The sequence below is a fragment of the Devosia beringensis genome (assembly GCF_014926585.1).
Lineage (GTDB): Bacteria > Pseudomonadota > Alphaproteobacteria > Rhizobiales > Devosiaceae > Devosia > Devosia beringensis.
The window spans coordinates 1144291-1201961 of the sequence record NZ_CP045422.1; the positions used below are offsets into that span (position 1 = coordinate 1144291).

Sequence of the window (57671 nt, forward strand, 5' to 3'; positions counted from 1 at the left end):
GCTGTGGTCCAGGCTGGCCGAGACGCGCTGAGCGGCGCCACCCCTGGTGGTCGCGGCTCAGCCGCGACCACGACGGCCTGACCTCAACTGCAATAGATGCCGTAAAGCGTCGTGAGGATCATGCGCACGTCATCGGAAGCGATGGCGTAGAATACCTGCTGCCCCTCGCGCCGTGTGGTGACGAAATTCCAGGCGCGCAGTTTGGACAGGTGCTGGCTGAGCGGGGACTGCGCCAGCCCAACCCGCGTCTCCAGATCGCTGACATTCATCTCGCCATCAAGCAGACAGCACAGAATTCTCAGGCGCTTGGCATTGGCCATGGCGGTCAGCAGACGCGATGCCTGCTCGGCATTGGCCTCAAGTTTTGCGATTTCCATCTTGACCATATTAGAATGTTCTAATAAACATATATTCACGTTGATTAGCACTCAAACCCCTCACTCGGCAAGGAGCAGTTCATGAAAGCCAATATCGGCAGCGTCGACCGCATCATTCGGGCCATCGTGGGCCTGCTGCTGGTCCTGGCGCCTTTTGTCAGCGGGCTGGCCCTGTTTGCCGAACCGATCTGGCTGTGGGGCAGCGTGGTGGTGGGCGTAGTGCTGATCGCCACTGCCAGCATCAGCTTCTGCCCGCTCTATGCGCCTTTCGGCCTGTCGACACGCCGGCCGGACGGCCGCTGAGCGGTGCAAGACCGAACCCATGCAAAGGAAATGTCCATGACGTCCCTTCCCTTCACGCCTGAACTCGACGTGCATCCCGAAGTCACCGCATTCTTTGATGAACCGACCAATACGATCAGCTATGTGGTCAAGGATCCGGAATCGAATGCCTGCGCCGTCATCGACTCGGTGATGGACATCGACTATGCGGCCGGCCGCATCACCTATGACGGTGCCGACGCGATCATCGCCCATATCGAAAAGCACCAGCTCAAGCTGGAATGGCTGATCGAGACGCATGTGCATGCCGATCACCTGTCGGCGGCGCCCTATATCCAGAGCAAGCTCGGCGGCAAGCTGGGCATTGGCGAGAATATCCGCATCGTGCAGGAAACCTTCGGCAAGGTCTTCAATGAAGGCACCGAGTTCCAGCGCGACGGCAGTCAGTTCGACCGGCTGTTCACCGACGGCGACAGCTACCAGATCGGCGGCCTGACCGTGCATGTAATGCACACGCCGGGCCATACCCCGGCCTGCATGACGCATGTGGCCGGTGACGCGGCCTTTGTCGGCGATACGCTGTTCATGCCCGATGGCGGCTCGGCCCGTGCCGATTTCCCCGGCGGCGATGCGCGCACGCTCTACCGGTCAATCCAGCGCGTGCTGGCCCTGCCCGGCCAGACAAGGCTGTTCATGTGCCACGATTACGGCCCGAACGGCCGCGACATCGCGTGGGAAACCACGGTGGCCGACGAGATCGAGCACAATATCCATGTCGGCAAGGGCACCGACGAGGACAGTTTCGTCAAGATGCGGGAAGCCCGCGACGCGACGCTGGCCATGCCCAAGCTGATTATCCCGTCGCTGCAGGTCAATATGCGCGCCGGCCAGCTGCCGCCCAAGGACAAGGACGGCAAGACCTATCTCAAAGTGCCCGTGAACGGATTGTAGCCATGTGGCCCTTCACCTCTTCCAAACCGAAAGACCGAAAAATGAACCTCAAGAAGATTGCGCCTGACTTTTCCACCACCGGGCAGATCACGCCCGAGCAGATCGGTGACGTGGCGGCAGCCGGTTTCAAATCCATCGTCTGCGCCCGCCCCGACCAGGAAGATGCCAACCAGCCGGCCTTTGCCGAAGTGGCCAAGGCGGCCAAGGCGGCGGGCCTGGAAATCGTGCACATTCCGGTGTCGGGCATGCTCGGCGAAGGCCAGATCATCCGCTTCCACGACGCCTGGCAGTCCATGCCCAAGCCGATGCTGGGCTATTGCCGCTCCGGCATGCGGGCGGGCAGCCTTTACGCCACGCTCTGACCAATGCGGCCGGCCCGATAAGGGCCGGCACGCTGCTCGCCGCGCCCTGCGGCCGAAAGTAGGCCCATGTTTCTCGACCCCATCCAATATCTGCTGGGCACGCTTTCGGGCAGCCTGGTCGGCTTCACGCTAGGCCTGTTCGGCGGCGGCGGCTCGATCCTTGCCGTACCACTGATGGTCTATGTGGTGGGGGTGCCGGTGGCCCATATGGCGATCGGCACCAGCGCCATTGCCGTGGCGGCCAATGCGGCGGCCAATCTGGTGGCCCATGCCCGGCGCGGCAATGTGCTGTGGCGCTGCGCCATCATCTATACGGTGGCCGGCGTGGCCGGCGCCTTTTTCGGCTCGCTGCTGGGCAAGGCCATGGATGGCGAGAAGCTGTTGTTTCTGTTCGCCCTGCTGATGCTGGTGGTGGGGGCGCTGATGTTCCGCGGCCGCGGCAATCCGGGCACGCCGGGCGTGACCTGCACCCGCGAAAAGGCGCCCAAGGTCGTCGGCTATGGCGGCCTGACCGGGCTGCTGTCGGGCTTTTTCGGCATTGGCGGGGGCTTTCTCATCGTGCCGGGCCTCGTCGCCTCGACCGGCATGCCGATGCTCAACGCCATCGGCTCGTCACTGCTTGCCGTGACCGCCTTCGGGCTGACGACGGCGATCAGCTATGCCTTTTCCGGCTTTGTCGACTGGCCGCTGGCGGCGGTGTTTGTCGGCGGCGGCGTGCTGGGCGGACTACTGGGCACCCGGGTCGCGGGGCGGCTATCGAGCAAGAAGGGCGCGCTCAACATCGCCTTTGCCGGGCTGATCGTGGTGGTGGCGCTCTATATGGCAGCGCGGACGATCACCGCATTCTTCTGAGACGTCTGCCAGCGGCCCGATCAACCCTGCTGCGCCAGGATGCCGGTCAAGGATGCGGAGGCCTGCAGGATATGCTGGCGGGTCAGGTCGGCGGCGCGCTCGGCGTCGCGGGCACGGCAGGCGTCGACAATCTGCTGGTGTTCGAGAATGGCGCGCTCGCGGCCATGGGCCAGCGCCAGCTGGGCGCGGATATAGCGCTCGACCCGATCATTGGCCTTTTCGGCGGCGGCGAAGAAGTAGGGCAGGCCGGCATCGACATAGAGGGCTGAATGGAACAGGCGATTGAGATCGCCCCAGCGCCCGGCATCCTCCTCCCGGGCAAAGGCATCGCACAGGCTCTGGGCATGATCGAGCGCCTGGGCGCTCATGCGCGGCACGGAATGGGCGATCAGCTTGGGTTCGACGGTGGCGCGGAAATCGAAGATCTCCTCGATCTCGGCGCTCGACATGCGGCTGACCACGACGCCCTTGTAGCGCACCGAATTGACCAGGCCGATGGCCTCGAGGCGCTTGAGCGCCTCGCGCACCGGGATGCGGCTGACATTGAACATGCGGGCAATGGCGTCCTGGCGCAGGGTCTGGCCCTCGGCCAGTTCGCCGCGGATGATCGCCACGCGCAGGGCATCGTGGATGACATCTGACGAGGAGGCGCCCGCCCCCAGATCGGAAGCATGCGCGCTGAGCTTTTCGATCAAACCACTTCCTCCACGGGCGGGAATGACCCGGCTTTTACCGGTGCCGGAGACCCGCCACAATCGCCGTGTGCCGCTATCAACATAGCATGTTGTATATTGGATACAATCGTGCAAATCTTTCCGTCTGAGGGCCTGGCGCAGGGGAACAATGCCGGGCTCGACCACAGGGAGACTACCCATGAAGACAGCTGCACTTCTCGCCACCACCGCCATTGCCCTGGCTTTCGCCGCGCCGGCCTATGCGGATATGACCATCGGCATTCTGGTGCCCACGACGGGTTCGGAAGCCACCTATGGCCAGGACATGGCCAATGCCGTGAACCTGGCGATCACCGAAATCAATGCCGCGGGCGGCATTATGGGCGAACAGCTGACCTCGGTGATCGGCGATGACGGTTGCGACCCGCAGGCAGCCGTGAATGCGGCCAGCAAGCTGGCCTCCTCGGACGTTGTGGGCATCGTGGGCGGCTATTGCTCGGGCGCCACCGTGCCGACGCTCAAGATCTTCGGCGATGCCGGCATTCCCTTCGTGATTGCCGCCGCCAACTCGACCCAGTTGATCCCGGCCAATCCGGGCAATGCCTTCATGATCAACTCCACCGGCAATGACCAGGTGACCAAGGCTGTAGAATATTTCACCGCCCAGGGCGTCAAGTCGCTGGCCATCGTCAACCAGGGCGACGCCTATTCGCAGGACCTTGCCGACCTGACCAAGACGGCTTGGGAAGGCGCGGGCAATACCGTGCCGGCCTTCGAAGTCGCCAACAAGGGTGAGCAGGACTACTCGGCTATCGTCACGGCCATCCGTTCGGCCAATCCCGATGCCGTGTTCTGGACCGCCTATTATGCCGATGGTGGCCTGCTGATCCGCCAGCTGCGCCAGGCTGGCTACCAGGGCAAGATCGCCGTGGGTGACGGCTCCAACTCGCCGGAGCTGTTCGCCATTGCCGGTTCCGCCGCCGAGGGCGTGGTGGGCTTTTCCAACCCGACCGCCGAATTCCTGCCTGAAGCGCAGGATTTCATCGCCGACTATACCGCTGCCTATGGCACGGCCCCCGGCCCCTATGCGCCACTGGCCTATGACGGCATGAACCTTTTGGCTGCAGCCATTACGGCAGCGGGCGGCAGCGATGCCGCCGCGGTCACCGAAGCGCTCAAGGCCAGCGACTATACCGGCATTGCCGGGCAGATCACCTTCACCCGGGAAAACACCCTGGCGCGCTCCAACTTCGTGGTGTTGCAGGGCGCCGGCGGCAAGTGGGCGCTGGCTGACTAGACAGGCTGGACTCTGGCCCCGCCGTCCATAAGGGCGGCGGGGCCAACCACATGGTGGCTGGTGGGGAGCTTGTGAATGACGATCTTTGATATCTTTGCGCAGCAGCTGGTAAACGGGCTGGTGCTCGGTTCGTTCTATGCGCTGGTGGCGCTGGGCTACACCATGATCTTCGGTGTGGTGAAGCTGCTCAATTTCGCGCATGGCGACATCTATATGGTGGGCGGCTTTATCGGCTTTCTGGTGCTGTCGGTGGTGGCGCCGATCGTCGGGCCGGGCTGGAGCGGCGTGGCCGTCTCCATGGTGGTGGCGATGATCGCGGTGGGCTTTCTCGGCGTCGTCATCCAGCGCATTGCCTATCAGCCGATGCTCAACGCGCCGCGGCTGTCGATCCTGATCACGGCGCTGGCGGTGTCGCTGGTGCTGCAGAACGGCGTGCTGACGCTGACGCATGGGCAATACCAGCCGATGGGCGCCGATCTCGGCTTTGGCGGGGTCAATCTGGGCCTGCTGTTCATCAGCAACAACCAGATGATCCTGGTCGGCACTGCCGCCGCGCTGATGATCGGGCTCGAGCTCTTCGTCTCGCGTACCCAGTATGGACGGGCGATGCGGGCGATCTCCATCGACAAGGACATGTGCCGGCTGATGGGGATCAATGTGACGGCGGTCATCGCCGTGACCTTCTTCATCGGCTCGGCGCTGGCGGCAGCGGCCGGCACCATGGCCGGCGCCTATTATGGCTCGGTCTGGTATTTCATGGGCTTTCTGATCGGCATCAAGGCGTTCACCGCCGCGGTGATCGGCGGCATCGGCTCGATACCCGGCGCCATGCTGGGCGGGCTGATCCTAGGGCTGCTGGAATCCTTTGGCACGCAGATCCCCGGCATTGGCAGCGAGTGGAAGGACGTGTTCTCGTTCTCGGTGCTGATCCTGGTGCTGGTGCTCAAGCCGACGGGCCTGTTGGGCAAGTCCGAGCAGGAGCGCATGTAGCCATGGCCCAGACCCGCTCGAACCTGTTCAACAATCTGATCGCCCAATTCGATACGCCGTGGAAACGCTATGCGGCTTTCGCGGTGATCCTGGCGCTGCTGCTGGTGGCGCCGATTTCGCTCGGCCCCTATGCCACGGTGATCCTGACCAATGCGCTGCTCTATGTGGTGCTGGCGCTGGGGCTCAACGTCGTGGTCGGCTATGCCGGCCTGCTCGACCTGGGCTATGCGGCCTTTTTTGCCGTGGGCGCCTATACGGTGGGCATCCTTACCCACACCTTCGGCTTCAATTTCTGGCTGACGCTGCCGGTGGCTGTGGGCGCGGCCGTGGTGGCCGGCGTGGTGATCGGCACGCCAACCCTGCGCCTGCGTTCGGATTACCTGGCCATCGTGACGCTGGGCTTTGGCGAGATCGTGCGCTTTACCGCGCGCAATCTGGACATTACCGGTGGAGCCAGCGGCATTTCAGGCATCCAGCAGCCCTGGCTGTTCGGCTGGCACATCAATACGCCGTTCGAATTCTACTACGTATTCGTGGTGCTCGCCGTCATTGCGGTGATTGTCAGCGTGCGGCTGCAGCATTCGCGGCTGGGCCGGGCCTGGCTCTATGTGCGGCACGATGAGGACGCGGCCGAGGCGATGGGCATCGACACGGTGCGCGTCAAGCTGGCCGCCTATGTGATCGGCGCCATTTTCGGCTCGATTGGCGGCGCCTTCTTTGCCGTCAATCTGGGCGCGATATCGCCGGAGAGCTTTTCCTTCCAGCAATCGGTGCTGATCCTGATGGCGGTGATCCTGGGCGGAATGGGCAAGATCCCCGGCGTCATCCTGGGGGCCTTCATCGTGGTGCTGGCGCCCGAACTGCTGCGCGACATGGGCGAATTCCGCCTGCTGCTGTTTGCGGTCGGGCTGCTGCTGGTGATGCTGTTCCGCCCCAGCGGCATCTGGCCGGCAAGGGGGAAATGAGCATGAGCAATCCCCTTCTCGCACTGCACGGCGTCAATCTGAGCTTTGCCGGCAATACGGTACTGGACAATGTCGACTTCAGCGTCGGGCGCGGCGTCATTGCCAGCCTGATCGGCCCCAATGGCGCCGGCAAGACCTCGTTGTTCAACTGCATTACCGGCTTTTACAAACCGCAGTCCGGCTCGATCAAGGTTGATGACCAGGAACTGCTTGGCCTCAAGCCCCATCGGGTAACCCAGGCCGGCATTGCCCGCACCTTCCAGAATGTGCGGCTGTTCCAGCAGATGACGGTACTGGAAAATGTCATGAGCGGCAGCCATTGCCGATCCAAGGCCGGGGCGATTGCCGCCATTCTGGGCCTGCCCAGCCAAAGGCGCGAGGAGGCTGACATCCGCGCCCATGCCATCGAGTGCCTGGCTTTTGTCGGCATTGCCGATGAAATGGACCGCGACGCGACCAACCTCGCCTATGGGCATCAGCGGCGCGTGGAGATCGCAAGGGCGCTGGCAACGCGGCCCAAGCTGCTGCTGCTGGACGAGCCGGCAGCCGGGCTCAATGCCGGCGAGAAGGCGGACCTGCTTACACTGATCGGGCGCATCCGCGACGAGCTCGGCATTTCGGTGCTGCTGATCGAGCATGACACGGGCATGGTGATGAAGATTTCCGAACGCATCACCGTGCTCGACCATGGGGTGGTGATCGCCGAGGGGGCGCCCAAGGAAGTGCAGGCCAATCCCAAGGTGATCGAGGCCTATCTGGGCCAGGAAGACGGGGAGGACCTGCTATGAGTACCGCTCCGCAAACCATCCTCGAGCTGGAAAACGTCACTGCCGGCTATGGCAAGATCGTGGCGCTGAACGGCATCAGCATCAAGGTGCAGACCGGCTCCATGGTGACCCTTTTGGGCGCCAATGGCGCGGGCAAGACAACGACGCTGAAAACCATTTCCGGGCTGGTGCGTGCCTCGGGCGGCCGCGTGCTGTTCGAGGGCGACGACATTACCCAAGTGCCGGCGCATGAGATCGCCCGGCGCGGCCTCGTGCATGTGCCCGAGGGCCGCCACGTGCTGCGTGGCCTCAGCGTGCGCGAGAATCTCGAGCTGGGCGCCTTTACCGTCAAGGATCCGGCCCTGCGCCACAAGCGCATGAAAGAGGTGTTCGGACTGTTTCCGGTGCTCGAAAAGCGCCAGCATGGCGACGGCTCGCTGCTGTCGGGCGGCGAGCAGCAGATGCTGGCCATTGGCCGGGCGCTGATGCATGGGCCGCGGCTCTTGTTGCTGGACGAGCCCTCGATGGGGCTGGCGCCCAAGCTGGTGATCGAGACGATGCAAATCGTCAAACGGCTGAGCGAGGCGGGCACGACGATCCTGCTGGTCGAACAGAATGCGCGGCTGGCGCTCAAGCTGGCCCATTACGGCTATGTGCTCGAAAGCGGGCATATCCGCATGCAGGGCGAGGCGGCTGTGCTGCGCGCAGATACCTCCATCGTCCAGGCCTATCTGGGCGACTGAATTTTCTTCAAACCGAGACTGAGAGACTGACATGACTGTAAATTGGCAAGGCGTTATCCCGGCTTTGATGACCGAAATGAAGCAGGGCGGCGCGCTGGACATGCCAGCGACGGCCCGCCATGTGGAATCGAGCCTGAAGGCCGGCTGCGAAGGCTTCATAATGCTGGGCACGCTGGGCGAGAACTCCTCGTTGAGCCTGGATGAAAAAGAGCTGGTGGTCCGCACCGCCGTGGAAGCGGCCAATGGCCGCGCGCCGGTGATTGCCGGCGTTGCCGAATACACCACCGAGCTGGCCATTACCGCCGCCAAGCGGATGAAGGCAGCGGGCGCCGACGGGCTGATGGCGCTGCCGACCATGGTCTATCAGCAGGATGCGCGCGAGGGCGTCGAACACTTCAAGACGCTGGCCCAGGCCGTCGACCTGCCCATCATGATCTACAACAATCATGTCGCCTATAAGCTCGACCTGATGCCCGAGGATTTTGCGGCGCTCAGCGACCAGAAGAACATCGTGGCCGTCAAGGAATCCAGCCATGACAGCCGCCGTATCACCGACATGATCAATGTTCTGGGCGACCGTTACGACCTGTTCTGCGGCGTCGACGACCTGATGCTGGAAAACGTGCTGTTCGGCGCAGTGGGCTGGGTATCGGGCATGACCAACAGCTTCCCCAAGGAAGCGGTGACCATGTTCAAGCTGGCCAAGGCCGGCCGCGTCGAAGAAGCGCTGGCGATCTATCGCTGGTTCATGCCGGTGCTGCATCTCGATACCAAGGTCAAGCTGGTGCAGTATATCAAGCTGGCCAACCAGATGGCCGGCGAAGGCGCCGAATGGGTCCGCGCACCGCGCCTGACGCTGATCGGCGAGGAACGGGCGATGATCGAAAAGATCGTGCAGACCGCCATCGATACGCGCCCGCAGCTGCCCGTACTGTAACCGATCGGCAGACCACAGATGGGCACGGCCGCAACGGCTGATATCGTCATTGTCGGGGCCGGCATCATCGGGCTGTCGGCAGCGTTCCGCCTGCAACAGGCGGGGCGCCAGGTGACCCTGATCGACCGCGCCGGCATGGCGCATGGCGCCAGCTTCGGCAATGCCGCGGCCTTTGCCTTTACCGACGTGCTGCCGATGGCGGCCAAGGGGATGCTTGGCAAGGTGCCCGGCTGGCTGATGGACCCGCTGGGGCCGCTGAGCATTCCGCCGGCCTATCTGCCGCAGATTACCCCCTGGCTGGTGCGCTTCTGGCGCGCCGGCTGGCGGGACAGGCGCGACGCCAGCATCGCCGCGCAGGTGGCGCTGATGGACCTGGCGCGCAGCGAGATGGCCGACCTCACCAAGGCGGCCGGCACCGCGCATATGGTGCGCTCGGACGGCTCGCTCGAGCTTTACGAGAGCGAGGCAGAATTTGCTGCCGGCCTGCCCGGCTGGGCGGTACGGCAGGAGCACGATATCGGCTTTGAGCATGTGCGCGGGGCCAGGCTCGAAGAGCTGCAGCCGGGCCTGTCACCGCGCTTTGTCGCCGGGACCTTCGTGCCGCAATGGCAGACGGTGAGCGAACCCTATGAATTTGCCTGTGCGCTGGGCGAAGCCCTGCTGGCGCAGGGGGCCAGCCTGCTGACCGAGGCGGTGCGCAGCGTGGTGCCCAGCAGCGACGGCATTACCGTGACGCTGGACAATGGCACAGAGATCACCGCCAAGCAGGTGGTAATCGCCTGCGGCGCCTGGTCGAAACCGCTGGCGGCGGCGCTGGGCGACACGGTGCCGCTCGACACCGAACGGGGCTATAATACCACCCTGCCCGCCGGTGCCTTCGCGCTACAGCGCCAGCTGATCTTTGGCGGGCACGGCTTTGTCGTGACGCCGCTGGCCAATGGCATTCGCGTCGGCGGCGCGGTGGAACTGGGCGGGCTCGACCTGCCGCCCAATTACGCCCGGGCCGATGCCATGCTGAAAAAGGCGGCCAGTTTCATGCCGGGGCTGAAGACCGAGGGCGGCAAGCAGTGGATGGGCTTCCGTCCGTCCCTGCCGGACAGCCTGCCGGTGATCGGACCATCCTCGGCATCGCCCGATATCATCTATGCCTTCGGACACGGCCATCTGGGGCTGACGCAATCGGCGGCGACGGGGCGGCTGGTGGCCGACCTCATCGCCCGCACCAAGCCTTCAATCGACATCACGCCCTTTGCGGCGACACGTTTCTAATCCGGACATCAGACCATGGCACGACACAGCTTCTTTTGCATAGACGGACATACCTGCGGCAACCCGGTGCGGCTGGTGGCCGGCGGCGGGCCGCTGCTCAAGGGCGGCTCCATGCTGGAGCGGCGCGCCGATTTCCTCGCCAACCATGACTGGATCCGCACCGCGCTGATGTTCGAGCCGCGCGGCCATGATGTGATGTCGGGCTCGATCCTTTATCCCCCCAATGACCCGGCCAATGACATGGCGATCCTCTTCATCGAGACCTCGGGGTGCCTGGCCATGTGCGGCCACGGCACGATCGGCACGGTGACCATGGCGATCGAGCAGGGGCTGATCACGCCGAAGGTCGAGGGCGTGGTGCGGCTCGAAGTCCCGGCCGGGCTGGTGATCGCCGAATATACCAAGGTTGGCGACTATGTGGAGGAGGTGAAAATAAACAATGTACCCTCCTTCCTCTACAAGACCGGTCTCGAAGTCGAGTGCCCGGACCTCGGGCTGCTCACGGTCGACGTGGCATATGGCGGCAATTTCTATGCGATCGTCGATCCGCAGCAGAATTTTGGTGACATGGACCAGTTCTCGGCGGCCGACTTCATCCGCTGGAGCCCGGTACTGCGGCAGCGATTGAACACGGCGCACAGCTTCGTGCATCCTGAAAAGCCTGGGATCAACGGGCTCAGCCACATCATGTGGACCGGCGCGCCCAAGACGGCAGGTGGCACGGCGCGCAATGCGGTGTTTTATGGCGACAAGGCCATCGACCGCTCGCCCTGCGGCACCGGCACCTCGGCGCGCATGGCGCAGTGGCATGGCAAGGGCAAGCTCAAGCAGGGCGACGCCTTCATCCACGAGAGCATTATCGGCTCGATCTTCAAGGGGCGCGTCGAGGAGACGCTGAGCGTGGGCGGCCTACCGGCCATCGTGCCCTCGATCGCCGGCTGGGCGCGGATGACCGGACTCAACACGATTTTTGTCGATGACCGCGACCCGTTCAAGCACGGCTTCCTCGTCAGCTAACCCAAGGACACTGCGCCATGAAGATTACCGCCATCACCGCCTGGCAGGTCGACCTGCCGCTCAAGGAGGGCCGCTATAGCTGGTCCAACGGCAATTTCGTCGAGGTGTTCGACACCACGGTGGTGGCGGTGGAGACCGATGCCGGGATTACCGGCTATGCCGAATGCTGCCCGCTGGGCTCGGCCTACCTGCCGGCCTATGCGCTGGGCGTGCGCAGCGGGCTGCAGGAGATCGGCCCCAAGCTGCTGGGCATGGACCCCACCAATCTGGGTGAGATCAACCGGCATATGGACGCCGTGCTGCGCGGGCACAATTACGTCAAGGCGCCGATCGACATTGCTTGCTGGGACATATTGGGCAAGCTGACGGGGCTGCCGGTCTATGCGCTGCTGGGCGGGGCGGCGCAGGACAAGGTGGCGCTCTACCGCGCCATTTCCCAGCAATCGCCCGAGGAAATGGCGGCCAAGATCGCCGGCTATCGCGCCGAGGGCTATACCAAGTTCCAGCTCAAGGTGGGCGGCAATGCCGACGAGGATATTGCGCGTATCCGGGCCTGCCGGGCGATCCTCAATCCCAGCGATATCCTGGTGGCCGATGCCAATACGGGTTGGACCCGCGCCGAGGCGGCGCGCGTGGTGGCGGCGGTGGCCGATGTCGACGTCTATATCGAGCAGCCCTGCATGACCTATGAGGAATGCCTGTCGATCCGCCGCCGTACCGGCAGGCCGTTCATCCTCGACGAGGTGATCGACAATGTCGGTTCGCTGGTCAAGGGCCTGGCCGAAGACGCCATGGACGTGATCAACCTCAAGATTTCCAAGGTCGGCGGGCTGACCAAGGCCAGACTGATGCGCGATCTGGCCGTGGCCAGCGGCATTCCGATGACCATCGAGGATACCTGGGGCGGCGACATCACCACCGCGGCCATCGCCCACCTGGCGCGCTCGACGCCGGAAGAGTTCTGCTTTTCGGCTACCGACTTCAACAGCTATGGCACGGTGTCGATTGCCGAGGGCGCGCCCGAACGGGTCATGGGCTTCATGACGGCCTCGGATGCGCCCGGGCTGGGCGTGACGCCGCGGCAGGACGTGCTGGGGACGCCGGCGCTGCATATTGCCTGACTGATTTTTCCAAGGACCTGACATGCGCTCCACCCGCTCGATCAACATCGTTTCCTGCCATGCCGAGGGCGAGGTGGGCGATGTCATCGTGGGCGGGGTGGCGCCACCGCCGGGCGAGACGATCTGGGAGCAGTCGCGCTGGATCGCCCGAGACCAGAGCCTGCGCAATTTCGTGCTGAACGAGCCGCGCGGCGGGGTGTTCCGCCACATCAACCTGCTGGTCCCGCCCAAGGACAAAAGGGCGGTGATGGGCTGGATCATCATGGAGCCGGAGGATACGCCGCCGATGTCGGGATCGAACTCGATCTGCGTGGCGACGGTGCTGCTCGATACCGGCATCGTGAAGATGACCGAGCCGGAAACCCGCATGGTGCTGGAGGCGCCGGGCGGGCTGGTCGAGATCGTGGCGCAGTGCCGCGACGGCAAGGCGCAGTCGATCACGGTGCGTAACGTACCCAGCTTTGTCGACAGGCTCGACGCCACCATCGAGGTCGAGGGGATCGGCACGCTGACCGTCGACACCGCCTATGGCGGGGACAGTTTCGTGATTGCCGATGCGCGGGCGCTGGGCTTTGCCATCGTGGCAGACGAGGCGCGCGAGCTGGCCGAGACGGGCATCCGCATCACTAGGGCGGCCAATGAGCAGCTCGGCTTTACCCACCCGACCAATGCGGACTGGGCGCATATTTCGTTCTGCCAGCTGGCCGGGCCGCTGGAGACGGTGGACGGCATGCTGAGCGGGGCCAATGCGGTGGCGATCCAGCCAGGCAAGATCGACCGTTCGCCCACCGGCACGGGCTGTTCGGCGCGGATGGCGGTGCTGCAGGCGCGCGGGCTGATGGGGGTGGGCGACCAATATCTGGCCCGCTCGATCATTGGCTCGACCTTTCACTGCCGGCTCGAGGCGCTGACCGACCTGGCCGGCAAGCCAGCGATCATTCCAACCATTACCGGCCGCGCCTGGATTACCGGGACGCGGCAGGAAATGCTCGATCCGGCCGATCCCTGGCCGGCCGGCTATCGCCTGTCGGACACTTGGCCCAGGATCAGCTGATCAGGCGCGATCGGCTGCGGTAAGAGCGACGGCGGCGGCGAGATCCTCGAGCGCCGTACCGACAGACTTGAAGGCAGTGATGGCGGTGTCGCTTTGACGCCCCGGATGGGTGCCGCGGCACAGCATGGCCAGGTCTGCCAGCAGACCCTCGCGGTTCAGCGTGCCGGCGGCGAGGGGGATGGTGATGTCACCGGTCTCCTTGCTGGCGCCCTCGAAGGTATCGACAAAGATACCCCCTGCCCGTGCCAGCACCGCATCATCGGCCTCGCGCATGTCGGTGCGGAAGCTGCCGACGAGATCGACATGGGTGCCGGGGCGCAGCAGCGCGCCGAGCACGATCGGGCTTTTGCTCAGTGTCGCCGTGCTGACGATGTCGGCGTCGCTGACGGCGCTGGCGAAATCGGTGGTGGTGACGATCTGTGGCGCTACGGGGCCGAGTTCATCGGCCAGGGCCTGGGCTTTTTCTAGACTGCGGCTGCACAGGGTCAGCTTGTCGATGGCGAAGATGGCGCAATAGGCCTGGGCGAGGTTTTTCGATACGCGGCCCGTGCCGAGCACGACCAGGTTGCGGCTATTGGGGCGGGCGAGAAAGGTCGCGGCCAGCACCGATGCGGCGGCGGTACGACGGGCGGTCAGTTCGCCGCCATCGATCTGGGCGCGGATGGCGCCGGTCTGGCCGTCGAACAGGGTATAGACGCTGGCCACGGCGGGCAAGTCGCGCTGGTCGTTTTCCGGAAACACCGTCACCAGCTTGACGCCGATGTGCTTTCCCGGCTGCCAGGCTGGCATGAGCAGCAGATTGCCGTTGATGGCGTCGCCGCCGACATGCAGGTGCTGGCGCAAAGGTGCCTCGACACCTTCGGCAAAGGCGGTCTTTAGGGCGGCAAGCAGGACGGGCCAATCAAGGCCCTGGCGAACGTCTTGTGCGGAATAGGTTTTCATGGCCGGCACTATAGGGTCGGCGCGCATCATTGCAACGCGCGCCGACCGGAAATGCCAGGTGATCTGCTAGGTGCGCAGCACCCGATAGATGGCCGGGATCACCAGCACGGTGAGCAGGGTTGACGAGGCCAGGCCGAACAGCAGGGAGATCGCCAGGCCCTGGAAGATCGGATCGGTCAGGATGACAGCGGCGCCGATCATCGCGGCCAGCGCGGTGAGCAGGATGGGCTTGAAGCGGATGGCACCCGCTTCGATCAGCACCTCGGTCAGCGGTCGGTCCGGGCTGGCGGTATTGCGGACAAAATCGACCAGCAGGATGGAATTGCGGACGATGATGCCGGCCAGGGCGATGAAGCCGATCATCGAGGTGGCGGTGAAGGGCGCCTTGAACAGCCAGTGGCCGACCAGGATGCCGATGAAGGTCAGCGGGATCGGGGTCAGGATGACCAGCGGCACCTTGAACGAGCCGAACTGGGCGACGACCAGGATATAGATGCCGATGATGGCAACGCCGAAGGCCGCTCCCATGTCGCGGAAGGTGACCCAGGTCACTTCCCACTCGCCATCCCAGAGGAGGGTCGTCTTGGTCTCGTCGGTCGGCTGGCCGTTGAGCGCGATCTCGGGCTTGGTCAGACCTGTCCAGTCCTGGGCATCGAGGGCGGCCTGCACCGCCAGCATGCCATAGAGCGGGGCCTCATAGTCCCCGGCCAGCTCTGCCGTCACCATTTCGGCAGCGCGGCCATTGTGGCGGAAGACCGGGAAAGACGCGGTCTCGGCGTGAGTCTGGATGACATCGCCCAGCTCGACGACGCCGCGATCGCCCGGCAGGACATTGGCCGGCAGCGGCGTCGACAGGAAACGCTCGTCGAGCACCTTGTCGCTCTTGGCCCGTTCGAGCACGATGGGGATCGGGCTGCGCCCGTCGCCGCGATGGGAATAGCCCACCGTGCTGCCGCCATTGAGAATGGCCAGCGTATCGAGCACGTCGCCCTCCTCGACATGGAAGAATTCCAGATCATCGGTCGAGATGGTGGCGCGGATGCGCCGCGTAGGGGTGCCGAAGGAATTGTCGACATCGACCACGAAGGGTACCGAGCGGAAGGCGGCTTCCACCCTGGCGGCCGTGTCGCGGCGGGTCTGGGCGTCCGGGCCATAGATCTCGGCCAGCAGCGTCGCCATGACCGGCGGTCCCGGCGGGGGCTCCACCACCTTGATGGAAGTGCCCTGCGGCATGGGCAGCGCGGCAAGCTGGGTGCGCAGGTCGAGCGCGATCTGGTGGCTGGAGCGTTGCCGATCTGTCTTGGGCGTGAGGTTAAGCTGCACATCGCCCAGTTGCGGCTCGGCGCGCAGATAGGCGTGACGCACCAGGCCATTGAAGTTGAACGGCGCGGCGGTGCCGGCATGCGTCTGGGTCGAGAGCACTTCAGGCATGGTCAGGGCCACGGCGGCAATGGCCTGGGCCATGGCATCGGTGGCCTCCACCGACGAGCCCTCGGGCAGGTCGATCATCACGGCCAGTTCGGACTTGTTGTCGAAGGGCAGCAGCTTGACGGTGACGTCGCGGGTGTAGAACAGCGCCAGCGAGCCCAGGGTCATTATACCGACGACGATCAGGAAGGACCAACTGGCCGCCTTTGACGACAGGATGGGCCGCGCCACGGCCGTATAGGCCCGGCCCAGAATGCCGCCCGGCCCGTGATGGCTGGTATGGGCATGGACGGGCGCCTTGCCGGCGACCTTGAGCATCAGCCAGGGGGTGACGATGACGGCGACGAAGAAGGAAAAGATCATGGCGGCCGAGGCATTGGCCGGGATCGGGCTCATATAGGGGCCCATCATGCCCGAGACGAACAGCATGGGCAGCAGGGCCACCACCACGGTCAGCGTGGCCACGATGGTGGGATTACCCACTTCGGCCACTGCCTCGATGGCGGCCTGCTGGCGATCACGGCCATCGCCCATGCCCCAATGGCGGGCGATGTTCTCGATCACCACGATGGCATCATCGACCAGGATACCGATGGAAAAGATCAGGGCAAAGAGCGAGACGCGGTTGAGCGTATAGCCCATGACCTTGGCAGCAAACAGGGTGAGCAGGATGGTCACCGGGATGACCACCGCCACGACCAGGGCCTCGCGGCGGCCGATGGCTACCCAGACCAGGACAATGATGGAGAGCGTGGCCAGGCCGAGATGGAACAGCAGCTCATTGGCTTTTTCATTGGCGGTTTCGCCGTAGTCGCGCGTCACTTCCACGACAATGTCGTGGGGAATCAGCGTGTGCTCGGCGGCTTCGACGCGATGCAGGATGGCCTCGGCCACGGTGACGGCATTGGCCCCAGCGCGCTTGGCCACCGCCAGGGTGACCGAGGGCACCCGCAATATTGTGCCATCGGCCGCGCGGGTAACCGTGGAGACGTAGAGGTCGGAGGTATCGGTGACAAAGGCGACATCGGCGACGTCGCCGACATAGACGGGGCGACCATCGCGGCTGGTCAGCAGCAGATTGCCGATCTGGGAGGGGGTCTGCAGGGTCTGGCCGGCAATGAGCTCGATCTGGTCACCGCCATCGCGCACCAGACCAGTGGAGAGCGAGCGATTGGCGCCGGTGACCTTGCCGGACAATTGCTGCAAGGTGATGCCATAAAGCGCCAGTTTTTCGGGATCGGGCGCGATGCGGATGGCCTCGCCGGTTTCCCCGACCAGATAGCTGAGGCCGACATTTTCCACCTTGGCGATTTCGGTGCGCAATTCGCGGGCGATGCGCGTCAGATCATTGGGTGAGATGCGGGTGGCGGCCTCCGGCTTGGGCGAGAGGGTCAGCGCGACGATGGCGACATCGTCGATGCCCCGACCGACGATCATGGGTTCGGGAATGCCGACCGGGATGATGCTGGCATTGGCGCGCACCTTGTCGTGCACGCGCAGCACGGCGGCGTCGGAGGAGGTGCCGACGACAAAGCGTGCGGTCACCATCACGCCCTCGTCACGGGTCTGGGAATAGACGTGTTCGACCCCGTCGATACCCTTGACGATGGTCTCGAGCGGTTCGGTGACCAGCTTGACGGCGTCATCAGCCTTGAGGCCGGGCACCTGGACGAGGATGTCCACCATAGGCACGGAAATCTGTGGCTCCTCTTCGCGCGGCAGCGTCATCAGGGCGACGAGGCCAACCGCGAGGGCCGCAAGCAGGAACAGGGGCGTCAGCGCCGAGCGGATAAAGGTCTTGGTCAGGCTGCCGGCAATACCCAGTTTCATGGCGTGATGACCTCGTCGCCGGCGGCAAGCCCGGTCAGGATTTCGATATTGTCGCCGTTGCGCTCGCCGATAACCACGGCGCGTTCGCTGGTGCCGTCAGCAGTCTGGACCGTGACGAAGTCGAGGCCGGCCCGGCTGACCAGGGCGACCATGGGCACCATCAGCGCCTCGCGCTTGCCAACCGGCACCCGCACCAGCAGGCGGGCATTGACGAAGGCAGTCGGCAGATTGTCGACCTCCACATCGGCCACGACGCGGCCGTTTTCGATCTGCGGATAGAGCTTGACCAGCTGCCCGGTGGCGCTGGTGTCGCCCGTTTCGACGCGCAAGGTCGCGCCCTGTTCGAGCAGGGCGGCATAGCGCTCGGGGAGCGCCAGACGCAGGAAGAAGCCGCCGCCGCCAATGGTGGCAATCGGCTCGCCCGGCATGATCACGGCACCGGCTGTCACCGGCACGGTAAGCACCTTGCCATCGGCCGGCGCCAGCACCGCGCCTTCAGACGCCTGCTGCAGCACGACCTGGCGCTGGGCCTGGGTCGCGGCGAGCTGGTTGCGCACCACATCGGCCTGGGTGCGCAGGAGATCGAGCTGCTGGGCGGTGGCGACACCGCGCTCGAGCAAGGTCTGGCTGCGCGCCAGTTCAGACTGGGCATTGTCGAACTGGGCGGTCAGGGCGCGCAGCTGGGCGTCGAGCGCGGTAACCTGAAAGCCAATCTTGTCGTCGCGCAGCGTGCCGATGACTTGCCCGGCCGTGACCATGTCGCCCTCGGTAACGTCCAGCGCGATCAGGGTGCCGCCGATACGGGCTCGCGCCGGCATGGTGGTGCGGGCCTCGACCTGGCCATAGACGGCCTTCCAGACCGGCAGGGACTGGGGGGCCAGGATCAATGATCCAGCCAAAGCCGGGCTGGCAAGGGTCAACAGCAGGCCGGTGACGGCGAGGAGCGTGGTGGTGGTGCGGGCCATCTCAGCGTCCCCCTTCCGGCTTGAGGCCGATGGCGCGGAACAGGCGGGCCGCCGGGCAAAAGCCGGTAAAGGCCGACTGCAGCAGGTTGGCGCCGACAAAGACGGTAAGCCAGACGAAATGCGGCGAGACGAGTGCCGTCAGCAGGACTGACAGCAGAACCATCGCTCCGGCAAAGGCGGTAACGGCACGGGAAATCGACATCACAACTCCGAACATTAGTATATTCGAATGTGTCTATGCATTGGAATCGTGACGAGCGCAAGCCTTGGCGGATGCGGGGGTGACGGTCGGGGCTGGATGGGGGTGGTGGCCGGCAGCTGCGGGCCTGGACTGCGGCGCTGCGGCCGGCGAGTATCCCGCCAAGAGGTCCGCTCAATGGGGCATAGTATGCCGGCCCGGGACTCGCCCAGGCCGGCTTGCTGTGGGTGCCGCTATCGGTTGCGGCGGCGGAGCTGGTCGAAGAAGACGATGACGATGATCAGCACGCCGGTGATGATGCGCTGCCAGAAGGAGTTGACGTTGAGCAGGTTGGCGCCATTGGCGATGGTGGCCAGGATAAAGGCGCCGATCAGGGGCCCGTGCACCGAGCCGACCGCGCCGAACAGGGACGTGCCGCCGATCACCGTCGAGGCAATGGCCTGCAATTCCCAACCGTCGCCCTGGGTGGCATTGCCGACGCCCAGGCGTGCCGCCAGCATGATGCCGACAAAGGCGGCAAACATCGAGGAGAGGCCATAGGCGATGAAGATCATCTTGGGCACCGAGACGCCGGACAGGCGGGCGGCCTCGGCATTGGAGCCCACGGCGTAGAGGTAGCGGCCCCATTTGGAGAGATGGAGGAAGATAAAGGACGGGATGGCGACGATCACCACCATCCAGAACAGGTTGGGCACGCCGATAAAGCTCTCGCGCGAGAACTGGGTGAACGCCTCGTTGGTGATGTTGATGGTCGAGCCATTGGTCATCAGCAGGCCAATGCCACGCAAGGAGGTGAGCGTCGCCAGGGTCATGATGAAGGGCGGCAGGCCCATCTTGACGATGCCGAAGGCATGAAAGCAGCCGATCAGCAGGCCGACCACCAAAGTGATGATGATGGCCAGGGGAATGGGCATGCCGGACTGGATGAGGCCGGCGACCACGACGGTGGAAAAGCCCACCACCGCACCCACCGACAGATCGATGCCGCCGGTAATGATGACGAAGGTCTGGCCGATGGCGAGGATCGCGATCATCGAGCCCTGGCGCAGCAGGTTCGAAATATTGTTGCCGGTGGCAAAGCTGGGCGTGGCAATCGAGAGGGCGACGCAGAGCAGGACCAAGAGGCCCAGCAGGGTCAGCGCGAAGAGGAAACTGTAATTGCGCTTGGTCGGCTCGGTCGGGGTTACTTCGGTGGTCACTGTCGTCTTCTCCAGTCTGGGGCGTCAGACGCCGATGGCCTCGGCCAGAACTTCTTCATGGGTGCGTTGGCGATAGGCCTGGCTGCCGACCAGGCGGCCATCGCGGAACACGTGCAGCGTATCGGCCAGCTCATAGACCTCGGGAAGATAGGATGAGATCAGGATGATGCCGGCGCCATTCTTGAGCAGGCGGGCGAACAGGCGATAGATCTCGGCCTTGGTGCCGACATCGACGCCGACGGTGGGCTCGTCGAAGATGAACAGGTCGGCGCCGTGGTTGAGCCACTTGCCGATGACGATCTTTTGCTGGTTACCGCCCGACATGGAGGAGGCCAGCGTATGGCGCGACGGTGTCTTGATGCCCAGATCCTTGATCTGCTGGTTGGCTCGCTTCTTCTCCTCGGCGACATTGACGACAATACCGGAATTGATCCGGTCATAGACCGGCAGGTTGATATTGAGCCCGATGGGCAGGTTGAGGTTGAGGCCCTGGTCGCGGCGGCTTTCGGGGGCCAGGGCAATGCCCAGGTCGATGGCGGTGCGCTCGTTGCGCATGTCGACCACCTCGCCCTGCCAGACGATATCGCCGGCGGTCTTGGGATTGCGGCCGAAGACGCTGAGGGCGAATTCGCTGCGGCCGGCGCCGATCAGGCCATAGAGGCCGACGATCTCGCCGGCGCGCACGCTGAGCGAAATGTCGTTGAAGCCCTTGCCGGACAGGGAACGGGTTTCGAGCAGCTGCTTGCCGAAGGGAATGGTTTCCTTGTGGTAGATCTGGTCGAGCGTGCGGTTGATCATCAGCGCGACCAGCTCGGTATCGTTGGTCTCGGCAATGTCGCGGGTGCCCACCATGGTGCCGTCGCGCAGCACCGAGACGCGGTCGGCCAGCTCGAAAACCTCTTCCATGCGGTGGCTGATATAGACGATGGTGACGCCTTCATCCTTGAGACGGCGGATCAGGGCGAAGAGCTGGGCGGCCTCTGAGCGGGTAAGATAGGCCGTGGGCTCGTCGAAGATGATGAACTTGGTGCCGCGCAGCGAGGCGCGGGCAGTGGCGACCAGCTGCTGCTGGCCGATGGTGAGCGAGCCCAGGATCGCGTCAGCGGGCAGGTTGAAGCCGATATCGTCGAGGATCTTCTGGGCGGCGCGGGTCATCTCCCGCTTCTGCAGGATGCCGAAGCGGACGGTTTCGTCACCGAGGAAGATATTGGCGGCAACCGAAAGATGCCGGCACAGCACCACTTCCTGGTGCACAGCATTGATGCCGTGGGCGATGGCCTCGTTGGGGGTCGACAGCTCGACTTCCTGGCCGTTCCACAGGATCTTGCCGCCGGTGCGGCGGATGACGCCGGTCAGCAGCTTGATCAGGGTCGACTTGCCGGCGCCGTTCTCGCCGACAATGGCGTGGATTTCACCGCGCCGGAAGGCGAGTGTTGCGGGCTTGAGCGCCTGGATGAAGCCGTACCGCTTTTCGAGCGCATGCAGCTCCAGGATCAGGTCGGCGTCAGCATGGGGCAGCGCACCGGGACCGACCCCAGGCGTTGATGCTCCCGATGAGAGCTCTGTCACGATAATTCTCCCGCCACTCCTCTGGTGGGCGACCCCTGTGCCGGGCCGTCACCACCACGCAATTGGAGCCGGGGGACGCGGCGGAGTCAATCCGCAGCGCTCCCCGGCCAGCATGGTCAGTCGACCTTGGGATTGAGCAGCGCCTGGCTGCGCTCGTCGTTCATGTTGGCGGTGGTGATCAGGTTGGCACCGGTATCGACGAAAGCCTCGACCTTTTCGCCCTTGGAGGCAGCCAGAGCGGTCTTGATGCCGTCGTAACCCATGCGGTAGGGGTCCTGGACCACCAGGGCGTCGATGGTGCCGTCGGTCAGGAAGCCGACCAGCTTGTCGTCGCTGTCGAAGCCGATCAGCGAGACCTTGTCGGCCACGCCGTTTTCAGCCAGGGCCTGGCCGGCGCCCTGCGCCATTATCAGGTTGGAGGCAAAGATGCCGACCAGGTTGGGATTGGCAGTCAGCAGATCGGTGGTGATGTTGAGGCCGGTAGCGGCCTGCCCATCGGCATATTTGTCGGCAACCAGCTTGAGGCCGGGATACTTGGCCAGCTGTTCGATGAAGCCCTGCTTGCGCTCTTCGAGCGAACCGGCATTGGGCACTGAGGTGATCAGGGCGACTTCGCCCTCTTCCTTGCCCGTAGCGGCCATGATGGCAGCGGCCAGGCCGTCGGCAGCGATGCGGCCGCCCTGGACGTTGTCGGTGGTGAGGAAGGAGGTGAAGGCGGTGGAGTCAGCCGAGGAATCGATGCCCACGATCGGCACGGAATTGGCGGCTTCTGTGATCGGCGCACCCAAAGCCGACTTTTCGGTCGGGGCGATCACCACGGCGGCGGGGCTGCCGGCAACGGCGTTTTCGAGGATGGAAATCTGGCCGTTGATGTCGGTTTCGGCCTGGGCGCCCAGTTCGGGTACGTTAACGCCGAGATCCTTGCCGGCGGCGCGGGCGCCGGCCAGCACGATCTGCCAGTAGAAGGACGTGGTGTCCTTGACGATGATAGGAATGGTCACGTCCTGCGCGATGGACGGGGTTGCGCCCAGCATGCCGGCGGCCAGTGCGACAGCAGAGATGGACAGAACCGCGCGGCGGTTCAGCTTGCTCAAGATCATAATGCTACTCTCCCATGATGTGCTCGACACGGACATTCGGGGCCCGGCGGCGCCCGCATATCTATGCACGTCTGCAAGGGTCTGCAAAATGTTTTTTATGCAGAGTAAACTGAATAAGAACAGATGTTCCGTTGTTGTCTGTGGAAGTGCATTTATTCCAAACAACGCCAGCGCCGGCGGTGGCCGGTGCCAGGCAGGGTTCAGTCGTCCGAGAACGCGGCCAGCATGGTGTGCTTGGCCGAAGCCAGATGCCGGCTGCAGGCGGCGCGGGCGCGCTGCGGATCGCGGCTGAACAGGGCCTCGAAATAGGCCAGGTGTTCGCGGATCGCCACCTCGTTGCGCTGGCGCTCGTCGCGCTTGTTCCACTGGTAGTGGTAGTGAAAGATCACGGTGATGATGTCGTAGAAATCGTCGATGAAGCGGTTGGGCACGGCGGCATTGATCAGCCGGTGAAAGCGGTTGTCGAGGTCGGAAAAGTCCTGGAAGCGGCCATCGATATCGCCGAGCAAGGCGTGGTGCTCGCGCTCGAGCTGGCGCAGCGCGGCCCAGACCGGCGCGGTGGGCGGCAAGACGGCCAGGGCCTGGGCCGAACGCAGCTCGAACATCTCGCGGATTTCGAACAGTTCCATGGCGAAATCCTGGGTAAAGCCCTTGAACAGCCAGCCGGCATTGGGGCGCTTCTCGATCAGCCCGAAGCGGCGAAAGCGGTTGAGGAATTCGCGGATGCCGGTGGTGCCGACGCCAAAGGCACGCGCCATTTCGAGCTCGTTGATCTGGGCGCCCGGCTTGGTGTCGCCGCGCAGCATCCATTCCATGAAGCTCTTTTCCACCTGCTGGGCGGTTGGTACCGTCTCGACCTGGGGAAAGTGCGCATCGCCGGGCACGGTGCCCTGCACCAGGCGGTTGCGGCCGTTGTCGCTGACATAACCACGCGCACTGAGCTGGGACAGCACCTTGCGCACCGTCGTGCGGCTCACCCCCAGCCGGGCACTGAGGTCGTTTTCCGATGGCAGAACGGCGCCGATCTCCTGGGCGCCGACTATGGTGAGCATGTCGTTGAATGCCCGTTTGAAAACTGTGTCGCTTTTCACTGAAGCGGAATCCCGTTTTTTCTATTATCCATAAAAAACATATTGACGCTGCTTTGGACAGCAGATTTTGTCGCTCTGCGGCGGCGCGCCGATGCGAACCTACGCCACTGGCAGATGCGCGTGAGGGTGGAAAGCCCGCTCGCCCTGCTGCTCTAAACGCTTGTCAGGAAACGATGATGGAAGCTATGGACGCGCTGCTCTGTTCAACCCCCGGCACGCTGGAAGTGGTGCAGCGACCCGCAGCGGCGCGCGCGGCGGGCGAGGTGCTGGTGCGGCCGCGCCGTGTCGGCATTTGTGGCACCGACTATCACATCTATGAGGGCAAGCATCCTTTCCTCGCCTATCCAAGGGTGATGGGGCACGAGCTGGCCGTGGAAGTGGTGGATGGCGGCGAGAGCGACTTCCGGGCCGGCGAGATCGTCGTGGTCAATCCCTATCTCTCCTGCGGCAGCTGCATTGCCTGCCGCAAGGGCAAGCCCAATTGCTGCACGAAAATCGCCGTGCTGGGCGTGCATCGCGATGGCGGCATGACCGGATTGCTGTCGCTGCCGCCACAGAACCTGGTGCGCGCCGAAGGCCTGTCGGCCGATGCCTGTGCCTGTGTGGAGTTTCTCGCCATCGGCGCCCATGCGGTGCGGCGGGCGGCTCTGGACAGCAGCGACCGGGTGCTGGTGATCGGGGCCGGCCCGATCGGCTTTGGCGCGGTGCTGTTCGCGACGCTGTCGGGCGCCAGGGTCACGGTGCTCGACCGCGATGCGGAGCGGCTGGCGGTGGCGGCGGACCTGTTCGACATTGCCGGCACGATCCTGGCCGATGACGCTGTCGATGCCCAGGTCGGCAGCGTCACCGATGGCGAGGGCTTTGACGTGGTGTTCGACGCAACCGGCAACCAGGGCTCGATCGAAAAGGGTTTCGACTTCGTCGCCCATGGCGGGCGCTATGTGCTGGTCAGCGTGGTCAAGGGCGACATCAGCTTTGCCGACAGCGATTTCCACCGCAAGGAAATGACCATATTGGGCAGCCGCAACGCAACTGCCGTGGATTTCGAACGCGTCATCGCCGCCATCGGCGCCGGCCAGGTGCCGGTCGACCGGCTGATTACCCATCGCACCACGCTGACGGGCGCGGTGACCGACCTGCCGCGCTGGGCCAGCCAGAAGAGCGGGCTGATCAAGGCCGTGATCGAGATCGACTAAAGTCCCGGCTGCCTCCTAGTTCTCGCTGATGCGCCGGCCGCTGGCCCCGTCAAAGACATAGACCTGCTCGGGCTGGGTGAAGAGTGTGAGACTGGCGCCGAGCTTGACCGTGTCGTCGCCGCTGATGGTGACGACCGTGGGCTGGCCGGCAAGGTGCACGGTGACGAAGGTCAGCCCGCCGGTGGGCTCGACAATGTCGATGGGGCCGCTGAGGCTTGGCCCCGAGCCGCTGCGCTGGAAATGTTCCGGGCGCACGCCGACGGTCACCGCCTGACCTTCGGCCAGTTGTTCGCGGGGATTGAACGGGAAGGCTTCGCCGGTTTCCATCTTTGCGACGCCCCCGACGATGGTGGCGGCAAAGAAGTTCATGGACGGGGAGCCGATGAAGCCGGCCACGAAGGTATTGGCCGGCTGGCGATAGAGCTCCATGGGGGAGCCGGCCTGCTGGATGATGCCCTTGTCGAGCACCACAACCCGATCGGCCAGGGTCATGGCCTCGACCTGATCATGGGTGACATAGACTGAGGTGACGCCGACCTTCTTGTGCAGCAGCTTGATCTCTGCGCGCATCTGCACGCGCAGCTTGGCATCGAGGTTGGACAGCGGCTCATCGAACAGAAAGACGGACGGATTGCGCACCACCGCGCGACCCATGGCGACGCGCTGGCGCTGGCCGCCCGAGAGCTGGCTGGGCTTGCGATCGAGCAGCGGCTCGAGCTCGAGCATCTTGGCGGCGACGCGGACGCGCTGGTCGATTTCGGCCTTGGGCCTTCCGGCCAGTTCGAGATTGAAGGCCATGTTGCGATAGACCGTCATATGCGGATAGAGCGCATAGGACTGGAACACCATGGCGATGTTGCGCTCCTTGGGCGTCAACTCGTTGACCACTTCGCCGCCGATATAGATATCGCCCTCGGTAATATCCTCCAGGCCCGCGATCATGCGCAGGATGGTCGACTTGCCGCAGCCCGAGGGGCCGACCAGGGCGACGAACTCGCCGTCTTTGACATCGAGGTTGATGCCCTCGATGACCGACACCATGCCATAGCTTTTTGCGAGGTTGCGCAGCTCAAGACCGGCCATGCTGTTCTCCGATTATTTGACGGCGCCGGCGGTCAGACCGGCAATGATGTGCTTTTGAGCGGCAAAGAAGACGATGATCGTCGGGGTAATGGTCAGGGTGATAAAGGCCAGGATCAGCTGCCAGTCGGTGCTGAACTCGCCGCGATAGACCATGATGCCCAGCGGCCAGGGATATTTTGATTCCGAGTTCAGCATGATCAGCGGCAGGATGTAGCTGTTCCAGCTGCCGACAAAGCTGATGATGCCCACCGTGGCGATGATGGGCCGGCTGAGCGGCAGGGTGATGTGCCAGAAGAAGCGGAAGTAGCCGGCGCCATCGACAAAGGCGGCGTCGAACAGTTCGGACGGCATGCCGCGGAAATAGTTGCGGAACAGCAGGATGCTCATGCCCAGGCCAAAGGCGACCTGGGGCAGGACGACGCCCCAATAGGTATCGAGCAGGCCCAGATCGCGGATGCGGATGAAGAGCGGCAGGATGGCGGTGGCGGCCGGGAACATCAGGCCGATCAGGAAATAGTTGAGCAGGTGATCGGAGCCGAAAAACCGGACATGGGCAAAGACGAAGGCCGCCATGGCGGCCAGGGTCAGCACCAGAAAGACAGTGAGCCCGGCAATCAGCAGCGAATTGCCCATCTGCAGCCAGTAGCGCTGGCTGAACAGGATATCGGCATAGTTCGAGACCATCCAGGTCTGCGGCAGGCCGAAGGCATTGCCGCGCAGGTCGCCCAGCGTCTTGAAGCCGCCAAGGGCGGTGGTGATGAGCGGGACCAGCACGACGGCGGCGACGATGAGCAGCGCCGCATAGAGATAGGTCTTGGTCTTGATGCCGAGGCTGCGACCGCTGCTGGGCGCGATGGCGGCGTCGATGGGAGGGGCGCTGTCAGTCATTTTTCATGAATACCCGCTTGTAGCTGAAGGCCAGCGTGACACAGATGACGAACAGCACGACACCCACGGCCGAGCCGAAGCCTACCTGCATGCGCATGACGCCGAAGCTGTAGAGGAAGGTGACAAGGGTCTGGGTGGAATTGGACGGGCCGCCGCCGGTGAGCGGCATGATCATGTCAAAGAGCTGCAGCGAGCCGACCACCGCGAAGAAGACCGAAAGGCGCACGGTGGAGCCCAGCAGCGGCAGCGTGACCCGGGTGAATTTCTGCCAGCCGGTGGCGCCGTCGATATCGGCGGCCTCGAGCACGCTCTTGTCGATGGCCTGCAGCCCGGCAATGAACAGCATCATGTGGAAGCCGAAATACTTCCAGACGATCACGGCCAGCACCGCATAGAAGGCCACGTCCTTGTCGGCCAGCCAGAAGGGCGGGTCCTGGCCGAAGAAGCGGGCGACATTGGCGACCAGGCCGAATTCGCCGTCGTAAACGAAGCGCCAGATCATGCCCGCGGCAACGTCGGCCAGCACATAGGGCAGGAAGAAAATCAGGCGGAAAACCAAGGCGCCCTTGATATGCTTGGTGACCATGGTGGCCAGCCAGAGGGCCAGCGGGATCTGGATGCAGATCGAGACGACGATGATCAGGCCATTATTGACCAGGGCGTTGCGGAAGGCGCTTTGCTTGAAGATCAGCTCGTAGTTCTTCCAGCCGACCCACTGCTCGGGCAGGCCATAGCCATTCCAGTTGAAGAAGGAATACCAGGCCGCCTCGCCCATGGGCAGGATGACGAAGAGGGTGAACAGCAGCAGAGCGGGCGGCAGGAACAGCACGATGACGGGCCATTTGCCCCGATTGCCGACACCGCGGCGACGCGTGCGGGCTTTGGTCGATGGCAGGCTCAATGCAGACGAGGCTAGCTGACTCATGGGAAACGTCCTTGGCTGCCGCAGACAAGAACGGGCGGTCCGATCCGGACCGCCCGCCGCGTTTACATCTCCATGGAGAAGGCGTCCTGGATCTGCTGCAGCGCCTCTTCGGGCGTCACGCCGCCCGAGACCAGCTCGACCGACATGTCATTGACGACGCGACCGACATTGGGACCGAGATCCTGATCGAGATAGTTCTGGTGCCAGGTGGCCTTGGCCATCTGGGCCGCACTATCGGCCAGGCTCGGGTCCTTGACGCTGGCGTCGGACCCCAGCGCTGTCGGCAGGGTATTGTTGCGCTCGGCCAGCAGGCCGGCGTTTTCAATGGTCAGGAAGTGGATGAAGTCCTCGGTTTCCGGCGGGGCATTGGTGGTGACGACCCAGCCATTGAGGCCGCCGAAATCGTCGGTGATCACGCCGGCGCCGCCCTCGACCACGGGGAAGGCGAAGCGGCCGATATTGTCGGAGGCCAGACCCTTGCCATCGGTGGCGGCATTGGCCTGGTTGGATGGCGTCGCGGTATTTTCAAAGGCCAGCATCATGGCCGCGCGGCCATCGGCGAAGACAGCCTGGGTATCGGGCCAACTGGCGCCGAGATAGCCATCCTGGAAGGGCTCGAGCGCGCCCAGATCGGCCAGCTTCTGGCTGGCGCGCAGGAAGCCTTCGCCCTGGAAGCCTTCGCCACCCTTGGCGGCGGCAAAGCCATCCTGGCCCAGTTCGCGCATGGCCAGGTAGCTCCAGAAGAAGTGGATCGGCCACTTGTCGCCGCCACCGCCGGCGATCGGGGTGATGCCGGCCTCCTTGAGCGCGCTGACGGCGGCCAGGTAATCACCCCAGGTGGCAATGGTCGTCGCATCGACGCCGGCCTGTTCGAACAGGGCCTTGTTGTAGAAGAACGAGACAAGGCCGGACTGCACCGGCGCGGCCCAGACCTTGCCATCGATGGAGAGGCCATCGACCGCCGCGGGGCTGATGGCATTGCGCCAGGCGCCGCCATCGGCATCCATGGCGGCATTGAGGTCGCGAATGGCGCCGGTTTCGGACTGTGCCTTCAGCACGCCGCCGCCCCAGGTGTAGAACATCGAGGGCGCTTCATTGGACTGCAGCAGGGTGGGCAGCTTGGCCTTGAAAGCCTCGTTCTCGAGGAACTGGAATTCGATGCTGACGTCGGGATGGGCCTCTTCATAGGCGGCCGCAATATCTTCCCAGGTCGCGAGGCGATCGGGATTGGCTTCCAGGTGCAGCCATTTGATGGTGGTTTGGGCGTGTGCGGGCACGATTGCGGTAAGCATGGCGACCGTGCTGAGGGCAAAAAGCCCCCGCTGCCGCGCAAGGCGGCCAAGAAGTACAAACATATGCATTCTCCTCCCAGGGTCTTTGCCCCGTAGAGCAAGCGTGCGTCCACGCATGGTTGATGTCAAGTTTAAATCAGATGTAGAGACACAGGCTTTTGGCGGCATGGCGAGGCGTTCAGATCAATGCTATCGCAGGGCCAAGCTGATCGCTGGATCGCAGACAGAGGCAGACTGGGCACTGATCGATGCTGACTATGGACAAGCGGATACTGCAGGCGCCGGTGATGTATGGCGATGCGCTGCCCACCGGGGCGGCCAAGCTGGCGGTGGACCTGCTGGGACGCCGGATCGCCAATGGCAGCTATCTGCCCGGCGAGATCATGCCGACCGAACCGGCGCTGGCGGAGTCGCTGCAGGTCAGCCGCGCCACAATTCGTGATGCCATCAAGGTGCTGTCGGGCAAGGGCCTGGTACGGACCGCCCGGCGCTATGGCACGCGGGTGCGCCCGGTCGAGGAATGGAACCTGCTCGATTCCGACGTCGTGGCCTGGCACGAGCCGGGGCATCCGCGGCTGATGACCATGTTCATCGAAACCACCGAATTGCGCATCATCCTCGAACCGGCGGCCGCCGAACTGGCGGCGCAGCGGGCCACGGCGGCGCAGATCGCCACCATTGTCGAAGCGGCGCAGGCAATGCATCCCGAACAGGGCGATGCGCAGGAAATGTTCGCGGCGGACTGCCGGTTTCACGCCACCATTCTGGACGCGACGGGCAATGGCATGCTGCGCCAGATGCGGCCGCTGATCGTCACCATGCTGCGGGTGTCGTATGATTTCGCGGTGCTGCAGCACGACGTGGTGCCGTCGCGCGACGGCCATATCCGGGTGGCCGAGGCCATCGCGGCGCGCCAGGGCGAGACGGCACGGGTGGAAATGGCCCGCATGCTGGAACTCAACCGCCGCGACGCCCTGAGCATCGGCGCGCGGCTGGGCTGAGTGGCGCCGGGTCAGTCATAGACCTTACCGAGGCGCCAATAGCCCATGAGGTTGAGCGCGCGGCGGTCGAGGCCGCGCTGCTTGACCAGAAAAGTCCGCAGCGCCATCACGGCGGCGGATTCAGCGGCGATCCAGGCATAGAAATCGCCGTCGCTGGTCTCGGCCTGGTCCCAGGGCACGACGCGGTCGATGTCGATATCTTCCAGCCCCTCGTTGGCACGGGTGGTCGCTTGCGGCAGCGTGGCGGTCTGTATGGCGGCGAGCAGCAGGTCGCCGGGGCGGGTTGCAGCGCCAGCGGCGTCGCGGGGCAGCCAGCGCAGGTCGAGCCCGGGCCAAGCCGGCAGGTCAATCTGGCCCTGGGCGGTGGGGATTTCGATGAAGGCCTCGACGCTGGGTCGGTCTGAGCGGGACGCCAGTTGCTCGAGAATGCCGGCCAGAGCGGGCAATGCCGTTTCGTCGGCGGCCAGCAGGATGTGGCGGGCCGAGGCGGGCGGCTTCCACTCATAGCCGCCGATCTCGCCCTGGGCGTGGCGGTTGGGCGCCGACATTTGCAGGCGATCGCCAGGCCGAGCATGGAGGGCCCAGCGCGAGGCCGGGCCGGTTTCGCCATGCAGCACGAAATCGACGTCGAGCTCGCCAGAATCGGCGCGCAGATGGCGGATGGTGTAGCTGCGCATGGGCACGCGCTGGTCGGGTGGCAGGGCCTTGTAGTCCTTGTACCAGTCGCCGGTCGAGGACAGCGCGGGCGGCTGGCCATCGGTGCCGGGGAAGAAGATCTTGATGCGCTGGTCGGGCGCCAGCGTGGTCATGTCGGCAATCTCTGGACCGGCAAAGGTCAGGCGCCGCAGATGGGCGGAGAGGTCCGCGGTGCGGGCCAGGGCGACGTTGAAGATGCGGTAGGGGCGCGTACTGGTCATGGCTGCGCGGCCGTGTCGCCGGCATGGTGGCGACCGATGGGCACGATCAGCGGCGTGCCCGAGACCGGGTCGGGCACCACGCGGGCGGCGAGGTTGAAGACCTCGGCAACCAAGGCCTCGGTGACCACGTCCGAGGGCGCGCCTTCGGCAACCAGGCGCCCGTCCTTCATGGCCACGATATGGTCGGCATAGCGACAGGCGAGGTTGAGGTCGTGCAGCACCACGACCACGGTGCGGCCGGCATGGCGCACCAGATCGGTCAGCAGGTCGAGCACTTCGACCTGGTGGTGGATATCGAGAAAGGTGGTCGGTTCATCGAGCAGCAGCAGATCGGTGCCCTGGGCCAGGGCCATGGCGATCCAGACGCGCTGGCGCTGGCCGCCCGACAGGGCATCGACGGGCTGATCGGCAAAATCGGCCATGTCGGTGGCGGCCAGGGCCGCGGCCACCGCCAGGTCATCGTCGTGGCTGAGACGGCGGAACCAGCCCTGATGCGGATAGCGGCCGCGCCCCACCAGATCGGCGACGAGTATGCCCTCGGGCGCGGTGGGCGACTGGGGCAAGACGCCCATAATGGTGGCGACCTGCCGCGTCGAAAGCGCATGGATCGACTTGCCATTGAGCAGCACCGTGCCGTCGCGCGGCGCCAGCAGGCGCGAGAGGCCGCGCAGCAAGGTGGACTTGCCCGAAGCGTTGGCGCCGATGATGACCGTCAACTTGCCCTGGGGTACGGCGAAATCGAGCCCGGTGACGATATCGCGGTCGTCATAGCCGAGGCTGAGGCCTTGGGCGGCAAGGGTGTGGGCGGTGGTCACGTTTGGCTATCCATGGCTAGAGGTTGCCGGCACGGTTGGCGCTGATCAGGAGCCAGATCAGGAACAGGGCGCCGAACAGACCGGTGACGACGCCGACGGGCAACTGCGTGGCCGGCAGGGCATGCTGGGCGAGGAGATCGGCGCCCAGCATGGTGATGGCACCCACCAGCATGGCGGGCAGCAGGACGGGGCGGCCGGCACCAAGCAGCTGGCGCGCAATCGGGCCGGCGACAAAGGCCACGAAAGCAACAGGCCCCACGGCAGCGGTGGCAAACGCGGCGAGTGCAACACCGGTGAGCATGAGCCCCAGCCGGGTCAGCTCGACCCGAGCGCCCAGGGCCCGGGCGGTATCGTCGCCCAGCTGCAGAACAAAGAGGGCGCGCGACAGCAGCAAGGCAGCCGGTACCAGCACGACGAGCGCGAGGGCGAGCGGGCCGATCTGCGCGGTACCGGCAGCATTGAGACTGCCGACCAGCCAGGTCAGCGCCTCCTGCACCTGGGTCAGGCGGGCGCGGGTGAAGAGATAGGCAATGCAGGCGGAGAGGATTGCCGCCATGGCGATGCCGATGAGCACGATACGATAGGGGCCAACGCCGTCGCGCCAGGCCAGGGCATAGATGGCCAAGGCCGTCAGAAAGGCACCGGCCAGAGCGCCGAGGGCCAGCGGCGTGCCGCTCCAGCCGAGCACGATGATGCAGAACACCGCCGCGGCGCTGGCACCCTGGGAAATGCCGATAATGTCGGGACTGGCCAGCGGATTGCGCAGCAGAGTCTGGAAGATGGCGCCCGATAGCGCAAAGGCGGCGCCCGACAGGACGGCAAGCAGGGCGCGCGGCAGGCGGACACTGAGGACGATGAAGTCTATGCCCGGATTGGTAACGCCTGTCAGCGGCGAGAGCAGCGCACCGACGAGGTCGGGCAGCGGCACGGGATAATCGCCCAGCGCCAGGGCCAAAGCAAAGGCGATGAGGAGCATGGCGGCAAGGGCGAGGCAGACCCGCCGGGTATGGCGCGACAGGTTGTGGCGGATCTGCCGGATGGCGGCGGTATCGCGTTGTGCGGTGATGGCCATCAGAGTTCGGCCAGCTTGCGACGCCGGATCAGCGCAATGAAGAAGGGGGCCCCGATCAGCGCGGTGACGATGCCGACCTGCACCTCGCCGGGCGGCGCGACGAGGCGGCCGACGACATCGGCGGCCAGCAGCAGAATGGGACCGAGCAGCATAGAAAAGGGCAGGATCCAGCGATAGGCCGGGCCGGTCATGCCGCGCGCCAGATGCGGCACGGTGAGGCCGACAAAGGCGATGGGGCCGACAGCGGCGGTGGCGCCGCCGGCCAGGATGATGGCGGAAAGGCCCGCCAGGACGCGGCCAAGGCCGATGCGCTGGCCGAGCCCTTTTGCCACAGCCTCATCCATGGAGAGACCATCGAGCGTGCGGCCGAGGGCCAGCGCCAGCACGATGCCGACGAGCAGAAACGGCGCGACCTGGGTGAGTACCGCCATGTCGCGGCCGGCCAGCGCCCCGACCTGCCAGAAGCGGAACTGATCGAGCGTGGTCGGTTGGGTGAGCAGAATGGCCGAGACCACCGAGGTCAGCGCGGCGGTCACGGCGGCGCCAGCCAGTGCCAGCTTGATCGGGCTCGGGCCGTCGCGCCCGATCGAGGCCACGGCATAGACGCCGACGGTGGCCAAGGCCGCGCCGGCAAAGGCCAGCCAGATATAGTGCCGCAGGTCGGTGAGCCCGAACAGGGTGATGCCGAGCACGACAAAGAAGCTGGCGCCAGCATGGATGCCCAGGATGGACGGATCGGCCAGGGGATTGCGCGTGGCGCCCTGCAGCACGGCGCCGGCCAGGCCGAGCGCCGCGCCGACGCCCAGCCCGAGCAGGGTGCGGGGCAGGCGCAGGTCGATGATGACAGTGTGGTCGATGACGCCGGGATCAAAGGCGGTGAGCGCCGTCCAGACCATGGACAGCGGCACCGGGCGCGCGCCCAGCGTCAGCGACAGCAGCAGCGCCGCCAGCAGGGCAAGAGCCAGCGCGGCGAGCAGCGAAATGCGCCTGTCCAATCCCCTGCCCTGTCGACGGTCAATCAAGGCGTGGCAGCATTGCCGGCTGCCCTGGCCAGCACATCGACATAGGTCGGCAGGCCCCAGTGCAGCGACAGCACGCTGGGCGGGGAGACGGCGGCGATCTGTTCGGTGCCGACCAAAGCGGCGATGGCATCGGCCCGATATTGCGGCAGGTTCTGGATGAAGGGTTTGCCCAGGAAGGCATCGGCAATGGCCTGATCTTCGGCATAGGTGACGATGATGTCGCTTTGGATGGAGTCGGCCAGTTCATAGCTGACCGGGAAATAGAAGGACCCATCCTGGGGCGAGAGGGCGACGACGCTGGGCGCCAGAACCAGGCCGAGATCGGTCAGGAATTTGACCCGGGAATCAGCGGCGGCATAGACGGCGAGCGCGCCGTCATAATCGTTGACGCCGGCAAAGCTGGTGCCGGCCAGTCCGGGATGGGCAGCGGCCGTCTCGGCGATGAAGGCCGTGGTGTCGGCCACCAGCTGCTCGGCTTCGGCGGATTTGCCAATGGCCTGGCCGATGGTGCGGGTAATATCCTGCCAGGGCGTGGTCCAGGCGTCGCCACTATAGGCGACGGTGGGCGCGATGGAACTGAGCAGGGCATATTGCTCGGCCGTGATGCCGGAATAGACGGCCAGGATCAGGTCGGGCTGCAGGGCGGCGATCTGCTCGATGGGCGGCTCGCCCGCCATGTCGAGCAGCAGGGGTCGATCCCCGCCCAGCGCCTTGAGCGCCTCATCGACCCAGGGCTGCACGCCATCCTCGCCGCCGCCATAGGACTGGAACGGCATGCCGATCGGCACCACGCCCAAAGCGATCAAGGCATCCTCGTTGCCCCAGCCCCAGGTAACGATGCGCAGCGGCGCCTTTTCGATCACTGTCTGCCCATAAGCATGGCTCAGCGTGGCCGGAAAGGCAGGCTGGGCCAAAGCCGGCAGAGGCAGCATGAGGCCAACGAGGGCGAGCCAGAAAAAGCTGCGGCGGCGGAAGGGCATCGTGATCTCCGAGTTCGGCCGCACGCTAATAAATCGGACACTCATTGTCATGTAATTTCTGGCACCAGTGCTAGCGCAGCGTGAAGCGGATGGAGGCGGTCAGGGTCAGGCTGCCCTGCCCCATGGTGGCCGGCGGAGCTGGGAGCGGCGAGGCGCGGCGGACGGTGTCGAGCGCCGCCTGATCGAGCGCGGCAATGCCCGAGGAGCCGGCCAAACTGACCGAGAGCACGCGGCCGGCGCTGTCGATGGCAAAGGTGATGCGGGCCACGCCCTCCTGGCCGGCGCGCTGCGCCTCGCGCGGATAGAGCTTGCGCTGATCAACGTAGCGCAGCACCTGCTGCTGCCATTGCTCGGGGGACGGTCCGGGTGCGGCGACAGCCTGTGACGGCGCAGCGGCAGGCGTTGCGGCAGGCTGGGCGGTCGGCTTTGGCCGCGCGGGCTGACGCTGCGGGCGCGGCGTGGCCGGTGTATCGAGGCGGCGCTGGCGCAGATCGGCCGACATCGTAGCCGGCATGGGCAAAGCCACGGCAGGCGCCTTGGCCTCGGGCAGAGGCTCGGGCAATAGTTCGGGCTCCGGCTCCGGCTCGGGTTCCGGCTCGGGCTCGGGCGGGGCTTTAGCCACCTCCGGTTCCGGTGGCTGTTCGACAATAGGTTCCGGCAGTTGCAGGGGCTCTTGCACAACGGGCTCGACCGGCGCAGGCGGCGGCGGTTCCGGCAGGGCGACGGGGGGCGTTGGCTCGGGCGTTGGCGGGGCCATTTCTGGCGCCGGCTCGGGCGGAGCGGGCTCCATCGCCACTTCGGGCTCGGGCATGGGGGGCAGTTCCAGCATGATGGCCGACGCCTCAGCGAGGCTGGCTTCGCCCGTCGGTGGCGCCCAGTGGCGGGTCAGCAGCACGCCGCCCATACCGAAGGCGGCGACGACGACGACAAGGGCGAAGGCCCAGCGCGCGGCGTCGATCGCGGTCAGTCCGGCAAACTGCGCGGTGCCGATGGTTTCGCCCGACTGCATCAGGGGGTGGTGACCGGCTCGGCCGGCGCTGGCGGCACCAGCTCCAGCCCGACCAGAGCGACGCTGAGATAGCCGGCAGCGCGCAGCTGGTTGAGCAGATCCATCAGCTCGCCATAGGGCACGGTCTGATCGGCGCGCAGGAAGATGCGCTGCTGCCGGTCGCCCGCGGTGACGGCATCAAGCGCGGTGGCGAGGCCGTCACGGCTGACGGCGTCATTGGCGATATCAAGATCGAGATTCTTGCGCAGGGTGACATAGACCGGCTCGTCGGGACGCGGTTGTGCCGTAGCGGTCGAGCCGGGCAGATCGACATTGATATCGACGGTCGCCAGCGGCGCCGCCACCATGAAGATGATCAGCAGCACCAGCATGACGTCGATGAAAGGAGTGACATTGATCTCGTGCTGTTCCTCCAGCCCATCGTCGTCAGCGCTCGTTTCGCGGATGCGGCCAGCCATCAGCGCGGCTCGCTGCGGGCTGGCAGGGTGCGGTAGTCGAGATCGCGCGAGACCAGGCGCTCGATGGCGGCGCCGGCATCAGCCAGGGTCTGGCGATAGCCGGCAATCGAGCGGGCAAAGACATTGTAGATGATCACCGCCGGAATGGCGGCGACGAGGCCCATGGCGGTGGCCAGCAGCGCCTCGGCAATGCCGGGAGCCACGACGGCCAGATTGGTGGTCTGGGATTCGGAGATGCCGATAAAGGCATTCATGATGCCCCAGACGGTGCCGAATAGCCCGACAAAAGGGGCGGTCGAGCCGATGCTGGCGAGAATGCCGGTGCCGCGCGACAGGCGCCGGGTGGCGGCGGCCTGCAGGCGCTGCAGCCGCGAGGCGATGCGATCCTTGAGGCCGTCGCCGCCAGCGGTATCGAGTGCGTCCTGGGACAGCCGCACCTCCTCGTCCGCCGCCAGCAGCAGGGTGATGCCGGCGCCGCGCCGGGTCTGCAGCGCCGTGAGGGCCTCGTCGAGCGTGCGGGACTGGGTCAAGGCTCGCAGCGTGGCACGGGCGCGCGCCTTGGCGCCGGCGATTTCGAGCAGTTTGGCGACCAGGATCACCCAGGTGAGCAGAGCCGCGAAGGCGAGGCCGATCATGACCGCTTTGACCACCAGGTCGGCGGCCATGAACATGGCCCAGGGGGAGAGGTCGTGCGGCAGATCGCCCAGCATGGCCGAAGGCAGGTCGGTGCCGGGCGCCGCCGACTGGGCCCAGGCCAGGCTGGCAGGGAGCAGCGCTGCGGTAAAGGTCGCGAGGGCAAGGCCGTGGCGGCGAGAAGCGGTCATGCGGGGTCCATTCATCGGTAATATGCAAGCGAGGACGGCCGCCGCAGCGACCGTCCCCTGTTTCGTGCGACAGCCGTACTGCCCGGTCTGGATCTACCAGCTCTTGTGCAGGCTCAGGCTGGCGGTGCGGCCGGCGCCGTAACCACAGGCGGTCAGGCTCTGGCAGCTGGCGACATAGGTGGTGTCGAGGATGTTGGAGACGTTGAGGGACACACCCCAATCGTCCTTGTCGTAGCGCAGGCTGGCGTCGAACAGGGTGGTCGTCGGCAGCTTGGTGGTGTTGCTGTCGTCCGCCCAGCTCTCGCCGAGGACGCGGACACCGGCGCCCAGCACCAGACCCTCAAACGCCTCGTTGAAGGCATATTCGACGCCCAGCGAAGCGGTAAGGGTCGGCACCTGCACGGGCGACTTGCCGATCAGGGCGGCATTGCTGCTGTTGGTCACGCTGGCATCGAGGTAGGTCAGTGCGCCCATCAGCGAAACCTGATCGAAATTCAGCTGCCCCTCGACCTCGAAGCCGCGCATGTTGACCTCGCCCAGAGCGACGGACTTGCCGTAGACCAAGGGATCGGCAACGGCGAAATTGTCTCGGTTGATGTTGAATATCGAGGCAGTGATCAGGCCGTCGATGGATGTCGGCGCATATTTGATACCGACCTCAAACTGCCGGCCCTTTTCGGTTGGCAGCAACTGGTTGGCAACATTGGTTGCAATCGTCGGATTGAACGAGGTCGCATAGCTGACATAGGGCGTCAGGCCATTGTCGAACTCATAACCGAGGCCAACGCGGCCGGTGAAGGCGCCTTCGTTGGAGGCAGACGATGACCCGGCATACTTGTTGTCGAGGTTGATGCCGACCTGGTCATAGCGGCCGTTGACCGTGGCGATCACATTGCCAAAGCGCATTTGATCCTGCGCATAGATGCCGAGCTGGCGCAGGGCGATATCGTCATTGGCATAGGTGCTGATAGTCGGGCTCACCACGCCATACTGAGGATTGAGTACATTGATGCGGGGCACGCGGACGGCGCTGTTGAAGGTTGAATCGGAACCCTGGACGGAGCTGAAGGCCACGTTCTTGTAGTCGACACCCAACAACAGCGAATGTTCCACCGGGCCGGTGTCTACGGTGCCGGCAATTTGGTTATCAATGGTGAAGGTCAGGATATCCGTATCGTGTCGGAAGGCGACACGATCGAGCTCGTTGGCTGCGTTGAGATTGCCATAGGTGTAAAGATATTGCTCGTCGAGCGCGACGCCGGCCAGGCGGGCATTCTGCCGGACCGTCCAGGTATCGTCCAGATCGTGCTCAAGCTCATAGCCGACCATGGCCTGCCGACGATCATAGGTATCGAAGTTGGGATCGCCATAGTTGAGGTTGCGCGGAATGCGCACGCCGCCGGCGGCATCCATGGCGGTGCCGACGTAAGGCAGGAACCCGGTCGAGGTGTGATCCAGGGTGCCGCTCTGGTACTGGCCATAGACGGTCAGCTCGGTCGCGGCATCCGGTGTCCAGGTGACGCTGCCCAGCAATGAGCCCTTGAGGTCCCACGCGTTCTTGGTTTCCCAGCCACCGCCGGAAACCTTGCCGGTCAGGCGGTACGCCAGATCGCCGCTCGCATTGGCATCGCCGACATCGAAACCCGCATAGGCGTTGCCCAAGCTGTTAATGCCGGTCTCAGTATAGCGCAGGCGCTCGCCCATGGGGCGCTTGCTGACATAGTTGATGACGCCACCGACATTGGCACCACCATAAAGGGCCGAGGACGGGCCTTTGAGCACGTCGATGCGCTCGAGCAGGAAGGGTTCCACGAGGAAGGAGCCGAAACCGAACTGATAGAGCGGCAGATCGTCCTGAAAGATACCGGTCTGATCGGCCTGGAAGCCGCGGACACGGATCCAGTCGAAGTCGGCATCGGTGCCATAGGTCGAGGGGTTCACACCGGCAGTATAGCGCAGCGTCTCATCGGCCTTGGCGCCCGGCAGCTTGTCGAGCTGCTTGCGGCTCACCACCGATACCGACTGCGGCACGCGGGTGATGGCGACGGCCAGCTTGGAGCCGGCGGTGGTGGAAATGGCTGTAGTGGCGGCACCATCGGCCTCGACGACGATCTCGCCCAGGGCGATCGGCTGGGCCTGGGCAAAGGCGGCGCTGCCGCCCAGAGCCAGCAGGCTCGTGGTCGCCAGCAGCAGGGTGGAGATGGCGCGATAGCGCATCATGGTCATGTCGTGGAGCCCCCAAATGGCACCCGCGCCCGATATGGACACGGCAAGGAATGGTCAAAGAATAGGTGAGTGTTTAACTCAGCTATCGACTGCTGGTTTGTCGGTCCTTTGGGCGGATTGAACGTTTTTGCGGTCTGTTCACAGGTCCGGCGACTGCTGGCGCAGCCAGGCGGCCGGGGTGGCGCCGACAAACTGCTTGAACACCCGCGTCATGTGCGCCTGATCGGCAAAACCGGTGGCATGGGCGACCTGCACCAGGCTGGCACCGGGCTGCAGCAGACGCGCCTTCACCCGCTCGATGCGGGCCTTCATCTGCCATTGATGGGGGGCAAGACCGGTGGAGGCCTTGAAGGCGGAACTGAAATAGGATTGCGACAGGCCCACGAGGTCGGCCAGTTCGGCCAGCTTGATGGCGCGCAGGCAATTGTCCTCGATATAGTCGACCGCCTGGCGCAGGCGCCGCGCCGCCAGTTGCCCCGACCGGCGCTCGGTGTCGCGGCGCACCTGGAACAGTTCGATGAACAAAGCCAGCGCCAGGCTGTCGCCATAGAGATCATGCAGGCCGGGATTGACGCATTCGGCGGCGAGCAGCCGCGCCAAAGCCAGGATGCGCTCGTCCTCGAACATCAGCCGCGGCACGCCGAGGCGCCCGGCATCAAGGTCACCAGCAAAGCGTGCCACCAGGTTGGGGATGTCGAAATGCAGGTCGAGATGGCGCAGCCTGGTGTCGGCGGCGACATGGGAGCGGGTGCGCAGGCCGGCGGGAATGAAACTGAGCCGGGCCGGTGCGGCAGGCGCGGTGGCCGGAACGCTGTCGATGGTGATGGAGCCGGCATGGGCTTCGTCGAGCACGACAAAAAGACGCGGATGGAGCGAGAGATATTCGCCGGCCGCGCCAGGCCTGGCCTCGACATGCCAGATGTCGGCCAGCACGCCCTGCCAGGAGCGGTATTTGGGATCACCGATCACGGCGAAGCCCTCGGTAATTGCATCCATGTTCGGATGAAACATCCCGACACCCCGGCAGCTTAAGCTTTAAAGCTGAGTATTATAGTCCTATTTAAGAGTCAAACGGCGGACGATCAATCAGCCCGCCGGCGAGGTGTCTGAACACCTCGATGGCCCTGGGCAAGGCGGTCTCGGGTGCATCGCTGGCGGCAACCCAGAGCGCCGCACTCATGGCCGTGCTGTTCAACAAGCCGGCCGCCGCCTCGACATCGACAGGCTTGATGACGCCATCGGCGATGAGCTGGGCGACGGTCTGGCGGGTCACGGCCAGGCAGGCGTTCTGGCTGGGCCATCTGGAGGGATCGCCCAGCACGGCGGGACCGTCTTGCAGCACGATCTGGCGCACTTCGGCGTCGAGCGCCATGCCGATATAGGCCTCTCCCTCGGCCAGCAGTCCGTCCCAGCGTGAACCGGCCGCGCTGCCGACAGTCTGGGCACGGCTGGCCATTTCCGCATCAACCTGCGCCACAACGGCGGCGAACAGGCCGCGCTTGTCGCCGAAATTATGATAGAGCGCGCCGCGCGTCAGCCCGACGCTGGCGGTGATGTCATCCATCGAGGCCGCGGCAAAGCCGGACCGGGCGAAGGCTGCGCGGCCCGCGGCGATCAGCTTGGTCCGATTTTCTTCCATGGTGTCGACGCGACGCCTGCGCACCATTCCGCACTCCATTCATATACGATGCGTATGTGAGTTGACAGAGGCCACCCGCATCCCTAGGTATTCACATACGTTGCGTATCTAGAATGCGCAATGCCCTCGCGTGGCTCAGGCGCCCGCCGTTCCAGAACACCTCTTACAGGATATGATCATGTCTCAGCTCCAAGCCGTCTTTCCCGCCGGTCGCCATGACCTCTATGAAAAGCACGGCTATTCCGCCGCCGTCCGATCGGGTGACCTGCTGTTTGTTGCCGGTCAGGTCGGCAGCAGGCCGGATGGTTCGCCGGAGACCGACTTTGCCGCACAGGTTGCGCTGGCATTCAGCAACCTGGAATCCGTGCTGACCGCCGCCGGCGCCACGTTTTCCGACATTATCGATGTGACCACGTTTCATACCGATCCCGAAAAGCAGTTCGAGACCGTGCTGGCGGTCAAGAGCACGATCTTTCCCAAGGCGCCCTATCCTGCATGGTCCGCCATTGGCGTGAACTGGCTGGCGGGCTTCGATTTCGAGATCAAGGTCGTCGCCCGCATTCCTGCCGCAGGGTAGCGGCGCCGGCCCAACGACAGTAACGGATCCAAGGCTTGTGGCGCGGAAAAAGGCCGATCCGCGCCCACAGCTTGCGCCGGCTGGTCGAGCCGCACGAGCGCGTCGGATGTCATTGAAAGTGTGTGGCGCGCCGGTCAGAATGAAACTGCGAACACTTACGTGATTGAAATTGCTAGATAAATTTCCGTCATTAAATGGTCTTGGTGCATGCGCTCCAGGGTCACCATACATCTACAGGAACGCATCACCGGGATGATCTTGGAAGAGATTTGCCCGTCGAACATACGCTCGAACGTGCCTAGGCTCGACATGTCTTGAATGATCCATGATACGATCCAAGCTGACCCCAGCTTCTGCGGCACTGGTGATGAAACCTGCCCTCAACGAGTGCGCACCATATCGCGCTGGGTCGAAACCGGCCTTTTTCATGTAGGCTTTTAGTATGCGAGAAACCAACAGTGGCTCAACTGTCCGGGGCAGCACCCTACTGCGGTAGACGGGTCGAAACACTGCCCCCCTGGTTATATTCGCCGCATCTAACCAATCCTTCAATAGGGACACGGCCTGCAGCGACGGTCCGTTGGGCACAGCAATATGCGTACCTAAACCACGGATGTCAGTCTTCGACTTTCTTATGATGATCGTTGCACCCTGTTCCGAAAAATCTATGTCCTCAAAGCGTAGGGCGGCCACTTCGGATCGTCGCAACGCACCTGCAAAACACAAGGCTAGCATTGCGCGGTCGCGACGCCCCTTGAGCGTTCCCGGAATGTGCTGAAGTATGTCTTTAAATTTAGCGGCCACCACCGGTAACTTCTGATCAACGAGGCCTCCGCGCAAACGCATGGATCCTCGCAGAACTGCCCTAACAAGGTAGTTGTCGGTGGGGCTGCAATGCCCGTTGCTCTTGTGCAAATGCGCAATAGCGCAGGCGTGGATCTTCACTGAAGAACCTCGTTTGCCGGCGGCGATGAGCGATGCGATATACTCAGCAACCACTTCAGCCGTCGCGGGCAAAGCGTCGCATCTTTGGTCAGCGCACCAAGAGCGAAAAAGCCGAATTGCACTACCATAGGTGCGGTGTGTATTGTCGGCCAAACTGGCCTCCACGAGCGACTGCACCCTCGCTGAGAGCTTCTCGGTCTCAACCAATTTCCTGCTTCCGCCAACCACGCACCAAGTCCCACTACGACCAGAGACAGACGGCAGCGTATGGCAATAATTGTGATTACAGAAGTGGATAAAGCGTGCCCTGGCTAGTCAATGACCCCTGCCTTCGGAGCGAAAACGGACCCTATTTAGCCAGTTGGTTAAGTTATCTAACATACTGATATGTATAGCATGTTCTGACATTACGCTAGACGATTTTCTATGACTTGGTACGGCATTTTGTCCCAAAATTGTCCCAAATAGACCCGGCCAGACAAGTCGTCAGGTTGGTCGGGCCCTGCAGCGGTGAAGGTTGCGACGACGATGTCAATTCCAGAACTAACCGGGGCAGGCGACGCCCACACAAAGGCACTGCGGACAGCGGCCTTTGGAGCATCATATAAGCTGAAATAGTGATTTGACCGGCCGCAGGTTGGAACGAATCCAATCACAGTGACATGCCGTAGAATCCGGACTTGGCGCACTGGCAGTATATTGGCTAGCGCGCCATCGGAGGTCCGCCATACAGCATCACCATTGTGCATGCGTACAGATGGTTGCCAATTTTTTGTCGACAGTGACCGACGCAGCTAAGCGGACGCCCTCTTAAGCGGTCGATTGAGTCGATCGCGGTTTGTGTTTCAGCCCACTGGCGGGTTCTTCGATGAAGCGGCGCGACAAATCTGCGATGACAGCGGCTATGGCAACCGCAGTTACGAAGTACCACCAGCTTCCTAGCAAGCCTGCAACCAAAACGTGCAAAAAACCGGCATATGCCAAAGGTATAGTCCGTAGCTAATATCTCGGTTACGCAGGAATTTGTAGGAAAGCGTTGGCAGCGTGTGCGCGCAAGATAAGGCTGCACCCGCAAGGGTGCAGGTGTGGAGGATATTGAACCACCGCGGCGAGACATAGACGGGCGACGATCCGCTGGCGATGATTGCAAAGGTCAATGCCAGATGCGCAATGAGCCACCAAGCAGCGCGCCCCTCGAACAAAGGAGCCAAGCGCTCCCAGTACCTTTGAGCGGCGGCACCGAGCAAGAATATCCAGAGATACAAGCCGACGAAGACGATCCAATCACCCTCCCGCTTGATGGCAAAGAAACAAAGAAGCGAGGCCGCGGCCCAGAAGGCGATGGACAACCCGACTAATCCACGCGCAGCCAAACGCTTGCCCAAAATGACGGGAGCCAAAACGTAGAAGCTCAGTTCTATCGGCAGAGTCCATAGAACCCCCGACGGGTAGAAACCAAACACGCCATCGCCTTTGAAAATGCCTCCTATGATGTTTGACGCCAGGTAGTCCGAACCTAGAGCAAATGCCACGACGTGCCACAGCCAGAACCGAAATGTACTGGGCTCCAGCGCGAGGTTGCCTGCCACGGCCAGCATAATCGTGATGCCTGCCAAATTGACCCAAAGGGCGGGATAGACTCGCAGCACACGGCTGGCGGCGTACGATGGGATGTCTTTTTGCCGGCCATAGCTGCCAGAAATTAGGAACCCTGAAACGACAAAGAAGATCGGGACGCCGGGAAAAGCGTTCAGCAATTGGTCTAACAGGGCGGGTATGGGCAGCTTCAGGTGAGCGACGCCGTGTGTCAGCATGACCTCAGCCGCGGCGAATAATCGTACTAAGTCGAAATTGTTGCGATGAACCATCGTGCCCATGTGCCGTGTCGGCGCGCTTCTACAGTCAGCGCAGTCTAGGCGCAACGCTGCACAATCTATTTATTTCTGCGCGCACTCCTGCTCTGTGAAAGGTCACGTAACACAATTCCTCAGCAGTGCCCTGGCAGGGTGTCGGCCTGGTACAGGCACGACTCGCGTCGTTCTTTTGAGGTCCGCAGTGAACCTGAAACTACCCCCCAACCTTCTACCAAAAATGATATGAGCACGATGCCATCTGCGGGGGCAGGGTAAACAGTGCCGCCCAAGCGCTGGGCATCGCGATCTTGACGGGCCGCCAAGTGGCAAAAGAGGACCGTGGCGGCCGCCAGGAACCACAATTGCCTCCTTCTTCGAGTTACCTTCGCTGAAAGCAATCCAGCAATTGTTGGTTCAATGCTGCTTGGCTCCTGTGCGACTGACCAACATCACCTAGACTTGGCAGACCGAAGCCCTTAATTACCTCGGCTGGCGGTTCGTGGTGGCGCCTAGGGGAGTGCCTATGGAATTCCGTCGTATCCTGATCGTATTCGGCACCCGACCTGAGGCCATCAAGATGGCTCCGGTGATCAAGCAACTCAGCAAGAACAATGATTTTGACCTGACGGTGTGCGTTTCAGCTCAGCACCGTGAAATGCTGGATCAGGTTCTCGACCTGTTTGATATCGACCCCGACTATGACTTGAATGTTATGACTCCGGGACAAGCTCTGGATTCGCTCACGTCCGATATTTTGGTGAAATTTTCCGCCCTGCTGGACCAAGTCAGACCGGATCTGGTACTGGTGCATGGTGATACCACCACTGCCTTTGCATCGGCTCTGGCCTCCTTCTACAAGAAGATTGCCGTCGGCCATGTCGAGGCCGGCTTGCGCTCGGGCAACATAAATGCACCTTGGCCCGAGGAAATGAACCGTCGATTTGTCGGACAGGTGGCGCAGTTGCATTTCGCGCCCACCCGGACTGCGCGCGATAACCTTCTGGCCGAGGGCGTGCCGGCGAACCGTATCTGGGTTACCGGCAATACGGTGATCGACGCGCTCAAGGATGTGCTCGAGAAGCCCCGCGCTGCTGCGCTCCTCTCCGCGCTGCCTGCCTATGACGCGACACGACGGCTGATTCTCGTCACCGGACACCGGCGCGAGAGCTTCGGCAGCGGTATTGAGGCGGTTTGCGCCGCGCTGCGCCGCCTGGCAGAAGCGCATCACGTGAGCATCGTTTTTCCCGTCCATCCCAACCCGAGCGTCATGGAGCCCGTACACCGCCTGCTCGACGAGGTTAGCAATGTTCACCTCGTTGCACCGATGGGCTACCATGCTTTTGTTTCGGCGATGGACGAATCCTATATGGTGATCACCGATTCGGGCGGCGTGCAGGAGGAGGCACCCTCCCTAGGCAAGCCAGTATTGGTCATGCGAGAGACAACCGAGCGGCCCGAGGCCGTTGCCGCTGGCACGGTAAAGCTCGTCGGCGTGGACGAGGACAGGATTTTCCACGAGGCTAGTCGACTTCTGACCGACCAGGCCTACTATTTGGCCATGAGCACGGCGCACAATCCCTATGGCGACGGGCGGGCAGCCGAGCGCATCGCCGGCGTCATCCGAGGCAATGTAAGTACTGATGAATTCTGAGAAGCTGAAAATCACAGTGGTGGGCCTAGGTTATATCGGCCTTCCAACGGCCGCAATGCTCGCCAGTGTCGGCCATGACGTGGTAGGCGTGGACGTTAATCCCAGCGTGGTGGACACGGTCAATCGCGGCGAGATTCACATTGTGGAGCGCGACCTCGACCAACTGGTTCAAGCGGTAGTGAGCCAAGGCAAACTGCGCGCCTCGCTCACCCCTGAGCAGTCGGACGCCTATATCATCGCCGTACCGACGCCGTTCAAGAATGACCACGAGCCCGACACCAGCTATGTCGAAAGCGCAGCCCGTGCCATTGCCCCCATGCTTCAGCCGGGCGCACTAGTCATTCTCGAGTCGACCTCACCAGTTGGCACGACTGAGCAGGTGGCGGCCTTGTTGGTGACGCTGAGGCCGGATCTCTCTTTTCCAAAGCAGGGCACGACCGGCGCCGACATCCAGGTGGCCTATTGCCCCGAGCGCGTTCTTCCGGGCCGGATCATGACTGAGCTGGTCGACAACGACCGCGTCATTGGGGGCATAACGCCGGTCTGCGCCGAACGAGCCAGGAGCCTCTACCAAACATTCGTACGCGGCGAATGCGTGCTCACCGATGCCCGCAGCGCCGAAATGACCAAACTAACAGAGAATGCCTTTCGCGACCTCAACATTGGTTTTGCCAATGAACTGTCGCTGATCTGCGATCGACTGGGCATCAACGTGTGGGAGTTGATCGCGCTGGCCAACAGGCATCCGCGCGTCAACATCCTCAACCCCGGACCCGGAGTGGGCGGACACTGTATTGCCGTCGATCCCTGGTTCATCGTCCATGCTGCGCCTGAGGAGGCGCGACTGATCCGTACGGCCCGCCAGGTCAATGACGGCAAGCCCCATTGGATAGTCGACAAGGTGCTTGACGCCTTGTCGAAGGCAGAGGGCCAGACGGTTGCCTGCCTTGGCCTTGCCTTCAAGGCTGATGTCGATGACCTGCGCGAAAGCCCCGCGCTGGCCATCGTCGAAATCCTCGCTCAACGGGCACCCTCAGCAAAGTTGCTGGTGGCCGAGCCCTTCATCGACCATTTGCCCCGCACTCTTGTAGGCAAGGCCGAACTGGCACCCGCGGAAGAAGCAATTGAACGGGCGGATATCGTCGTCATGCTGGTCGACCACAAGACTTTCAAGTCGCTCGACAGATCCCGACTCGCCGACAAGACCATAATCGACACGCGAGGCGTTTGGCGGTGAAACAGGTCATCGTCAGCGAGGGCAAGGTCAGTTTGGCGGATGTTCCGGCACCCGCACCGCAGCCTGGCGCAGTCCTAGTGCGCATGCATCATTCCTGCGTTTCCGTAGGCACGGAGATGTCGGGCGTTCAGGCGACCGGGCGTTCGGTCCTGCAGCGTGTCCTCGACCAACCGAAGAACGTGCAGAAGGTCATCGACCTGGTGCGCTCGGATGGGCTGAGTTCGGCGGTGAACCTAGTGCGCGAACGGCTTTCGGTGGAATTGCCCACCGGATATTCGGGCGCAGGCACAGTCATCGAACTTGGTGCGGGCGTCACCGAGTTCCGGATCGGCGACCGCATTGCGTGCGCTGGCGCACAGAGTGCCTTTCACGCCCAGTTCGTCAGCATCCCCGTGAACCTGACGGCGCGCATTCCCGACAATGTGGACTTCGCTGCGGCCTCAACGGTTGCCCTTGGCGCTATAGCGCTGCAGGGCATCAGGCGCGCGGCGCCTACACTGGGCGAAATCTTTGTCGTAGTCGGCCTGGGCTTTATTGGTCAGCTGACCGTCCAGATGCTGCGCGCCAACGGCTGCCGCGTCATTGGCGTTGATGTCGACCGCGACAGGATCGCAGCAGCCAAGGAAGCGGGCCTTGACTGGAGCGTCCATCCCGAGGATGGCGACACGGTGGACCAAGTCATCCGGCTTACCGCCGCGGGCGCAGACGGCGTCATCGTGACTGCCGCCAGTCCCTCGGACGAGATCGTCTCGACCGCTTTCCGCATGTGCCGCCGCAAGGCGCGGGTCGTGTTGGTAGGCGATGTCGGCCTCGATCTCAATCGTGCCGACTTCTATGCCAAGGAACTCGATTTCCTGATTTCCACCTCCTATGGTCCCGGTCGCTACGACGATCGCTACGAAGACAAGGGGCTCGACTATCCCATCGGCTACGTGCGCTGGACCGAGGGCCGCAACATGGCCGAATACCTTCGCCTGATCTCGGATGGCCTGGTCGACCTGGGCAAGCTGCCATCCGTCATCCATCCGTTGGAAAAAGTATCGGACGCGTATGGCGCCACGCAGGCCGGAGGCGCGACAAAGCCTTTACTGGTGCTGCTGTCCTATAGTCAGGACGCCAAGGTTACGCCCGATCGCAGGCTAGCCACGCCCGCCATCGCGACAAAGCGGGCGGTAGATCGGGTTCGCCTCGCCGTGATTGGCGCCGGCGGCTTCGCCAAGGGCATGCACCTCCCCAATATCGCCGAGATGGCCGACCTGTTTCATCTGCGCGCGGTGGCGAGCCGTACAGGCCACAATGCCGCCCTGACGGCCAAGCGCTTCGGCGCCGACTACAGCACAACTGACTACCACCAAGTCTTGGACGATCCCGAGGTCGATGCAGTGATCATCGCCACTCGGCACGATACGCACAGCGCAGTGGCCATAGAGGCTCTGCAAGCAGGCAAGCATGTCCTTCTGGAAAAACCCCTTGCACTGACGGAGGCCGAGACAGCGGGCATTGAAGATTTCTACGAGACCAACCAGCGAGCACCACTTTTGCTCACCGGATTCAACCGCAGGTTTTCGCCAATCATGGAAAGTGTGTCCAAGACGCTTGCCTCGCGATCAAACCCCATGATTATCAACTACCGGATGAATGCCGGCTATATTCCGCTGGACCACTGGGTGCACGGACCAGAAGGCGGTGGACGCAATCGTGGCGAGGCTTGCCACATCTACGACCTCTTCACCTTTTTGACTCAGGCGGAAGTAACCTCTGTCGAGGCCATTTCCATCTCTCCAACCACGGCTCACTATTCGCCGTCGGACAATTTCGTGGCCACAATGCAGTTCAAGGATGGCTCGGTGGCGACGTTGACTTATACCGCACTCGGCTCGTCTGCCTATTCCAAGGAAACCATGGAGATCTTTGCCGAAGGGAGCGTGTACAACATGGACGATTATCGCACACTGAACATCGTCGGCCAACGCAATGAAACCCTCGACTTGCGCAAGGCCGACAAGGGGCAGAAAAATCAACTTCGCCGCTTCGCCGACGCCATCCGATTGGGACGGGAATGGCCCTCCCCGCTCTGGCAACAGGCGCAGGCGACGAGGATCGCGATTGCGGTCGACGCACGAATTTAAAACCAACCTGAATTGGCGTCGGCTTAGATGCTCGCAGAGCTAACATTGTGACAGAGCTAGTTCTATACGTTTTGGTTCTGACAGCCTATGCTCCGGGCGTTGCATTATTGGCTACGTCCAAACGTGTGTGGCGATTCCCAGTAGTGTGCTTTGCCTTTATCGGCATGATTGCCTTCAATGCTGTGGGAAGCATAGGCGTCTTCTCCGCTGAAAAGATTTATTGGCTAGCATTCGACACTCAGCCAGTATCTTCTGAATTAGCAATCCTGCTCGTTTCCCAAGCAATTATATTTTATGCGATTTGCGGGACATACGTTCTATTGCGAGAGCCACGCCCCACTAATTATAGATTTGAATACAATGATGGTTTTTTGATCGCGTTATCAATGACCGCAATATTCGCTATTGCGGCGCTTTACTATCATCAAACGGGAATTTTTCTCATCCAATCCGCGCTAGACGGAAGCATGGATGTCGATAATTCATATTCTTTCAGGGACAAGTACGTCTACGGCATATCGAACTGGCCTATCTACAGCCTTGCATTTGTTTTTATACCCATTTTGCTTTCCAATCACGGGCTAATAGTATTTCTATCCAGCTCTGGAAAATTGAAGATAGTCCCGCTCGCCTGTCTTCTTGTTAGTTTCGGCGCAAGTTTATCACTAGGCTCTAAAGGCGGCCTTTTGGGGTTTCTTCTGTCGCTCTCTGTTGCCTACGTCACCTTTTTAGGCATGACTGGCCGGACGGCATACGGAATATTACGTAGCAAGGTCTTTTGGATATTTTCTGTGATCGCCGTGGCAACGATGGTGTTCGGCTATATTCACGCTACGACGGAATTAGTCGGGTATACGGCTCTAGCCCAGAGATTTATCTATCGAGTATTTGTAGCCTACCCGGAGACTATTGCTGCGGCTATCAGCATGTATCATGATCGCGGGCCTCTGGGCATTGCGGTGCTTCCGACAATGCGAGGGCTACTCCAACACGAACAGGTCAATCTGTCCGCTCTATTGCACGAGTACGAGGCTAACACGCCTGGCGGCGTGAGCGTGCCCTTTGTGGGGGAAGCGTACTTGATAGGGGGACGGTTGGGGGTGTGCCTGGCATTGCCTATGGTCTTCTTTACCCTTATTGCGATCCAAGAATTCGCTAGCAGATTGAATATGGGTCTCTTCGCCATCGGGTTCGCGGCGATTTATTCGTATCTTGCCATACAGCTCTCGCTTAACGGGATGTTCGCTAGCCTCTATAATTTCATGTATCCAGGAACAATCTGCGTCATTGGCGGCTTGGCGCTGGGAGCGGGCTGGATTGTACGAAAAGCTGGAGAACCCGGAAAAGTAGCGAAGCTGTAATGATTAGCTTGGGAACGGCTTTTCCAATGTCCACCTTCTCGCATTGGCTTCCGTGATAGGCATCGCTCCGTTGTCGCGATTGCGTTGTTTACAAATGGTATTTTAGCCAGGCAACGCTGCGGCGGGGGTTCAATCGCGTTGCCTATTGCCAAAGCTAAAGCTGACCGGAAAGTACGATGATCGACAACGTGACCAATATAGGATTGCCGTCTCGCCTAGACCGTATGACCAGGATCCTCCTGGTCATCACAATTGCGGTCTGTGCACTCTATCAGTTGCAGCATTATCTGGTGTTCCCCTTCGCATCACTGGGGCGGTTTGCGCTGCTAGCCACCGTTGGCGGGCTGGCAATCGCCGCCGCACCAGGGCGCATTCTCGCTCTTTCGCCTCTGTTCTGGGTGCTGGGTGCACTGTTGGTGATGGCCGGCCTCCACACATATCTGCTGTTCGGCGCCGCGATGGGCGTTGCGGGAACTGCGCGTTTCGCCAATGTCATGGTGATAGCGCCTCTTGTCGCGCTTCTGTTCACAGATCACCAGCACGTCCGGCTCGTATTGCTAGTCTATGTCGGTGTTGTCTTCGTGGCGCTGGCCTCGCATCTCTATCAATTTTGGGGCGGGAGCCTCGATACCCTGGTAGGTGACTATATTGCCATCAGGGCAGACTTGGTTCGTTATATGACGGTCCTTGGGGAGCCCAATGTTGGGGGCATGATCGCGGTCATCGGTGTTGTAATAGGAGTATTCCTGCCTACAAAGCTACGCTATTCCATTCTGGTCGTGTCGCCATCTGTAATTTTTGTCTTCATGACTATTTCAAAGGCAGCGGCCTTGGGCCTGGTGGTCGCCTGCATAGCCATTGTCGTCGCCGATTTGTTGTTCCGGCGAACAAAGAGCCTCAACCGTATAGTGTTCGGCCTGCTGGTTGGGCTGGCGCTTGTTTTTGCCCTACACGCCGGCGATTACTTGAGTGCCTCGATACGCTCCGTTCTGGGCCAGATAAATGGCGAGCCTTCCCTGGTCGACGACCTTGTGGACCGGCAGGACGGAATATTTTTCGCTGCCGACGGCAACTATAGTGCGCTCAAACTCTTCAACATGGTTTTCGGTCTGTCATTTGGCGTCGCAGGTAGCGCTGCCCAGGAAGTCCTGGGATACGATGCCGGAGTGATGCTGCCGCACAATTCCTATATGGAAATTTATATTACCGGTGGCTTGGCGACGTTGGCCATCGTAGTGCTCCTGATGGCAAGGGCATTTTTGCGCCTCTTTCGTGACGCACGCGCAACCGGTCATGTCGAGGATATCTGCGCTCTGGTTTGCCTGCTCGTCCTCTCTTGCTGGATGCTCGTCTATCCCATTATCTATGAACCAGCCACTGGAGCGCTATTCTGGTCCCTCATCGGATACGGAAATCGTGTGTCGCCCAGTGGTCGGACGTCAAAGGATTTGCCTTGAAAGTACCGTTTATCGACATCAAGCGTTACGAACCCGGTTTCGTAGACGCCGTTACGGCCAAGTTTGGCGAAATGGTCACCAATGCCCAGTTCATGGGCGGAGATGAGGTCAGCCTGCTCGAGCAGAAGCTTGCCCCGCTGATGGGCGCTGGCTTCGTCGTCTCCTGCGCAAATGGCACCGATGCCCTGCAATTGGCGCTGCGGGCCCTCGGCGTGGGACGCGGCGACACGGTTCTCGTGCCTGACGTTACTTTTTGGGCGACTTTCGAAGCGGTGGTCAATGTGGGCGCGACGCCCGCCACGCTCGATGTCGACCTCGCCGACGGAGGTATCTCGGTGGCGGCTTTGCGCCAGGCTCTTGCCGACCTAAGCCCCACGGCAGTGATCATTGCGCATCTCTATGGCTGGGCGAGCGCGCACTTGCTGGACATTCGCAATATCTGCAAGCAAGCAGGCGTCCACCTGATTGAGGACGGAGCGCAGTGTTTCGGTACTTTGATCGATAGCCGACCGGTGCTGGAGGGCGCATTGATCTCCACTACCTCCTTCTATCCGGCCAAGGTTTTGGGCGGTGCTGGCGATGGCGGCGCGGTGCTGACCAACGATGCCGGGCTGGCCGAAAAGGTCAGACAGCTGGCCAATCACGGGCGCACCTCGCATTACGGTTATGGCGAGGTAGGCTGGAATTCCCGCCTCGACAGCCTGCAAGCTGCATTCCTAAATCTCAGCCTGGGCCACTTCGAGGCGCGCCTTGCTTCCCGGCGACGTTCAGCGCGCTACTACCGCGACACCCTGCCGGCCTTGGGCATTCAGCTCATGGACGCTCCCGCCCAATATGCCGAGAACGGCTATTGCAATGTCTGTCTGTTCGACGACGAGCAGCTCAGGAAGCGCGTTCAGCTTCGGTTGAGTGAGGAGGGCATTGGTTTTGGCAATATCTATCCCGGCGTGATCTCGACACAAGCCGGGGCCGCCCAATACACGCGCGGCCATGTTGGCGGCACGGCGGGCAAGAAATTGTGCGCGGGTGTCCTCAACCTTCCCCTTTTCGCCTATATGACCGATATCGAGCTTGAACGCGTCACTGCTGTCGTGGCACAGGCAATGGCGACCGCATGATCGATAGGCCAGATATGCAAGACGTATTCGTTCACAGTTCGGCACATGTAGCCCAAGATGTCCGGCTCGGCGCCGGCAGCAAGGTATGGATCAACGTCCAGATCCGCGAAGATGCGGTGATCGGTGAGAACTGCATCATTTCGAAGGATGTCTACATTGATCACGGCGTGCGCATCGGCAACCGGTGCAAGATCCAGAACAGCGTCTCGGTCTATAACGGCGTCACGATTGGCGATGACGTTTTCGTCGGACCCAATGTCTCGTTCACGAATGACAAGGTTCCGCGCGCTTTCAATGCTGATTGGAAAATCACCGAGACCACGGTCGAGAACGGTGCGAGCATCGGCGCAAATGCCACCATTGTGTGCGGCGTGACCATTGGTGAATATGCCATGGTCGCCGCCGGCAGCGTGGTGACCAGGGATGTGGCGCCCTACACGCTCGTCAAGGGCAATCCAGCCCGCCCGACGGCCAGGATCGACATGGCCGGCAATCGTGTCGGAGACCTCTGAGCATGGCGGATGCGCTCCTGCGGGTAGGACTGATCGGCTTGGGCAAGATGGGGCAGAACCATCTGCGTGTCCTCTCCATGCTCAAAGGGGTGGAACTGGTCTTCGTCGCCGATAGCGACCATGCTACGGCCCAGCGTGCGAGCACTAGCCTGGGCGTGCCGGCCATCCATGAGCTTTCGGCAATTCCGGCAGGGACGGACGCTGTGGTCATCTGTACCCCTACAGTCACCCATGCCGAGATGATTCGGCAGGCTGCCGAACACGTAAACAATATCTTCGTGGAAAAGCCGTTAGCAGGAACGCTGGATGAAGCTCAGCTCATCGCGGCGTTTTGCCGGACCAGAAAGATCAATATTCAGGTCGGCTTTATCGAGCGGTTCAACCCGGCCGTGCAGGAGCTCAAGGCCATTTTGGATCGAGCCCAGCAAATCGTTAGCATCGACTTCACACGTACGAACAAACTCAGCGCGCGCATCACAGATGTCGATGTCGTCACCGATCTGATGATCCACGACATTGACTTGGCGCTGCATCTGAACGGCCCGGCACGCGACATCGTCGCCCATGGCTATGTGCGCGACAAGATGATCGATTTCGCCTCAGCGCTGCTGACCCATGAAAACGGACGCTTCTCGCGCATTCAAGCCAGCCGCATTACCGACAAGAAGAAGCGCCTGATTGAAGCGACATGCATTGACATGTTCGTGGACTGCGAGTTGTTGCGCAAAGAGATAATCATCACACGCCAGTCCGAAATCACGCAGGTTGAGGGGCAGCCCTATACGATATCGGCAATTCAAGAGGCGATAGAAGTCCGCCCCCAGGAGGCCCTGCTGACTGAGCTGCAGGCATTTGTCGCCAGTTGCCGGACGGGCCCAACGCTTGACACGCCGGGTGTCGAAGCAGGGTTGGCGGCGATGGAGATATGCGACCAAATTCAGAAGGCGGTAATGGTGTGATGACCAAGAGAAGTGTGAATGACCAAGTCGTTCTGGTAACGGGCGGGGCCGGATTCATCGGCAGCCACCTGGTCGATCGTCTGCTCGCCGAGGGCGCACGGGAAGTCGTGGTGATCGACAACCTGTTCCTAGGGGCAGAAGACAACCTCGCCCAGGCCCAGGCCACCGGCAAGTTGACGCTGTATCGCGACGACGTCGAACTCGCCACCAGCCTGGACTACGTCTTTTCGCGCCACGACATCTCCATCGTGTTCAACTGCGCCACCAAAGCGTTGAACTATTCCTTCCTCAATCCCGCCAATGCGTTCGCGACCAATGTGACTGGGGTGCTTAACCTTCTCGAGTTGCAGCGGCGCGGCACCTTCCAGACCCTCTGTCATTTTTCGACATCGGAGGTCTATGGCTCGGCCGTCTATGAACCGATGGACGAGCTTCATCCACGCAATCCCACCACTACCTATGCGGCGGGCAAGGCCGCAGCGGACATGGCCGTGGAGAGCTATGTGCGCATGTTCGGCCTCGATGCGCTGATCGTGCGCCCCTTCAACAATTACGGCCCGCGCCAGAACCATAAGGGCCTGATGGCAGGTATAATTCCCATCACCGCTTGGCGCATTCTGCACGGCGGCACCCCCGAAATTCATGGTGAGGGGACGCAAAGCCGCGACTTTATCTACGTGAAGGACACCATTGATGCTGTGGTCAAGCTGTTCGCCATTCTGCCGGCTGGCGAATCGGCAAACATTTCCACCGACAATCAGGTGACCATTGCCGATCTGGTGCATCGCATTTGCGCCCAAATGAATTACGATGGCGAGATTGCACGCAAACCGGCGCGTCACGCTGACGTGCTGAGCCACGCGGCCAGCAACAAAAAGACCCAGTCCCTGATCGAGTATTCGCTCACTGACTTTGACGTCGGTCTCCGGACAACGCTTGACTGGTACGCAAACCGGGCCAAGGAGATCGCGCGGTGAACACGGTCAGGCTGATGAAGCCGCATATCACTTTCAACGAAGTCGAAGAGGATTTTCGCGAAGTCTTCGACAGCGGTATGTTTACCCGGGGGGCACAATGCGAGGCATTCCGCGATGAGCTGTCGAACTATACCGGTGCCCAGCACACGCACCTGGCAACTTCGGCCACCACGGCGCTCTGGGTATCGCTCAAGATGCTCGGAATTCAGGCGGGCGATGACGTGGTCGTCTCGGATTTCTCATTCCCGGCGACGGCCAACGTGGTCGAGGATCTGGGCGCCCGTCCCATCTTTGCCGATGTCTCGCTCGACACGTTCAACATGACGCCCGATTCGCTGCGGGCAGCAATCACCCCCAACACCAAAGCCGTCATCTTCGTCGACGCGCTGGGCAATCCCACTGGCCTCACTGAGATCCAGCAGATCTGCAGGAGCCTGGGGATCCCACTGATTGAGGATGCCGCCTGCGCCATTGGCAGCAGCGAGGGCAACGTGCGCTGCGGCGCCATTGCCGACGTCACGTGCTTCAGCTTCCATCCGCGTAAGCTGCTGTGCACCGGCGAGGGCGGGGCCATTACCACCAACCGCGATGACTGGGCAGATTGGCTAAGAATCAAGTTGGCCCACGGCGCCAGCGGCATCAAGGGCGTTGCGCTCGATTTCGTTGATTATGGCTACAATTTCCGCCTGCCCGAACTCCAGTCGATCATGGGGCGCAAGCAGCTCGCCAAGCTGGACGAGATCATCGACGACCGCAACCGCATACGCGACCGCTACATCGAAGATCTCGCGCCGCTAGGCTTCCACATCCAGCGTCTCGGACAGAACGTCCACCACAATGTCCAGTCACTGGTCTTCAAAGTGCCGGATGGGTGCGATCGCAACGGTCTGATCGCGGGGCTCAAGGCGCGTGGAGTCGAATCAACCATCGGCACATACGCGATGAGCCATGGCACCTACTTCCTGCGCAAGTACAACACCCCACAGCCCAATTCCGGCTGGCTGGAATCCAATACGATAACCCTGCCTTGCTTCGAAGGTCTGGAAGTGTCCCAGGTCACGCAGGCCATTGCAGCGGTCTTGGAGCAATAATGACGCTACGGCCACTTGTGTTCATGGGCAGCAAGGCGGCCGGCCTCGCCGCGTTGACGCGACTGGCCGCAGGCGTGCCGCGCGGTCTGCTGGCCGCCATTGCGTGTCCTGACGACTCCGACGACGAAAGGTCACTGGCGGCCCAGTTCCAAGCGTTTGCCGACGCCCAGGACTTGCCGCTCCACATAGTGCGCAATCGTGCCGACCTGGCCGGTTTCGTCGCCCTCTATCAGCCGTCTGCGGCCATCGTGCATGGTTGGTATAGAATCATTCCGGTGGATGAGTATCCTCAGACGGACTTCTACGGCTTCCACTATTCTCCCCTGCCCCGCTATCGCGGCAGTGCACCGCTGGTCTGGCAGATCATCAACGGCGAAGCGGAAATTGGTATTAGCCTCTTCCAATTGAGTGCCGGGCTCGACGACGGTCAGTTGGTCGGCCAGCGTTTCTTTCCGTTGGATCAGGGCGACACGATT

The 57671-nt window shown here is 62.7% G+C and carries 56 protein-coding genes (2 of these 56 only partly in view); 29 read left to right on the forward strand and 27 right to left on the reverse strand.

Going from position 1 to position 57671, the window contains the following annotated elements:
* Positions 1-31 carry the 3' portion of a M81 family metallopeptidase gene (locus tag GDR53_RS05575; protein ID WP_193337088.1) on the forward strand. Its footprint begins 1409 nt before the window's first position, so the window shows 31 of its 1440 coding nt (coding positions 1410-1440); its start codon lies beyond the left edge, outside the window; its stop codon occupies positions 29-31.
* A 52-nt stretch (positions 32-83) separates the two neighbouring features.
* Here the strand turns inward: GDR53_RS05575 and GDR53_RS05580 are convergent, their stop codons facing one another.
* Positions 84-386: an ArsR/SmtB family transcription factor gene (locus GDR53_RS05580; RefSeq protein WP_193337089.1), complete on the reverse strand. Its 303-nt coding sequence runs from the start codon at positions 384-386 to the stop codon at positions 84-86.
* A gap of 72 nt (positions 387-458) precedes the next feature.
* On the opposite strand from GDR53_RS05580, the gene GDR53_RS05585 reads away from it, so the two are divergent.
* From GDR53_RS05585 to GDR53_RS05600, 4 genes are all read left to right on the forward strand, one after another.
* The gene (locus GDR53_RS05585; RefSeq protein WP_193337090.1) at positions 459-680 is read left to right on the forward strand and encodes a YgaP family membrane protein; all 222 of its coding nucleotides are present in this window, start codon (positions 459-461) and stop codon (positions 678-680) included.
* A gap of 36 nt (positions 681-716) precedes the next feature.
* Entirely contained in the window at positions 717-1610 is an 894-nt protein-coding gene (locus tag GDR53_RS05590; RefSeq protein WP_193337091.1) for an MBL fold metallo-hydrolase, read from the forward strand.
* A gap of 41 nt (positions 1611-1651) precedes the next feature.
* The gene (locus GDR53_RS05595; protein WP_193337092.1) at positions 1652-1972 is read left to right on the forward strand and encodes a TIGR01244 family sulfur transferase; all 321 of its coding nucleotides are present in this window, start codon (positions 1652-1654) and stop codon (positions 1970-1972) included.
* Positions 1973-2038: 66 nt separating this feature from the next.
* On the forward strand, positions 2039-2824 hold the full coding sequence (locus tag GDR53_RS05600; protein WP_193337093.1) for a sulfite exporter TauE/SafE family protein: 786 nt from the start codon (positions 2039-2041) through the stop codon (positions 2822-2824).
* Between the two features lie 20 nt (positions 2825-2844).
* On the opposite strand, the gene GDR53_RS05605 is transcribed toward GDR53_RS05600, so the two are convergent.
* Positions 2845-3519, reverse strand: a complete 675-nt coding sequence (locus GDR53_RS05605) for a GntR family transcriptional regulator (RefSeq protein ID WP_332872416.1) — start codon at positions 3517-3519, stop codon at positions 2845-2847.
* 178 nt (positions 3520-3697) lie between these two features.
* On the opposite strand from GDR53_RS05605, the gene GDR53_RS05610 reads away from it, so the two are divergent.
* The 10 genes from GDR53_RS05610 (at position 3698) to GDR53_RS05655 (ending at position 13658) form a co-directional block, all read left to right on the forward strand.
* Positions 3698-4795, forward strand: coding sequence for a branched-chain amino acid ABC transporter substrate-binding protein (locus GDR53_RS05610; protein WP_193337095.1), 1098 nt, complete (start codon positions 3698-3700; stop codon positions 4793-4795).
* A gap of 75 nt (positions 4796-4870) precedes the next feature.
* Entirely contained in the window at positions 4871-5785 is a 915-nt protein-coding gene (locus tag GDR53_RS05615; RefSeq protein WP_193337096.1) for a branched-chain amino acid ABC transporter permease, read from the forward strand.
* A 2-nt stretch (positions 5786-5787) separates the two neighbouring features.
* Positions 5788-6750, forward strand: a complete 963-nt coding sequence (locus GDR53_RS05620) for a branched-chain amino acid ABC transporter permease (RefSeq protein WP_193337097.1) — start codon at positions 5788-5790, stop codon at positions 6748-6750.
* A gap of 2 nt (positions 6751-6752) precedes the next feature.
* A complete protein-coding gene (locus GDR53_RS05625; protein ID WP_193337098.1) occupies positions 6753-7538 on the forward strand; it encodes an ABC transporter ATP-binding protein in 786 nt (261 codons plus the stop codon).
* A complete protein-coding gene (locus tag GDR53_RS05630) occupies positions 7535-8260 on the forward strand; it encodes an ABC transporter ATP-binding protein (RefSeq protein WP_193337099.1) in 726 nt (241 codons plus the stop codon). Before GDR53_RS05625 ends, GDR53_RS05630 begins: the two co-directional genes overlap by 4 nt.
* Positions 8261-8291: 31 nt before the next feature.
* Entirely contained in the window at positions 8292-9197 is a 906-nt protein-coding gene (locus GDR53_RS05635; protein WP_193337100.1) for a dihydrodipicolinate synthase family protein, read from the forward strand.
* 18 nt (positions 9198-9215) lie between these two features.
* Positions 9216-10466, forward strand: a complete 1251-nt coding sequence (locus GDR53_RS05640) for an NAD(P)/FAD-dependent oxidoreductase (protein ID WP_193337101.1) — start codon at positions 9216-9218, stop codon at positions 10464-10466.
* Between the two features lie 15 nt (positions 10467-10481).
* Positions 10482-11483, forward strand: a complete 1002-nt coding sequence (locus GDR53_RS05645; RefSeq protein WP_193337102.1) for a 4-hydroxyproline epimerase — start codon at positions 10482-10484, stop codon at positions 11481-11483.
* Between the two features lie 17 nt (positions 11484-11500).
* Positions 11501-12604, forward strand: a complete 1104-nt coding sequence (locus GDR53_RS05650; RefSeq protein WP_193337103.1) for a cis-3-hydroxy-L-proline dehydratase — start codon at positions 11501-11503, stop codon at positions 12602-12604.
* 22 nt (positions 12605-12626) lie between these two features.
* Positions 12627-13658: a trans-3-hydroxy-L-proline dehydratase gene (locus tag GDR53_RS05655; protein ID WP_193337104.1), complete on the forward strand. Its 1032-nt coding sequence runs from the start codon at positions 12627-12629 to the stop codon at positions 13656-13658.
* On the opposite strand, the gene lhpI is transcribed toward GDR53_RS05655, so the two are convergent.
* The 8 genes from lhpI to GDR53_RS05695 form a co-directional block, all read right to left on the reverse strand.
* Positions 13659-14600 carry a bifunctional Delta(1)-pyrroline-2-carboxylate/Delta(1)-piperideine-2-carboxylate reductase gene (gene lhpI, locus GDR53_RS05660; protein ID WP_193337105.1) on the reverse strand — a complete coding sequence of 314 codons (942 nt, stop codon included), beginning with the start codon at positions 14598-14600 and terminating at the stop codon, positions 13659-13661.
* A gap of 66 nt (positions 14601-14666) precedes the next feature.
* Positions 14667-17858 carry an efflux RND transporter permease subunit gene (locus GDR53_RS05665; RefSeq protein WP_193337106.1) on the reverse strand — a complete coding sequence of 1064 codons (3192 nt, stop codon included), beginning with the start codon at positions 17856-17858 and terminating at the stop codon, positions 14667-14669.
* Complete coding sequence (locus tag GDR53_RS05670) at positions 17855-18823, reverse strand: efflux RND transporter periplasmic adaptor subunit (protein WP_193337107.1); 969 nt, start codon at positions 18821-18823, stop codon at positions 17855-17857. Before GDR53_RS05670 ends, GDR53_RS05665 begins: the two co-directional genes overlap by 4 nt.
* A 1-nt stretch (position 18824) precedes the next feature.
* On the reverse strand, positions 18825-19025 hold the full coding sequence (locus tag GDR53_RS05675) for a YgaP family membrane protein (protein ID WP_193337108.1): 201 nt from the start codon (positions 19023-19025) through the stop codon (positions 18825-18827).
* A 230-nt stretch (positions 19026-19255) separates the two neighbouring features.
* Positions 19256-20221, reverse strand: a complete 966-nt coding sequence (locus GDR53_RS05680) for an ABC transporter permease (protein WP_193337109.1) — start codon at positions 20219-20221, stop codon at positions 19256-19258.
* 24 nt (positions 20222-20245) lie between these two features.
* The gene (locus tag GDR53_RS05685) at positions 20246-21739 is read right to left on the reverse strand and encodes a sugar ABC transporter ATP-binding protein (RefSeq protein ID WP_332872443.1); all 1494 of its coding nucleotides are present in this window, start codon (positions 21737-21739) and stop codon (positions 20246-20248) included.
* A gap of 167 nt (positions 21740-21906) precedes the next feature.
* Positions 21907-22890 carry an ABC transporter substrate-binding protein gene (locus tag GDR53_RS05690; protein WP_193337110.1) on the reverse strand — a complete coding sequence of 328 codons (984 nt, stop codon included), beginning with the start codon at positions 22888-22890 and terminating at the stop codon, positions 21907-21909.
* Between the two features lie 200 nt (positions 22891-23090).
* The gene (locus GDR53_RS05695) at positions 23091-23981 is read right to left on the reverse strand and encodes a GntR family transcriptional regulator (protein ID WP_193337111.1); all 891 of its coding nucleotides are present in this window, start codon (positions 23979-23981) and stop codon (positions 23091-23093) included.
* Between the two features lie 185 nt (positions 23982-24166).
* Here GDR53_RS05695 and GDR53_RS05700 point away from each other — a divergent pair, with 185 nt between their 5' ends.
* Positions 24167-25177, forward strand: a complete 1011-nt coding sequence (locus GDR53_RS05700) for a zinc-binding alcohol dehydrogenase family protein (protein WP_193337988.1) — start codon at positions 24167-24169, stop codon at positions 25175-25177.
* Between the two features lie 15 nt (positions 25178-25192).
* Here GDR53_RS05700 and GDR53_RS05705 read toward each other — a convergent pair whose 3' ends face one another.
* The 4 genes from GDR53_RS05705 to GDR53_RS05720 form a co-directional block, all read right to left on the reverse strand.
* On the reverse strand, positions 25193-26260 hold the full coding sequence (locus GDR53_RS05705; protein WP_193337112.1) for an ABC transporter ATP-binding protein: 1068 nt from the start codon (positions 26258-26260) through the stop codon (positions 25193-25195).
* 12 nt (positions 26261-26272) lie between these two features.
* Positions 26273-27148: a carbohydrate ABC transporter permease gene (locus GDR53_RS05710; protein WP_193337113.1), complete on the reverse strand. Its 876-nt coding sequence runs from the start codon at positions 27146-27148 to the stop codon at positions 26273-26275.
* On the reverse strand, positions 27141-28073 hold the full coding sequence (locus GDR53_RS05715; RefSeq protein ID WP_193337114.1) for a carbohydrate ABC transporter permease: 933 nt from the start codon (positions 28071-28073) through the stop codon (positions 27141-27143). The genes GDR53_RS05710 and GDR53_RS05715 overlap by 8 nt, the downstream gene beginning before the upstream one ends.
* A gap of 62 nt (positions 28074-28135) precedes the next feature.
* On the reverse strand, positions 28136-29428 hold the full coding sequence (locus tag GDR53_RS05720; protein ID WP_193337115.1) for an extracellular solute-binding protein: 1293 nt from the start codon (positions 29426-29428) through the stop codon (positions 28136-28138).
* Positions 29429-29622: 194 nt separating this feature from the next.
* On the opposite strand from GDR53_RS05720, the gene GDR53_RS05725 reads away from it, so the two are divergent.
* A complete protein-coding gene (locus GDR53_RS05725) occupies positions 29623-30366 on the forward strand; it encodes a FadR/GntR family transcriptional regulator (protein ID WP_193337116.1) in 744 nt (247 codons plus the stop codon).
* 11 nt (positions 30367-30377) lie between these two features.
* Here the strand turns inward: GDR53_RS05725 and GDR53_RS05730 are convergent, their stop codons facing one another.
* The 11 genes from GDR53_RS05730 to GDR53_RS05780 form a co-directional block, all read right to left on the reverse strand.
* Positions 30378-31283, reverse strand: coding sequence for a siderophore-interacting protein (locus tag GDR53_RS05730; RefSeq protein ID WP_193337117.1), 906 nt, complete (start codon positions 31281-31283; stop codon positions 30378-30380).
* Positions 31280-32098, reverse strand: coding sequence for an ABC transporter ATP-binding protein (locus GDR53_RS05735; protein ID WP_193337118.1), 819 nt, complete (start codon positions 32096-32098; stop codon positions 31280-31282). Before GDR53_RS05735 ends, GDR53_RS05730 begins: the two co-directional genes overlap by 4 nt.
* Positions 32099-32114: 16 nt before the next feature.
* Positions 32115-33170 carry a FecCD family ABC transporter permease gene (locus GDR53_RS05740; RefSeq protein WP_193337119.1) on the reverse strand — a complete coding sequence of 352 codons (1056 nt, stop codon included), beginning with the start codon at positions 33168-33170 and terminating at the stop codon, positions 32115-32117.
* Entirely contained in the window at positions 33170-34165 is a 996-nt protein-coding gene (locus GDR53_RS05745; protein ID WP_232846740.1) for a FecCD family ABC transporter permease, read from the reverse strand. The genes GDR53_RS05740 and GDR53_RS05745 overlap by 1 nt, the downstream gene beginning before the upstream one ends.
* Before the next feature lie 23 nt (positions 34166-34188).
* On the reverse strand, positions 34189-35172 hold the full coding sequence (locus GDR53_RS05750; protein ID WP_232846741.1) for an iron-siderophore ABC transporter substrate-binding protein: 984 nt from the start codon (positions 35170-35172) through the stop codon (positions 34189-34191).
* A 70-nt stretch (positions 35173-35242) separates the two neighbouring features.
* Positions 35243-36181, reverse strand: coding sequence for an energy transducer TonB family protein (locus GDR53_RS05755; RefSeq protein ID WP_193337121.1), 939 nt, complete (start codon positions 36179-36181; stop codon positions 35243-35245).
* Entirely contained in the window at positions 36181-36639 is a 459-nt protein-coding gene (gene exbD / locus GDR53_RS05760) for a TonB system transport protein ExbD (protein WP_193337122.1), read from the reverse strand. Before exbD ends, GDR53_RS05755 begins: the two co-directional genes overlap by 1 nt.
* A complete protein-coding gene (exbB, locus tag GDR53_RS05765; RefSeq protein WP_408639786.1) occupies positions 36639-37463 on the reverse strand; it encodes a tonB-system energizer ExbB in 825 nt (274 codons plus the stop codon). Before exbB ends, exbD begins: the two co-directional genes overlap by 1 nt.
* Positions 37464-37556: 93 nt before the next feature.
* A complete protein-coding gene (locus tag GDR53_RS05770) occupies positions 37557-39689 on the reverse strand; it encodes a TonB-dependent siderophore receptor (RefSeq protein ID WP_193337124.1) in 2133 nt (710 codons plus the stop codon).
* Between the two features lie 138 nt (positions 39690-39827).
* Entirely contained in the window at positions 39828-40685 is an 858-nt protein-coding gene (locus GDR53_RS05775) for a helix-turn-helix transcriptional regulator (RefSeq protein WP_232846742.1), read from the reverse strand.
* A gap of 64 nt (positions 40686-40749) precedes the next feature.
* Positions 40750-41355, reverse strand: coding sequence for a TetR/AcrR family transcriptional regulator (locus tag GDR53_RS05780; protein ID WP_193337126.1), 606 nt, complete (start codon positions 41353-41355; stop codon positions 40750-40752).
* A gap of 151 nt (positions 41356-41506) precedes the next feature.
* Between GDR53_RS05780 and GDR53_RS05785 the strand changes: the two genes are divergently transcribed.
* Positions 41507-41905 (forward strand): RidA family protein, encoded by a 399-nt coding sequence (locus GDR53_RS05785; protein WP_193337127.1) that lies wholly within the window; start codon positions 41507-41509, stop codon positions 41903-41905.
* A 231-nt stretch (positions 41906-42136) separates the two neighbouring features.
* On the opposite strand, the gene GDR53_RS05790 is transcribed toward GDR53_RS05785, so the two are convergent.
* Both GDR53_RS05790 and GDR53_RS05795 read right to left on the reverse strand, forming a co-directional pair.
* A complete protein-coding gene (locus tag GDR53_RS05790; RefSeq protein WP_193337128.1) occupies positions 42137-43003 on the reverse strand; it encodes a site-specific integrase in 867 nt (288 codons plus the stop codon).
* Between the two features lie 785 nt (positions 43004-43788).
* Positions 43789-44727, reverse strand: coding sequence for an acyltransferase family protein (locus GDR53_RS05795; RefSeq protein WP_193337129.1), 939 nt, complete (start codon positions 44725-44727; stop codon positions 43789-43791).
* Positions 44728-45226: 499 nt separating this feature from the next.
* Between GDR53_RS05795 and wecB the strand changes: the two genes are divergently transcribed.
* The 11 genes from wecB to GDR53_RS05850 form a co-directional block, all read left to right on the forward strand.
* Positions 45227-46354: a non-hydrolyzing UDP-N-acetylglucosamine 2-epimerase gene (gene wecB, locus GDR53_RS05800; RefSeq protein WP_193337130.1), complete on the forward strand. Its 1128-nt coding sequence runs from the start codon at positions 45227-45229 to the stop codon at positions 46352-46354.
* Positions 46344-47591: a UDP-N-acetyl-D-mannosamine dehydrogenase gene (gene wecC / locus GDR53_RS05805; RefSeq protein ID WP_193337131.1), complete on the forward strand. Its 1248-nt coding sequence runs from the start codon at positions 46344-46346 to the stop codon at positions 47589-47591. Before wecB ends, wecC begins: the two co-directional genes overlap by 11 nt.
* On the forward strand, positions 47588-49720 hold the full coding sequence (locus tag GDR53_RS05810) for a bi-domain-containing oxidoreductase (RefSeq protein WP_193337132.1): 2133 nt from the start codon (positions 47588-47590) through the stop codon (positions 49718-49720). Before wecC ends, GDR53_RS05810 begins: the two co-directional genes overlap by 4 nt.
* Before the next feature lie 47 nt (positions 49721-49767).
* Positions 49768-51081, forward strand: a complete 1314-nt coding sequence (locus GDR53_RS05815) for a hypothetical protein (RefSeq protein ID WP_193337133.1) — start codon at positions 49768-49770, stop codon at positions 51079-51081.
* A gap of 176 nt (positions 51082-51257) precedes the next feature.
* Positions 51258-52538 carry a hypothetical protein gene (locus GDR53_RS05820; protein ID WP_193337134.1) on the forward strand — a complete coding sequence of 427 codons (1281 nt, stop codon included), beginning with the start codon at positions 51258-51260 and terminating at the stop codon, positions 52536-52538.
* Complete coding sequence (locus GDR53_RS05825; protein WP_193337135.1) at positions 52535-53656, forward strand: DegT/DnrJ/EryC1/StrS family aminotransferase; 1122 nt, start codon at positions 52535-52537, stop codon at positions 53654-53656. Before GDR53_RS05820 ends, GDR53_RS05825 begins: the two co-directional genes overlap by 4 nt.
* A 14-nt stretch (positions 53657-53670) precedes the next feature.
* Positions 53671-54168: an acyltransferase gene (locus GDR53_RS05830; protein WP_193337136.1), complete on the forward strand. Its 498-nt coding sequence runs from the start codon at positions 53671-53673 to the stop codon at positions 54166-54168.
* A gap of 2 nt (positions 54169-54170) precedes the next feature.
* Complete coding sequence (locus GDR53_RS05835) at positions 54171-55127, forward strand: Gfo/Idh/MocA family protein (protein ID WP_193337137.1); 957 nt, start codon at positions 54171-54173, stop codon at positions 55125-55127.
* Positions 55127-56104 carry a dTDP-glucose 4,6-dehydratase gene (locus GDR53_RS05840; protein WP_193337138.1) on the forward strand — a complete coding sequence of 326 codons (978 nt, stop codon included), beginning with the start codon at positions 55127-55129 and terminating at the stop codon, positions 56102-56104. The genes GDR53_RS05835 and GDR53_RS05840 overlap by 1 nt, the downstream gene beginning before the upstream one ends.
* Positions 56101-57195, forward strand: coding sequence for a DegT/DnrJ/EryC1/StrS family aminotransferase (locus GDR53_RS05845; RefSeq protein ID WP_210321398.1), 1095 nt, complete (start codon positions 56101-56103; stop codon positions 57193-57195). Before GDR53_RS05840 ends, GDR53_RS05845 begins: the two co-directional genes overlap by 4 nt.
* Positions 57195-57671, forward strand: the 5' portion of a protein-coding gene (locus GDR53_RS05850) for a methionyl-tRNA formyltransferase (RefSeq protein ID WP_193337139.1). It continues 441 nt past the right edge of the window; 477 of the gene's 918 nt are visible here — the first part of the coding sequence; it begins with the start codon at positions 57195-57197; its stop codon lies off the right edge, out of view. The genes GDR53_RS05845 and GDR53_RS05850 overlap by 1 nt, the downstream gene beginning before the upstream one ends.

Bases quoted from the DNA above. Each gene is read 5' to 3' on its own strand.
- GDR53_RS05580 (WP_193337089.1), bottom strand. From the start codon at position 386: ATGGTCAAGATGGAAATCGCAAAACTTGAGGCCAATGCCGAGCAGGCA.
- GDR53_RS05585 (WP_193337090.1), top strand. From the start codon at position 459: ATGAAAGCCAATATCGGCAGCGTCGACCGCATCATTCGGGCCATCGTG.
- GDR53_RS05590 (WP_193337091.1), top strand. From the start codon at position 717: ATGACGTCCCTTCCCTTCACGCCTGAACTCGACGTGCATCCCGAAGTC.
- GDR53_RS05595 (WP_193337092.1), top strand. From the start codon at position 1,652: ATGAACCTCAAGAAGATTGCGCCTGACTTTTCCACCACCGGGCAGATC.
- GDR53_RS05600 (WP_193337093.1), top strand. From the start codon at position 2,039: ATGTTTCTCGACCCCATCCAATATCTGCTGGGCACGCTTTCGGGCAGC.
- GDR53_RS05610 (WP_193337095.1), top strand. From the start codon at position 3,698: ATGAAGACAGCTGCACTTCTCGCCACCACCGCCATTGCCCTGGCTTTC.
- GDR53_RS05615 (WP_193337096.1), top strand. From the start codon at position 4,871: ATGACGATCTTTGATATCTTTGCGCAGCAGCTGGTAAACGGGCTGGTG.
- GDR53_RS05620 (WP_193337097.1), top strand. From the start codon at position 5,788: ATGGCCCAGACCCGCTCGAACCTGTTCAACAATCTGATCGCCCAATTC.
- GDR53_RS05625 (WP_193337098.1), top strand. From the start codon at position 6,753: ATGAGCAATCCCCTTCTCGCACTGCACGGCGTCAATCTGAGCTTTGCC.
- GDR53_RS05630 (WP_193337099.1), top strand. From the start codon at position 7,535: ATGAGTACCGCTCCGCAAACCATCCTCGAGCTGGAAAACGTCACTGCC.
- GDR53_RS05635 (WP_193337100.1), top strand. From the start codon at position 8,292: ATGACTGTAAATTGGCAAGGCGTTATCCCGGCTTTGATGACCGAAATG.
- GDR53_RS05640 (WP_193337101.1), top strand. From the start codon at position 9,216: ATGGGCACGGCCGCAACGGCTGATATCGTCATTGTCGGGGCCGGCATC.
- GDR53_RS05645 (WP_193337102.1), top strand. From the start codon at position 10,482: ATGGCACGACACAGCTTCTTTTGCATAGACGGACATACCTGCGGCAAC.
- GDR53_RS05650 (WP_193337103.1), top strand. From the start codon at position 11,501: ATGAAGATTACCGCCATCACCGCCTGGCAGGTCGACCTGCCGCTCAAG.
- GDR53_RS05655 (WP_193337104.1), top strand. From the start codon at position 12,627: ATGCGCTCCACCCGCTCGATCAACATCGTTTCCTGCCATGCCGAGGGC.
- lhpI (WP_193337105.1), bottom strand. From the start codon at position 14,600: ATGAAAACCTATTCCGCACAAGACGTTCGCCAGGGCCTTGATTGGCCC.
- GDR53_RS05665 (WP_193337106.1), bottom strand. From the start codon at position 17,858: ATGAAACTGGGTATTGCCGGCAGCCTGACCAAGACCTTTATCCGCTCG.
- GDR53_RS05670 (WP_193337107.1), bottom strand. From the start codon at position 18,823: ATGGCCCGCACCACCACCACGCTCCTCGCCGTCACCGGCCTGCTGTTG.
- GDR53_RS05675 (WP_193337108.1), bottom strand. From the start codon at position 19,025: ATGTCGATTTCCCGTGCCGTTACCGCCTTTGCCGGAGCGATGGTTCTG.
- GDR53_RS05690 (WP_193337110.1), bottom strand. From the start codon at position 22,890: ATGATCTTGAGCAAGCTGAACCGCCGCGCGGTTCTGTCCATCTCTGCT.
- GDR53_RS05700 (WP_193337988.1), top strand. From the start codon at position 24,167: ATGGACGCGCTGCTCTGTTCAACCCCCGGCACGCTGGAAGTGGTGCAG.
- GDR53_RS05705 (WP_193337112.1), bottom strand. From the start codon at position 26,260: ATGGCCGGTCTTGAGCTGCGCAACCTCGCAAAAAGCTATGGCATGGTG.
- GDR53_RS05710 (WP_193337113.1), bottom strand. From the start codon at position 27,148: ATGACTGACAGCGCCCCTCCCATCGACGCCGCCATCGCGCCCAGCAGC.
- GDR53_RS05715 (WP_193337114.1), bottom strand. From the start codon at position 28,073: ATGAGTCAGCTAGCCTCGTCTGCATTGAGCCTGCCATCGACCAAAGCC.
- GDR53_RS05720 (WP_193337115.1), bottom strand. From the start codon at position 29,428: ATGTTTGTACTTCTTGGCCGCCTTGCGCGGCAGCGGGGGCTTTTTGCC.
- GDR53_RS05725 (WP_193337116.1), top strand. From the start codon at position 29,623: ATGGACAAGCGGATACTGCAGGCGCCGGTGATGTATGGCGATGCGCTG.
- GDR53_RS05730 (WP_193337117.1), bottom strand. From the start codon at position 31,283: ATGACCAGTACGCGCCCCTACCGCATCTTCAACGTCGCCCTGGCCCGC.
- GDR53_RS05740 (WP_193337119.1), bottom strand. From the start codon at position 33,170: ATGGCCATCACCGCACAACGCGATACCGCCGCCATCCGGCAGATCCGC.
- GDR53_RS05750 (WP_232846741.1), bottom strand. From the start codon at position 35,172: ATGCCCTTCCGCCGCCGCAGCTTTTTCTGGCTCGCCCTCGTTGGCCTC.
- GDR53_RS05755 (WP_193337121.1), bottom strand. From the start codon at position 36,181: ATGCAGTCGGGCGAAACCATCGGCACCGCGCAGTTTGCCGGACTGACC.
- exbD (WP_193337122.1), bottom strand. From the start codon at position 36,639: ATGGCTGGCCGCATCCGCGAAACGAGCGCTGACGACGATGGGCTGGAG.
- exbB (WP_408639786.1), bottom strand. From the start codon at position 37,463: ATGACCGCTTCTCGCCGCCACGGCCTTGCCCTCGCGACCTTTACCGCA.
- GDR53_RS05770 (WP_193337124.1), bottom strand. From the start codon at position 39,689: ATGACCATGATGCGCTATCGCGCCATCTCCACCCTGCTGCTGGCGACC.
- GDR53_RS05775 (WP_232846742.1), bottom strand. From the start codon at position 40,685: ATGGATGCAATTACCGAGGGCTTCGCCGTGATCGGTGATCCCAAATAC.
- GDR53_RS05780 (WP_193337126.1), bottom strand. From the start codon at position 41,355: ATGGTGCGCAGGCGTCGCGTCGACACCATGGAAGAAAATCGGACCAAG.
- GDR53_RS05785 (WP_193337127.1), top strand. From the start codon at position 41,507: ATGTCTCAGCTCCAAGCCGTCTTTCCCGCCGGTCGCCATGACCTCTAT.
- GDR53_RS05795 (WP_193337129.1), bottom strand. From the start codon at position 44,727: ATGGGCACGATGGTTCATCGCAACAATTTCGACTTAGTACGATTATTC.
- wecB (WP_193337130.1), top strand. From the start codon at position 45,227: ATGGAATTCCGTCGTATCCTGATCGTATTCGGCACCCGACCTGAGGCC.
- wecC (WP_193337131.1), top strand. From the start codon at position 46,344: ATGAATTCTGAGAAGCTGAAAATCACAGTGGTGGGCCTAGGTTATATC.
- GDR53_RS05820 (WP_193337134.1), top strand. From the start codon at position 51,258: ATGATCGACAACGTGACCAATATAGGATTGCCGTCTCGCCTAGACCGT.
- GDR53_RS05830 (WP_193337136.1), top strand. From the start codon at position 53,671: ATGCAAGACGTATTCGTTCACAGTTCGGCACATGTAGCCCAAGATGTC.
- GDR53_RS05835 (WP_193337137.1), top strand. From the start codon at position 54,171: ATGGCGGATGCGCTCCTGCGGGTAGGACTGATCGGCTTGGGCAAGATG.
- GDR53_RS05840 (WP_193337138.1), top strand. From the start codon at position 55,127: ATGACCAAGAGAAGTGTGAATGACCAAGTCGTTCTGGTAACGGGCGGG.